Source organism: Peribacillus sp. TH16 (assembly GCF_016651095.1).
In the GTDB taxonomy this organism is placed as follows: Bacteria; Bacillota; Bacilli; order Bacillales; family DSM-1321; genus Peribacillus; species Peribacillus butanolivorans.
On the sequence record NZ_JAEKEM010000002.1, the window covers coordinates 1,960,833 to 2,018,503 of the forward strand.

General features: G+C 39.0%; 58 protein-coding genes (2 of these 58 cut by a window edge). 28 read left to right on the forward strand and 30 right to left on the reverse strand.

The features are described from left to right. Together metE and JFV29_RS09550 are read left to right on the forward strand one after the other, a co-directional pair. A protein-coding gene (metE, locus tag JFV29_RS09545) for a 5-methyltetrahydropteroyltriglutamate--homocysteine S-methyltransferase (protein ID WP_201182785.1) crosses the window boundary here: on the forward strand, positions 1-1,377 show its 3' portion. 933 nt of this gene lie to the left of the window's left edge; 1,377 of the gene's 2,310 nt are visible here — the last part of the coding sequence; its start codon lies off the left edge, out of view; it ends in the stop codon at positions 1,375-1,377. Then, the gene (locus JFV29_RS09550; RefSeq protein ID WP_201182787.1) at positions 1,370-1,858 is read left to right on the forward strand and encodes an acyl-CoA thioesterase; all 489 of its coding nucleotides are present in this window, start codon (positions 1,370-1,372) and stop codon (positions 1,856-1,858) included. Before metE ends, JFV29_RS09550 begins: the two co-directional genes overlap by 8 nt. A gap of 40 nt (positions 1,859-1,898) precedes the next feature. Here JFV29_RS09550 and JFV29_RS09555 read toward each other — a convergent pair whose 3' ends face one another. The 3 genes from JFV29_RS09555 to JFV29_RS09565 are packed head-to-tail and all read right to left on the reverse strand — an operon-like array spanning position 1,899 to position 4,536. Further along, a complete protein-coding gene (locus JFV29_RS09555) occupies positions 1,899-2,684 on the reverse strand; it encodes an ABC transporter permease (RefSeq protein ID WP_201182789.1) in 786 nt (261 codons plus the stop codon). A 4-nt stretch (positions 2,685-2,688) separates the two neighbouring features. Further along, complete coding sequence (locus tag JFV29_RS09560) at positions 2,689-3,480, reverse strand: ABC transporter permease (RefSeq protein ID WP_056522169.1); 792 nt, start codon at positions 3,478-3,480, stop codon at positions 2,689-2,691. A gap of 48 nt (positions 3,481-3,528) precedes the next feature. Beyond that, entirely contained in the window at positions 3,529-4,536 is a 1,008-nt protein-coding gene (locus tag JFV29_RS09565; protein WP_053344498.1) for an ABC transporter ATP-binding protein, read from the reverse strand. 151 nt (positions 4,537-4,687) lie between these two features. Between JFV29_RS09565 and JFV29_RS09570 the strand changes: the two genes are divergently transcribed. The 4 genes from JFV29_RS09570 (at position 4,688) to JFV29_RS09585 (ending at position 12,707) form a co-directional block, all read left to right on the forward strand. After that, the gene (locus JFV29_RS09570) at positions 4,688-5,008 is read left to right on the forward strand and encodes a hypothetical protein (RefSeq protein ID WP_201182791.1); all 321 of its coding nucleotides are present in this window, start codon (positions 4,688-4,690) and stop codon (positions 5,006-5,008) included. 144 nt (positions 5,009-5,152) lie between these two features. Beyond that, positions 5,153-6,442, forward strand: a complete 1,290-nt coding sequence (locus tag JFV29_RS09575) for a glutamate-1-semialdehyde 2,1-aminomutase (RefSeq protein ID WP_056522175.1) — start codon at positions 5,153-5,155, stop codon at positions 6,440-6,442. A 333-nt stretch (positions 6,443-6,775) separates the two neighbouring features. Then, on the forward strand, positions 6,776-11,248 hold the full coding sequence (locus JFV29_RS09580) for a glutamate synthase-related protein (RefSeq protein WP_201182793.1): 4,473 nt from the start codon (positions 6,776-6,778) through the stop codon (positions 11,246-11,248). A gap of 367 nt (positions 11,249-11,615) precedes the next feature. After that, a complete protein-coding gene (locus JFV29_RS09585) occupies positions 11,616-12,707 on the forward strand; it encodes an FUSC family protein (RefSeq protein WP_201182795.1) in 1,092 nt (363 codons plus the stop codon). 59 nt (positions 12,708-12,766) lie between these two features. Here the strand turns inward: JFV29_RS09585 and JFV29_RS09590 are convergent, their stop codons facing one another. Next, a complete protein-coding gene (locus tag JFV29_RS09590) occupies positions 12,767-13,180 on the reverse strand; it encodes a MarR family winged helix-turn-helix transcriptional regulator (RefSeq protein ID WP_201182797.1) in 414 nt (137 codons plus the stop codon). A 412-nt stretch (positions 13,181-13,592) separates the two neighbouring features. Here JFV29_RS09590 and JFV29_RS09595 point away from each other — a divergent pair, with 412 nt between their 5' ends. The 5 genes from JFV29_RS09595 (at position 13,593) to JFV29_RS09615 (ending at position 18,013) form a co-directional block, all read left to right on the forward strand. Beyond that, a complete protein-coding gene (locus JFV29_RS09595; protein ID WP_201182799.1) occupies positions 13,593-14,231 on the forward strand; it encodes an HlyD family efflux transporter periplasmic adaptor subunit in 639 nt (212 codons plus the stop codon). Positions 14,232-14,285: 54 nt separating this feature from the next. After that, positions 14,286-15,890: a DHA2 family efflux MFS transporter permease subunit gene (locus tag JFV29_RS09600; RefSeq protein WP_397443443.1), complete on the forward strand. Its 1,605-nt coding sequence runs from the start codon at positions 14,286-14,288 to the stop codon at positions 15,888-15,890. 18 nt (positions 15,891-15,908) lie between these two features. Beyond that, positions 15,909-16,439, forward strand: coding sequence for an NAD(P)H-dependent oxidoreductase (locus JFV29_RS09605; RefSeq protein WP_201182804.1), 531 nt, complete (start codon positions 15,909-15,911; stop codon positions 16,437-16,439). Between the two features lie 13 nt (positions 16,440-16,452). Next, the gene (locus JFV29_RS09610) at positions 16,453-16,800 is read left to right on the forward strand and encodes a hypothetical protein (RefSeq protein WP_201182806.1); all 348 of its coding nucleotides are present in this window, start codon (positions 16,453-16,455) and stop codon (positions 16,798-16,800) included. Positions 16,801-17,092: 292 nt separating this feature from the next. Beyond that, complete coding sequence (locus JFV29_RS09615; RefSeq protein WP_201182808.1) at positions 17,093-18,013, forward strand: EamA family transporter; 921 nt, start codon at positions 17,093-17,095, stop codon at positions 18,011-18,013. 299 nt (positions 18,014-18,312) lie between these two features. On the opposite strand, the gene JFV29_RS09620 is transcribed toward JFV29_RS09615, so the two are convergent. The 5 genes from JFV29_RS09620 to fabL all read right to left on the reverse strand — a co-directional run bounded on the left by JFV29_RS09620 (position 18,313) and on the right by fabL (position 22,779). Beyond that, entirely contained in the window at positions 18,313-20,058 is a 1,746-nt protein-coding gene (locus JFV29_RS09620; protein WP_201182810.1) for an ABC transporter transmembrane domain-containing protein, read from the reverse strand. A gap of 422 nt (positions 20,059-20,480) precedes the next feature. Continuing rightward, positions 20,481-21,011, reverse strand: a complete 531-nt coding sequence (gene ntdP, locus JFV29_RS09625) for a nucleoside tri-diphosphate phosphatase (protein ID WP_201182812.1) — start codon at positions 21,009-21,011, stop codon at positions 20,481-20,483. 233 nt (positions 21,012-21,244) lie between these two features. After that, positions 21,245-21,499, reverse strand: a complete 255-nt coding sequence (locus JFV29_RS09630) for a YgaB family protein (protein ID WP_201182814.1) — start codon at positions 21,497-21,499, stop codon at positions 21,245-21,247. Between the two features lie 169 nt (positions 21,500-21,668). Then, positions 21,669-21,947 carry a gamma-type small acid-soluble spore protein gene (locus tag JFV29_RS09635; RefSeq protein WP_201182816.1) on the reverse strand — a complete coding sequence of 93 codons (279 nt, stop codon included), beginning with the start codon at positions 21,945-21,947 and terminating at the stop codon, positions 21,669-21,671. Positions 21,948-22,029: 82 nt separating this feature from the next. Continuing rightward, positions 22,030-22,779, reverse strand: a complete 750-nt coding sequence (gene fabL / locus JFV29_RS09640) for an enoyl-[acyl-carrier-protein] reductase FabL (protein WP_201182818.1) — start codon at positions 22,777-22,779, stop codon at positions 22,030-22,032. Between the two features lie 60 nt (positions 22,780-22,839). Between fabL and JFV29_RS09645 the strand changes: the two genes are divergently transcribed. Next, positions 22,840-23,064, forward strand: coding sequence for a hypothetical protein (locus JFV29_RS09645; RefSeq protein ID WP_053344482.1), 225 nt, complete (start codon positions 22,840-22,842; stop codon positions 23,062-23,064). A gap of 116 nt (positions 23,065-23,180) precedes the next feature. Here JFV29_RS09645 and JFV29_RS09650 read toward each other — a convergent pair whose 3' ends face one another. After that, positions 23,181-23,444, reverse strand: coding sequence for a hypothetical protein (locus tag JFV29_RS09650; RefSeq protein ID WP_201182820.1), 264 nt, complete (start codon positions 23,442-23,444; stop codon positions 23,181-23,183). Between the two features lie 116 nt (positions 23,445-23,560). Next, positions 23,561-24,679 (reverse strand): A/G-specific adenine glycosylase, encoded by a 1,119-nt coding sequence (gene mutY, locus JFV29_RS09655; RefSeq protein ID WP_201182822.1) that lies wholly within the window; start codon positions 24,677-24,679, stop codon positions 23,561-23,563. Between the two features lie 204 nt (positions 24,680-24,883). On the opposite strand from mutY, the gene JFV29_RS09660 reads away from it, so the two are divergent. After that, positions 24,884-25,861, forward strand: coding sequence for a metal-dependent hydrolase (locus tag JFV29_RS09660; protein WP_053344479.1), 978 nt, complete (start codon positions 24,884-24,886; stop codon positions 25,859-25,861). Between the two features lie 57 nt (positions 25,862-25,918). Here JFV29_RS09660 and JFV29_RS09665 read toward each other — a convergent pair whose 3' ends face one another. Beyond that, positions 25,919-26,185, reverse strand: coding sequence for a YfhJ family protein (locus tag JFV29_RS09665; protein WP_053344478.1), 267 nt, complete (start codon positions 26,183-26,185; stop codon positions 25,919-25,921). Between the two features lie 113 nt (positions 26,186-26,298). Here JFV29_RS09665 and JFV29_RS09670 point away from each other — a divergent pair, with 113 nt between their 5' ends. Then, positions 26,299-26,454, forward strand: a complete 156-nt coding sequence (locus JFV29_RS09670) for a small, acid-soluble spore protein K (RefSeq protein ID WP_034305387.1) — start codon at positions 26,299-26,301, stop codon at positions 26,452-26,454. Positions 26,455-26,501: 47 nt separating this feature from the next. On the opposite strand, the gene JFV29_RS09675 is transcribed toward JFV29_RS09670, so the two are convergent. Both JFV29_RS09675 and recX read right to left on the reverse strand, forming a co-directional pair. Further along, positions 26,502-26,813 carry a YfhH family protein gene (locus JFV29_RS09675; protein ID WP_053344476.1) on the reverse strand — a complete coding sequence of 104 codons (312 nt, stop codon included), beginning with the start codon at positions 26,811-26,813 and terminating at the stop codon, positions 26,502-26,504. Between the two features lie 75 nt (positions 26,814-26,888). Beyond that, positions 26,889-27,686 carry a recombination regulator RecX gene (gene recX / locus JFV29_RS09680; protein WP_201182824.1) on the reverse strand — a complete coding sequence of 266 codons (798 nt, stop codon included), beginning with the start codon at positions 27,684-27,686 and terminating at the stop codon, positions 26,889-26,891. Between the two features lie 127 nt (positions 27,687-27,813). Here recX and JFV29_RS09685 point away from each other — a divergent pair, with 127 nt between their 5' ends. The 3 genes from JFV29_RS09685 (at position 27,814) to JFV29_RS09695 (ending at position 29,201) form a co-directional block, all read left to right on the forward strand. Then, a complete protein-coding gene (locus JFV29_RS09685; protein WP_201182826.1) occupies positions 27,814-28,734 on the forward strand; it encodes a TIGR01777 family oxidoreductase in 921 nt (306 codons plus the stop codon). Between the two features lie 53 nt (positions 28,735-28,787). Next, positions 28,788-28,910 (forward strand): YfhE family protein, encoded by a 123-nt coding sequence (locus JFV29_RS09690; RefSeq protein WP_082527457.1) that lies wholly within the window; start codon positions 28,788-28,790, stop codon positions 28,908-28,910. Positions 28,911-29,024: 114 nt separating this feature from the next. Next, positions 29,025-29,201 carry a YfhD family protein gene (locus tag JFV29_RS09695; protein ID WP_201182828.1) on the forward strand — a complete coding sequence of 59 codons (177 nt, stop codon included), beginning with the start codon at positions 29,025-29,027 and terminating at the stop codon, positions 29,199-29,201. Between the two features lie 352 nt (positions 29,202-29,553). Here JFV29_RS09695 and JFV29_RS09700 read toward each other — a convergent pair whose 3' ends face one another. The 5 genes from JFV29_RS09700 to JFV29_RS09720 all read right to left on the reverse strand — a co-directional run bounded on the left by JFV29_RS09700 (position 29,554) and on the right by JFV29_RS09720 (position 34,957). After that, complete coding sequence (locus JFV29_RS09700; protein WP_201182830.1) at positions 29,554-31,113, reverse strand: fatty acid--CoA ligase; 1,560 nt, start codon at positions 31,111-31,113, stop codon at positions 29,554-29,556. A 132-nt stretch (positions 31,114-31,245) separates the two neighbouring features. Continuing rightward, positions 31,246-32,397 (reverse strand): thiolase family protein, encoded by a 1,152-nt coding sequence (locus JFV29_RS09705; RefSeq protein WP_201182832.1) that lies wholly within the window; start codon positions 32,395-32,397, stop codon positions 31,246-31,248. 28 nt (positions 32,398-32,425) lie between these two features. Then, entirely contained in the window at positions 32,426-33,571 is a 1,146-nt protein-coding gene (locus JFV29_RS09710) for an acyl-CoA dehydrogenase family protein (protein WP_201183500.1), read from the reverse strand. Between the two features lie 116 nt (positions 33,572-33,687). Beyond that, positions 33,688-34,455, reverse strand: coding sequence for a 3-hydroxyacyl-CoA dehydrogenase (locus tag JFV29_RS09715; protein ID WP_201182834.1), 768 nt, complete (start codon positions 34,453-34,455; stop codon positions 33,688-33,690). A 121-nt stretch (positions 34,456-34,576) separates the two neighbouring features. Beyond that, positions 34,577-34,957: a MerR family transcriptional regulator gene (locus tag JFV29_RS09720; RefSeq protein ID WP_053344470.1), complete on the reverse strand. Its 381-nt coding sequence runs from the start codon at positions 34,955-34,957 to the stop codon at positions 34,577-34,579. A gap of 164 nt (positions 34,958-35,121) precedes the next feature. Here JFV29_RS09720 and JFV29_RS09725 point away from each other — a divergent pair, with 164 nt between their 5' ends. The 4 genes from JFV29_RS09725 (at position 35,122) to JFV29_RS09735 (ending at position 37,155) form a co-directional block, all read left to right on the forward strand. After that, the gene (locus JFV29_RS09725; protein WP_053344469.1) at positions 35,122-35,547 is read left to right on the forward strand and encodes a universal stress protein; all 426 of its coding nucleotides are present in this window, start codon (positions 35,122-35,124) and stop codon (positions 35,545-35,547) included. An 18-nt stretch (positions 35,548-35,565) separates the two neighbouring features. Then, complete coding sequence (locus JFV29_RS30015; protein ID WP_201222140.1) at positions 35,566-35,709, forward strand: hypothetical protein; 144 nt, start codon at positions 35,566-35,568, stop codon at positions 35,707-35,709. 22 nt (positions 35,710-35,731) lie between these two features. Further along, positions 35,732-36,616: a cidABC operon transcriptional activator CidR gene (cidR, locus tag JFV29_RS09730; protein ID WP_201182836.1), complete on the forward strand. Its 885-nt coding sequence runs from the start codon at positions 35,732-35,734 to the stop codon at positions 36,614-36,616. A gap of 167 nt (positions 36,617-36,783) precedes the next feature. Beyond that, positions 36,784-37,155: a hypothetical protein gene (locus JFV29_RS09735; protein WP_201182838.1), complete on the forward strand. Its 372-nt coding sequence runs from the start codon at positions 36,784-36,786 to the stop codon at positions 37,153-37,155. Between the two features lie 65 nt (positions 37,156-37,220). On the opposite strand, the gene JFV29_RS09740 is transcribed toward JFV29_RS09735, so the two are convergent. From JFV29_RS09740 to JFV29_RS09765, 6 genes are all read right to left on the reverse strand, one after another. Then, positions 37,221-37,943 (reverse strand): amino acid ABC transporter ATP-binding protein, encoded by a 723-nt coding sequence (locus JFV29_RS09740; RefSeq protein ID WP_056522225.1) that lies wholly within the window; start codon positions 37,941-37,943, stop codon positions 37,221-37,223. Further along, the gene (locus JFV29_RS09745) at positions 37,940-38,596 is read right to left on the reverse strand and encodes an amino acid ABC transporter permease (protein ID WP_201182840.1); all 657 of its coding nucleotides are present in this window, start codon (positions 38,594-38,596) and stop codon (positions 37,940-37,942) included. Before JFV29_RS09745 ends, JFV29_RS09740 begins: the two co-directional genes overlap by 4 nt. A gap of 78 nt (positions 38,597-38,674) precedes the next feature. Continuing rightward, positions 38,675-39,496 (reverse strand): basic amino acid ABC transporter substrate-binding protein, encoded by an 822-nt coding sequence (locus tag JFV29_RS09750; protein ID WP_053344464.1) that lies wholly within the window; start codon positions 39,494-39,496, stop codon positions 38,675-38,677. Between the two features lie 354 nt (positions 39,497-39,850). Next, positions 39,851-40,870 (reverse strand): AI-2E family transporter, encoded by a 1,020-nt coding sequence (locus JFV29_RS09755; RefSeq protein WP_309558543.1) that lies wholly within the window; start codon positions 40,868-40,870, stop codon positions 39,851-39,853. A 235-nt stretch (positions 40,871-41,105) separates the two neighbouring features. Next, positions 41,106-41,336 (reverse strand): excisionase family DNA-binding protein, encoded by a 231-nt coding sequence (locus JFV29_RS09760; protein ID WP_098174491.1) that lies wholly within the window; start codon positions 41,334-41,336, stop codon positions 41,106-41,108. Positions 41,337-41,567: 231 nt separating this feature from the next. Next, the gene (locus JFV29_RS09765) at positions 41,568-41,735 is read right to left on the reverse strand and encodes a hypothetical protein (RefSeq protein ID WP_201182842.1); all 168 of its coding nucleotides are present in this window, start codon (positions 41,733-41,735) and stop codon (positions 41,568-41,570) included. A gap of 264 nt (positions 41,736-41,999) precedes the next feature. Between JFV29_RS09765 and JFV29_RS09770 the strand changes: the two genes are divergently transcribed. Next, positions 42,000-42,947 carry a hypothetical protein gene (locus JFV29_RS09770; RefSeq protein WP_201182844.1) on the forward strand — a complete coding sequence of 316 codons (948 nt, stop codon included), beginning with the start codon at positions 42,000-42,002 and terminating at the stop codon, positions 42,945-42,947. Between the two features lie 270 nt (positions 42,948-43,217). After that, positions 43,218-44,423 (forward strand): IS200/IS605 family element RNA-guided endonuclease TnpB, encoded by a 1,206-nt coding sequence (tnpB, locus tag JFV29_RS09775; RefSeq protein ID WP_201182846.1) that lies wholly within the window; start codon positions 43,218-43,220, stop codon positions 44,421-44,423. Positions 44,424-44,766: 343 nt separating this feature from the next. Here the strand turns inward: tnpB and JFV29_RS09780 are convergent, their stop codons facing one another. Continuing rightward, entirely contained in the window at positions 44,767-49,452 is a 4,686-nt protein-coding gene (locus JFV29_RS09780) for a hypothetical protein (RefSeq protein WP_201182848.1), read from the reverse strand. Positions 49,453-49,654: 202 nt separating this feature from the next. Further along, positions 49,655-50,851, reverse strand: coding sequence for an MFS transporter (locus tag JFV29_RS09785; protein WP_201182850.1), 1,197 nt, complete (start codon positions 50,849-50,851; stop codon positions 49,655-49,657). A 591-nt stretch (positions 50,852-51,442) separates the two neighbouring features. Here JFV29_RS09785 and JFV29_RS09790 point away from each other — a divergent pair. From JFV29_RS09790 to JFV29_RS09800, 3 genes are all read left to right on the forward strand, one after another. Next, a complete protein-coding gene (locus JFV29_RS09790; RefSeq protein ID WP_201182852.1) occupies positions 51,443-52,690 on the forward strand; it encodes a hypothetical protein in 1,248 nt (415 codons plus the stop codon). A gap of 516 nt (positions 52,691-53,206) precedes the next feature. Then, positions 53,207-53,395, forward strand: a complete 189-nt coding sequence (locus JFV29_RS09795; RefSeq protein ID WP_201182855.1) for a hypothetical protein — start codon at positions 53,207-53,209, stop codon at positions 53,393-53,395. A gap of 209 nt (positions 53,396-53,604) precedes the next feature. Next, positions 53,605-54,576 (forward strand): bile acid:sodium symporter family protein, encoded by a 972-nt coding sequence (locus JFV29_RS09800; protein ID WP_201182857.1) that lies wholly within the window; start codon positions 53,605-53,607, stop codon positions 54,574-54,576. 48 nt (positions 54,577-54,624) lie between these two features. Here the strand turns inward: JFV29_RS09800 and JFV29_RS09805 are convergent, their stop codons facing one another. The 3 genes from JFV29_RS09805 to JFV29_RS09815 are packed head-to-tail and all read right to left on the reverse strand — an operon-like array spanning position 54,625 to position 56,283. Then, positions 54,625-55,419, reverse strand: a complete 795-nt coding sequence (locus tag JFV29_RS09805) for a DUF4097 family beta strand repeat-containing protein (protein WP_201182859.1) — start codon at positions 55,417-55,419, stop codon at positions 54,625-54,627. Further along, entirely contained in the window at positions 55,412-55,966 is a 555-nt protein-coding gene (locus tag JFV29_RS09810; RefSeq protein WP_201182861.1) for a DUF1700 domain-containing protein, read from the reverse strand. Before JFV29_RS09810 ends, JFV29_RS09805 begins: the two co-directional genes overlap by 8 nt. Further along, on the reverse strand, positions 55,963-56,283 hold the full coding sequence (locus JFV29_RS09815) for a PadR family transcriptional regulator (protein WP_056522239.1): 321 nt from the start codon (positions 56,281-56,283) through the stop codon (positions 55,963-55,965). Before JFV29_RS09815 ends, JFV29_RS09810 begins: the two co-directional genes overlap by 4 nt. A gap of 320 nt (positions 56,284-56,603) precedes the next feature. Here JFV29_RS09815 and JFV29_RS09820 point away from each other — a divergent pair, with 320 nt between their 5' ends. Then, positions 56,604-57,665, forward strand: a complete 1,062-nt coding sequence (locus tag JFV29_RS09820; RefSeq protein ID WP_201182863.1) for a DUF2157 domain-containing protein — start codon at positions 56,604-56,606, stop codon at positions 57,663-57,665. Then, on the forward strand, positions 57,655-57,671 hold the 5' portion of the coding sequence (locus JFV29_RS09825; protein ID WP_201182865.1) for a GDYXXLXY domain-containing protein. 523 nt of this gene lie beyond the right edge of the window; only the first 17 of its 540 coding nucleotides appear in the window; it begins with the start codon at positions 57,655-57,657; the stop codon falls past the right edge of the window. The genes JFV29_RS09820 and JFV29_RS09825 overlap by 11 nt, the downstream gene beginning before the upstream one ends.

The following is a 57,671-nucleotide window of genomic DNA, read 5'->3' on the forward strand; positions in this document are numbered from 1 at the left end:
CTCACAAAAAACGTAGCCGAAGACCAAATTTGGCTTCAACCCTCTTGCTCCCTGCTTCATGTACCAGTAACGGTTCGTAATGAGACGGCTCTTACTAAAGAAGTGCAACAGGCCCTTGCTTTTGCTGATGAGAAGCTTGAAGAAATCACTCTACTAGTAAAAGGTAGTAATCAAGGTGCCGAAGCAATTGCTGAAAAAGTAGCCGCTAACAAATTAGCACTTCAAACGTTAGCAAATTCAAACGCGCGAAACCATAAAGACGTCCAAACTGGTGTCGAACAGGCGAAGAGTCAAACAGCCGGCCGTCAGCTGCCATTTAAAGAGCGTTATCACAAACAACAGGAATTTTTCAAACTGCCTTTCCTTCCATCAACAACAATCGGAAGCTTTCCGCAGACAGCTGAAGTAAAACAAGCTCGCGGGAAATTCAAACGAGGAGAATGGACGGCTGCTCAATATGAAACATTTGTTAACGAGGAAATCAGCAAATGGATCGATATCCAGGAAGAAATCGGCTTGGATGTTCTTGTACATGGAGAATTTGAACGAACAGATATGGTTGAATTTTTCGGCCATAAACTGGGCGGATTCGTTTTCCTCGAAAAAGGCTGGGTACAATCTTACGGTTCTCGCTGCGTAAAACCGCCTGTTATCTACGGCGATGTTCATTTCATCGAGCCGATGACGGTCCGGGAAAGTGTGTACGCGCAATCCCTGACGAAGAAAACGGTAAAAGGAATGCTGACAGGTCCTGTAACAATTCTGAACTGGTCATTTGTACGTGATGATATTTCAAGGGAGAATGTTTGCTACCAGTTAGCTCTTGCCTTGGAAAAAGAAGTGAGAGCGTTAGAAACTTCCGGAATCAAAATGATTCAGGTGGATGAGCCTGCCCTTAGAGAAGGTCTGCCATTGAAAAAAAGCGACCGCGATGAATATTTAAAATGGGCTGTGAACTCCTTCCTGATTTCCACTTCAAGTGTGGAAGATACAACTCAAATTCACACGCATATGTGTTATTGCGATTTCAACAGCTTCATGGATGTCATCTCTTCCCTGGATGCCGATGTAATTTCCATAGAAACATCTCGCAGCCACGGTGAACTAGCTACCGCATTTGAGGAAAAAACGTATGAAAAGGGTATTGGTCTAGGCGTATATGATATTCACAGTCCACGGGTTCCTGCAGTCGAGGAAATGGTCGATATGATTGAACGAGGCATCAAAGTATTGGATAAAGATCAATTTTGGATTAACCCGGACTGCGGTCTGAAAACAAGGGGCGTTCCTGAAACCGTTGCTTCTTTGAAAAATATGGTGGAAGCCGCAACAATCGTTCGCAAAAACCTACTGGTCAATCAACAGTCAAATGACTGAAAAAGGTATTGATCTTACAAATGCTAATCCTATCCGGCAGTCACGGACTTTTTTAACAGATCTTGTTTTCCCACCAGATACGAATCATCACAACACCATCTTTGGCGGTAAGGTGATGGCCTATGTAGATAAAATCGCCTGCATTTCAGCAATGCGCCATTGCCGAAAACCGGTTGTGACCGTATCAAGTGACTCCTTTGACTTTTTGGCACCCATCAAGACAGGGGATGCGATTAACCTTGAGGCCTATGTCACCTGTGCCCATCGGACGTCGATGGAGGTATTTGTGAAAGTAGAGCGAGAGAACTTATTAACCGGCGAAAAGCAGCTTACAGCCCGTGCTTTTTTAACGATGCTAGCAATAGACGAAGATGGAAAGCCCACCCCCGTTCCTCAGGTATTTCCGGAAACGGAAGAGGAAAAGCAGCAATTTGTTCAAGCACAAGCTAGATATATTGAAAGAAAGAATAAGCGTAAATAAGAAAAATCCCTTCAACAGTGTTAATGTTGAAGGGATTTTTTTAGTTTCCGGCCCCTCGGTACCTTTTCACTCCCTGATTCCAAATGAAAACAGATACAGTGAAAAAGACAATCCCGATAACCGGTGTTGCAAATGCATAAACATACCACTCTTCTTTTCTAAGAAAATAAGAGGCTGGATACACGCCGACAAACGCAAATGGCAGCACCCATGTAAGTACAAACCGAATGACCTTGTTATAAATATCAACAGGATAGCGGCCGTAGTTCCCGATATTGTACATCATTGGCATGATTGACGTTTTCGCATCCGACCAGAACCCAATACTTGCAATTGCTACAAAGATGGACGCATAAGCAAGTGCCCCACCGATTGAAAAAATCACAAAGAGAATAGGGTCATACCAGACAAGCTCGAGATTCAACGAAGCACCCGAATAGAAAATAATGATCAGGCCGGTCACAACACCAAATAATGATTCAAGCTCAATTCTTTCCAAAATGACTTGAAACAGGCTGTGGATTGGCCTAGTTAATATTCGGTCCATCTCACCTTTAACGATATAGCGATCGTTAAAATCCCAGATATTAAAAAATGAAGAAAAAAGAGCAAATGGTATAAGGAAGAATCCGTATATGAAAATAATTTCTTCACGGCTCCAACCGCTTAAAAATTGCGTATGTCCGAAAACAACTAAGATAAATACCAGATTCACAACCTGATTCAATAGGTCAGAAAGAATTTCCATGAAAAAATCGGCACGGTACTGCAATCTCGTTTTCATATATTGGCTTACATATTGAAAAAACATCGATACATAGAACATCTCATCAACCTCCTTGAATAATCAGCTGTTTTTTTGCGACTATCCATAAAAGCTGAATTGGTATTATGAGAATGATGACCCAAATAAATTGCTGTAATAAGGCCATGCCGATATCGCCTGAGCTATAACCATTTGTGAAAATCATACTTGGTACATAGCTGATCCCTTGAAAGGGCAAATACTTCATTACTTCTTGCGCCCATATTGGGTAAAAACTGATTGGTAGTAACAGCCCGGAAAATAAATCAATGATGACTCTTTTTGCCCGGATCAACCCTGCGTTGTTATATAAGAAAAATGTAGTGATTCCCGTTAATAAGTTAATTTGTGTATTAATGATGAAACTGAACAGCAAGGAAATGCCGAATATTCCCCACGTTGCCGGTTCATGTGGCAATTCGATAGGAAAAATAAAAGCTACCAGCAGCATACCTGGAATGGAAAAGAAGAAGAAACGGAATATTCCCTCTCCCAGTCCTTGCATCGTCTTCATGCCTAAGTAGTTATAAGGTCGAATCATTTCGATGGCAACTTTGCCGTCTTTTATTTCATTAGCAATTTCACGGTCAATATTATTAAAATAAAAAGCACGCGCCATCCAGGCAACCGCTACATAGGTTGTCATCTGCATACTTGAAAGTCCTTCGATGGAGCTTTTATCCCCATATATCGCATTCCATAAGAAATAATAAGCACCAATATTGATGCTATAAATTAAAATACCGGTATAATAATCCGTTCGATACGCAAGCATCATCAAAAAACGCATGCGAATCATAGCAAGATATTTCCCCATGGTCCTCTCCCTTCTTGTCAGACACGTTGTTTCTTAATGGTACGAGAGTCAGACCGTGCCTTCTTCATAAATATTACGAACAATCTCTTCGATAGAGGTTTCATGAATTTTGACGTCCTTAATTTTAAAATGTGATACGACCGCAGAAACAAGCTGTGAAATATGATCGCTTTCCTCTTTCATCATAGCCATGTAAGTTTGATGTTTTTCATCGTATACCCAGTTCGCGGTAAACGGCAGCGGTAAGGATTGCAATTCGTGTAACTCAACTGGCTCAATAAATTGAAAGTGAACCTGTTTTTCCTCCGCCCAATTATCTTTCAAACTCTGCAGTTCCCCATCATAAATAATCTGGCCTTCATCAAGCATGATTACGCGCTCACACAAAGCCTCTATGTCTCCTAAGTCATGGGTAGTCAAAAGGATTGTCGTGTTATATTTTTTATTGATTTCTTTCAAAAACTCGCGAATTTTCATTTTCACGAGCACATCAAGTCCAATCGTCGGCTCATCTAAGAACAGCAGCGGTGGATTGTGAATCAGTGCTGCAGCAAGCTCACAGCGCATCCGCTGACCAAGTGAAAGTTTACGCACCGGTTTGTCGAGCAAAGGGCCGATATCGAGCGTCTTGATCACATGTTCCATATGGTCGTTATATTGTTCATCTGATACTTTGTAGACTTTTTTCAGCAACCGGAAGGATTCTTGGACTGCGATATCCCACCACAGCTGGGAGCGCTGACCAAATACAACCCCGATTGTCTGCGTGAACTTTTCCCGTTCTTTATGTGGATTCATGCCATTTACCGTAATTTCACCCGCTGTTGGCTCTAAAATACCTGTCAGCATTTTAATCGTTGTCGATTTCCCTGCACCATTTTCCCCGATATAAGCTACCATCTCACCCTTTTTTACAGTAAAATTAATATCGTTAACAGCAGGAACAATTTTATAATTTCTTGTAAGTAAATCGCGAAAGGCCCCTTTTAAACCAGATCGGCTTGATACCGACTTAAATTCCTTCCGCAGCTGTTTCACTTGAATTGCATCACTCATTCTATTATTTCCTCCGTAATCTCTTGTCCTAATGAATTAGTTTATCCAACCTCAGCTTTTTAGACAATAAAAATGCCTAGATGCAAAGGACTATTTTCAGGGCAAATTTTGGCGTTGCATGAGATACATATATAAAGGAGACAAGTATGCTATGAATATTAAACAATTATTACTATCCCAAATCGAAAAGGTCGTTATCGATCTTCGATATGATTTCCTTTACGAAGATGAATACGATGAAATATTATGCCAAGTTGTTCAAAGGGATTCCTCCGGATCGATTGAAAACACCCCCTTAAGCTTCCACTTGCATATTAATGAAGAAAAAGGAACCGGCCACCTTATCTTCTACCAAGCCCAAGGTGAAATCAAACGCCAAAGCTTTGACATCGAAAACCCTATCACCATCCTGAACATCCTATCCTTTATAACTGAAGTTTTGGGGTCAGACCCTATTTCCCAAACAAAATAAAATGCGAAGAAGCCTGCTGTTTCTAGGGTTTCAGCGTTTTTATTAGGGGCCAGACCCTATTTCCCAACCTTTCACCCCAGATTTCTGGCCAGAAAAGTGCTATGATTAAGAGGATTATGATTGTATTTTTAGGAGGTTTTTAGATTGGATTTTAGTAATTCAGAGCTTTTACATAAAGAAGCATTGGAGCATATTGTCGGCGGGGTCAACAGCCCTTCTCGTTCTTATAAAGCCGTAGGCGGCGGTTCACCGGTAGCCATGGATCATGCCAAGGGAGCTTACTTCTGGGACGTCGATGGCAACAAGTATATCGATTATCTAGCGGCATACGGGCCGATCATCACTGGCCACGCCCACCCCCATATAACAGAGGCGATTACAAAAGCAGCTGAAACAGGTGTTTTATACGGTACGCCCACTAAACACGAAGTCAAGTTCGCCAAAATGCTGAAAGAAGCGATTCCATCCCTAGATAAAGTCCGCTTCACCAATTCAGGTACTGAATCTGTTATGTCCACCATCCGTGTGGCCCGCGCTTATACTGGACGCGACAAAATCATCAAGTTTGCCGGCTGTTACCATGGTCACTCCGACCTTGTTCTCGTAGCTGCAGGTTCAGGTCCGTCCACGCTTGGAACACCGGACTCTGCTGGTGTTCCGAAAAGTATTGCACAAGAAGTCATCACGGTGCCTTTCAATGATATCGAGCCATTTAAAGAAGCGCTTAACAAATGGGGCAATGAGATTGCTGGTGTCCTAGTCGAGCCGATTGTCGGCAACTTTGGAATCGTCGAGCCAAACCCTGGCTTCTTAGAAGAAGTCATCTCTCTATCTCATGAAGCCGGTTCACTCGTTATTTTTGATGAAGTTATCACCGCTTTCCGTTTTATGTACGGTGGAGCACAGGACCTTTTGGGAATTCAGCCTGACCTGACTGCCCTTGGAAAAATAATCGGTGGAGGCCTTCCAATCGGCGCTTATGGCGGTAAAAAAGAAATCATGGAAACTGTAGCACCGCTCGGACCTGCCTACCAAGCAGGAACGATGGCAGGTAATCCAGCTTCCATGCTTTCTGGGATTGCATGCTTAGAAGTTCTAAAAGAAGAAGGTCTATACGATGAGCTTGATCGCTTAGGAAAAATCCTCGAAGAAGGTATCCTAAAAGCAGCTCGCCAATATAATGTCCCTATCACTACTAATCGCCTTAAAGGGGCTTTAACTATCTACTTCACAACAGAAAAAATTGAAAATTATGAGCAGGCAGAAAACACGGATGGCGAAATGTTCGGTAAGTTTTTCAAGCTTATGCTTCACCAAGGCATCAATTTGGCACCGTCAAAATATGAAGCTTGGTTCTTGACAATAGCTCACACAGATGATGATATCGCTTATACTCTAAAAGCGGTTGAACATGCATTCAAAAACCTAATATAAGAAATAAAAAAGCATAATTATGCAATTTTTATACACCTCCAAGATGCACATCATTCTTGGAGGTTTCTTATTTCCTTTAAATAAATCATTGAAATTGGCCTTTAAAGCATTTTTTCATAAAATTGACACTCATCCTCTCATCCAATCTATTGTATAAAAAATTGATTTCTGAATATTTAAATGATATGATATCAATACATTTATATACAATTTCTTTCAATCAATTAATAACTTAAACGTTTGTTTAAGTTTACTAATATTATCCTCGTTAAATCAAATGCTACAGGAGGTGAAAGGCAGAAAATAAGGGAAAACCTTATTCACGCCAAACATATGACTCAACAATGGACACCTGCTTCATTCAAAGAATTTTACAGAGAAGAACATGATGCCTGCGGAATTGTTTCCTGCATTGAAAAAAAGAAAATCCCAACCAACGAAAATATCTTTGCCTGTATCGACGCTTTGGTTAAAATGAACCATCGCTGCGGCTTTATTAATGGTGAAGGAGATGGCGCCGGTATTCATATTGATATTCCTAGGGCTCTCTGGAAAAAGAAGCTTGAAGCGGAAAATATCGATTCCAGCATCGTCGATCAAGATGCCTTCATAGTCGGCCACTTATTTTTAAGCAATAAAACAGAAGCAAATGATTTGAAAATCGAAGTCAAAGAGAAACTCCTTCAACACGGGCTTTCCTTGATCTTCGAAACAGATAAAGCATACCGTTCTGAAGCATTAGGGCCGATTGCCATTCAAGAAGACCCAGTGTTCTGGCAATTTGCCTGTTCATCCACAATCGAAAACCACCAGGAGCTTTCCAATGCTCTTTTTGAACTAACTTCCGACATCGAAAAAAGTGATTTTATCCATGTTGCTTCTCTAAGCCAGTATCATGCGGTCTACAAAGTAATGGGGGCCGGAGATACGCTTCCTGCCTATTACCATGATCTTGCTGACCCTTTAGCCGCTTCCACTATGACCCTAGGACACAATCGTTTTTCAACTAATACTCTATCAAGCTTTTTCAGGGTCCAGCCCTTCAGTGTGCTTGGACATAACGGCGAAATCAATACTATTGCCAAATTGCGTGATGAAGCAAAAATGATTGGGGTTCCAATCGCAAAAGACGGGAGTGACTCCCAGGATTTAAACAAAACAATTGAAACATTTATCTGTCGTCATGGCTACTCTTTGTTTGAGGCAATCGATCTTGTTTTCCCTCCAATTATTAATGAAATCAAGGAATATCCTGAACACTTACAAAACTTATATACGTATTTACGAGAAGCATGGGGACATTTTGCACAGGGTCCTGCTGGAATTATCTCTCGTTTTGGCGACGAAGCAGTTTTCTCTGTCGACTCTTTAGGCTTGCGTCCACTTTGGAATATTGAAACGGAAACATCCTATATGTTCACTTCTGAACCAGGTATCATTTCTTCTAATGAATATACAGGAGATCCAAAACCATTGGGTCCAGGGGAAAAAGTCGGCTTGAAATGGAACGGCGATTCTATTGAATTGTACAACTACAAAGATTTCCAGGATAAGGTGTTTGAACTTTTCAATAATCGTTTTGTTCTTTACAATGATCTAGTTCGCTTACAGCCACAGTTTTTTGAAAAAGTGGTCTCCATGACAAACACACAAGCCATTCATAACGGCCAATATAAAGCCTTTGGCTGGGAAAGAGAGCATGTTCAATTAGTCGAACAGATGGCCGAAAAAGGAGCTGAACCTATTCGTTCACTAGGTCACGATGCACCACTGGCCGCCCTCAATCCTCAGCGGACAAATATTGCAGATTTCATTAAGGAAAGTGTCGCCGTTGTAACCAACCCAGCGATCGACCGGGATCGGGAAACCGAGCACTTCTCAACAAGAACCATCATTGGGAAACGACCTTCTTTATTTGAAGCAAAAAAGGCGGGGAAAGTTACGGAGCTTCTAACTCCTTTACTAATTGAAGGATTAACAGGTTATGAATGCTCTTCTATTGTTTCGCAGCCTAGCTACGATCAATTCGTTAAATATAATCAAGATCAAAAACTAGTACATTTTATTTCGAGCACTTTTACAGAGGATGAAAGTATTCCGGATGCATTAACCAGAATTACCGATGAAGCGGTTAACGCAATCGATGAAGGAAAAACTCTGCTCGTTTTGGATGATGCCCTCGCCCATCAAAACGGAAATCTTTGGCTTGATCCACACCTTGTCACTTCAGCAGTCGATCAAGCATTAGTCAATACAGGCAAACGTAGGGATTGTTCCATTCTTTTACGTTCTGCATCACTAAGATCCCTGCATGATATCATTGTTTCTTATGGACTTGGAGCCAACTTAATCAGTCCGTATTTCATGTTCCTATCCTTATCTTCTGATGATCTTAAGGGTGTTACCAATCTATATAACTCATTGACAAAAGGACTCGAGAAAGTTATCTCCACCATCGGCATTCATGAACTACGCGGCTATGGACGACTTTTCTCAAGCATCGGCTTGCATGAGGAAATTGCCAATTATTTAAATATCGCTAACTTCTTTGGTTCAAATGATTTAGACTATAACTTTGACAAAATAAAAGCCGACGCCATACAGCGTGCGGTAGATTACAATAATGAAAAAGAACGGATGGGTAAAACCTTTCATTTATTCCCAAGGATTTGGAAATCGATTGGAGAAGTTGCTTCAACCGGTGACTATGACGCTTATCGCGAAAAAATTACTGAACAAGAAGAGTCCAATCCGACAACGATTCGTCATTTAACATCCTTAAAAGCTTCCGATTCATCTGTCCCTTCCGAAGAAGTCAGTCTTTCTATCGGCGAACAGGAGCTGCCATTTGTCATTGCCTCTATGTCCTTTGGATCTCAAAATGAGATAGCTTTCCGGGCGTACGCAGAGGCTGCCGAACGGTTAGGTATGATTAGTATGAATGGTGAAGGTGGAGAAATTAAGGATATGCTGGGCAAGTACCCGAAATCCCGCGGACAGCAGATTGCTTCCGGCCGTTTCGGTGTCAACGCAGAGCTCTTAAACTCTTCTAATCTATTAGAAATTAAAATTGGGCAGGGGGCAAAACCTGGTGAGGGCGGACATCTTCCCGGCTCGAAGGTTACCGCGAAAATTGCGGAAGCCCGGAATGCAACCATTGGTTCTGACTTAATCTCCCCTTCCAATAACCATGATATTTACTCTATTGAAGATTTGGCGCAAATGATTCATGAGTTAAAAACGGCAAACGACAAAGCCAAAGTCGCCGTTAAGGTACCAGTTGTTCCAAACATTGGTACGATTGCAGTCGGTGTCGCCAAAGCTGGCGCCGATATTATCACGCTTTCTGGTTTTGATGGCGGAACAGGTGCAGCTCGGATTCATGCCCTCGAACATGTTGGTCTTCCAGTTGAGATAGGTGTGAAGGCGGCCCATAACGCGCTCCTTGAATCCGGGATTCGTCAAAACATTGAAATTTGGGCTGATGGCGGGTTAAAAAGCTCGATGGATATATTAAAATTGATGTTGCTTGGGGCAAACCGTGTCGGCTTTGGAACCCTTTCGATGATTGCAGTTGGCTGTACAACGTGCCGTGGCTGTCATCTTGATACATGCCATGTTGGAATCGCCACTCAAATCGAATCGGAAGCCCAAGCAAAAGAACATGGGCTACGCCGCTTTGTTCCTCGAAAATTTGATTTAGCGGTTCAAGGATTAACGAATATGTTCACTGCGTTTGCCAAAGAACTTAAAGCACTGACCGGATCTCTTGGTGTGAAGAATCTTCAAGATATTGTTGGTCGCTCTGATTTGCTTCAGCAAGTTAAAGGTCAACAAACACTGGATTTAACATATTTATTAAAAAACCTGGATATAACGCCATTCTCTAATAAAGAAAAAGCGACTTATTTGAACGAGGGTTCCATGCAGGTTGCTGTAGGTGCAGAATACCTGGATTCACATGTGGAAGAACTGCAGCAATCCCGCAGCTATAGCTCGATCACATCCGAGCAGCGTGTACTCGGTAGCCGGGTATCCTGCCACCGGGTCCGAGGCAGACTCGATGGATCATACAAAAAACTTCCTCCTGTTCACCTATCCTATCAGGATGGCTCGATTCCAGGTAATGGACTTGGGGCATACAATACCGAAGGAATCTCGATTAGCGTAAATGGCGGCGCCCAGGATGGAATTGGTAAAACATCGATTGGTGGAAATATCGCCATTTTTAAATCTCCCGGGAAAGACGGAAAGTTTTATAATGGATCAGTCGGTAAAGGCTTCGGATATGGCGCACAGCACGGTCTCCTTATTGCCCAAGGCGATGCCGATGCCAGGGCAGGAATCCGGCTTTCCGGAGCAGATATGATTATTGGCGGACTGCTGAAGCAACCCATTCCAGCAAAAGAAACTGGAAATATTGCGGTAACTTCCAATATTAAGGGATTTGCTTTTGAATATATGACAAATGGAAGAGGATTGGTTCTAGGTGATCCGGGTCCATGGATCTGTGCAGGGATGACCGGCGGTGTGGTTTATTTACGTCAACAACCTGAAGCTGGATTAACGAAAGAAGTTATTCAAAAGCGGGTTGCAAAAGGAGCGAAAATTTCAATTGAGGCGCTTTCTAAAAAAGGTCTTCAAGACGTGACTGAACTTCTTGGAAAATACGTGTCTCTGTTAAAAGATCAAGGCCAAACAGAAGAAGCAACTTCTCTAGAGACTTTGCTTCAACACCCTAGTAAACATTTCCTTCAAGTTGTTCCTGTTAAAGAACAAGCGGATCCAGCTGTATCCACTGAGTAATAAAAAGTTCTCACTTGAAAGATACTTGGCAGCTTAAGTCTTAATATTATCGAAAAAGCTGATGCTCTTTATTTTGAGCATCAGCTTTTTCCAATAGTATTCTTCTATTTACACTGCCTGAAGAGAAAGACATATGAGGTAATTACACGTATGATAAATTGCCTCTATTTTCTTTATACATTAGACTTAAAATTACCCATTGTAACTTTTAGGGAATTCCTGTATATTACTTTTTGTTTACTTCCTCTTATTTTAGTGTAAAGTACTAACAAATAAGTTAGAATACAACTTTAAGCAATAGTCTATATATAACTAGAGCCTTTGTTATAAAAACCTATTACATTACAAAGAAAGGATTAACCTATATATGAAGTTTGGTGCCCGCATTCTCAAAACAGGAATAGCGATTGTTTTAGCTCTTTATCTTTCGGAACTACTTAATCTTCCTGCTCCTGTTCTTTCTGGGATTGCTGCAATTTTTGCAATACAGCCGACCATTTATCGTTCTTATCAAACGGTATTGGAACAAGTACAAGGAAATATAATCGGGGCGTTGGTAGCTGTTTCCTTCGTATTGATATTCGGAAATGACATTTTTATAATTGGCCTAGCCGTGATGGTCGTCATAACCATCAATTTAAAATTAAAAATGGATAAAACGATTGTACTTTCTATCGTGACGGTTATTGCCATTATGGAAAGTCAGCAAGGTGAATTTCTAAACTTTGCCTTTATTCGTCTCTCATCTGTTTTACTGGGGATTGTCTCTTCTTTTATCGTCAATCTTGTTTTTCTCCCACCTAAGTATGAAGCAAAGCTTTATACACGCATAACAGATGTGACGGAAGATATTTTAAAATGGATTCGAATTAGCACAAGACATGCTACTGAACACATATTATTGAAAAAAGACATCAGCAGGTTAAAAGAAGAGTTACTTGATCTAGAACATATCTATTCCATGTACAAAGAGGAACGTGAATATTTCAAAAAGAACAGTGTTGCTAAAGCCAGGAAGCTAGTTGTATATCGGCAAATGATTATCACCACAAAAAAGGCGTTTGAAACTTTGAAGAGAATTCATAAATTCGAGAATGAACTTTATCAAATGCCGGAAGATTTCCAACGGAGTATCTTACAGCAGCTTGATTCCCTAATTCGTAAGCATGAGCAGCTGATATTACTGCATATCGAAAAAATTAAAGCGATTGAGGAAATTGAAGATTGGGATCAGGATTGCTTAAGTCGTAAAGAGCTTCTTGCCCACTTTTTTGAACAGCAAAATCAAGTGGACGAAATGCATGATAACTTGGGCCATCTTTCTGCCCGCCTTGTACCGTTGATTTCAGCCGTCATAGAGTATGACGAACAATTGGAGCATCTTGAAAAGTTGATTGTCAGCTTCCAGTCCTTCCATAAGGATGACAATGAAATCTCTGTCCAATATGAAGAAGATTAATTAAAAAGACGGTTCCTCGGAACCGTCTTTTTTCGTTTTTCTATTTATTGTACTTCTATTCAATCTTCCAAAAGGTGTTGATCTGCTGCCTTTTCAAGCCTATCCAATTTCATTAATAAATCCTGCATCTCATCCTCTGAGAATGTGTTAAAGTTCTTACCCATTAATCGGTTATGCTCCGCAAGGACTTTACCCAAAATTTCTTCCCCGCCCTTTTTTAATTCAAGGTTAATGACTCTGCGGTCCTTTTCTGAAGGCTGCCGTTTCACATAATCCATTTCGACCAATTTATCTACAAAAACAGTAATCGCACTCGGCTTCACCGTCAAAAAGTCAGCCAGTTGAGTTGATTTAATTGACCCTTCTCGCTTTAATATCATCAATATGAAAAATTGAGGCGAAGTCAATCCATAAGGCTGAAGATTTTTGACAACAATATTCCGAAGTTTCTTCCTGATTCGAAAAATCTGCATTTCTACACTATTGGTTACTTCCCATTTAAAATCCAGCCTTCTCACTCCTTATATAGGACAATCCTACCTTAAATTTAAATAAATGATAAAGTATTGTCAAATCTACTCATCTTTTATCCTTAAAGCCGCAGTTCTTCCCCTCAATTTTCCCATTAGGGTTTATTTACCATCAGTAACTCCGAATATATTACATGACAAAAATTAAGTAAACTGGTAAACTTTTTATTTAATAATATTAATACTTATAAAAATTAATATTTATTAAACTTAACTAATATGCTATAAACATAGAAGGCAGGTGTTAATTAGGTCACGTCAGTTTTTTATAGAAGGATCTGCAACAAATTGTGTGGCAATTTTTTAGAGCAATTCAATTGAATCATTATCAAAAATTCTTGGAGGCGAAGAACACGTGAATAAAGGACGTTTAATTTTAATCAATGTCATTGGATTAGTGGTTATTTTGGCAGTTGTAGGCGGAGGGGCTTATTACTATTATGAAAGCACGAATTTCATCAAAACAGATGAAGCAAAAGTTACAGGAGATTTATATACGATCGTAGCTCCTGCTTCTGGAAAACTAACAGATTGGGACCTAAAAGAAGGCGACATTGTCAGTAAAGACAATAAAGTGGCTAAAGTAGCAACGGTAGAAGGTGACCAAACTGTAAAAACTTCAGCTCCAGGTACAGTTGTTAAAACACAGGTATTAGAGGATCAACTTGTCCAAGCAGGTCAAACTCTTGCACAGACCATAAATATGGAAGAACTATCGATAACAGCTAATATTGAAGAAAATAAACTGAAAAACATTGAAAAGGGTGATAGCGTCGATATTATCATCGATGGAGATCCCGATACGGTTTTCGAGGGTACATTAGAACAAATCGGTTACGCAACCACATCAGTCTTTTCAGTGATGGGTAACCAAAATAGTAGCGGGAACTATACAAAAGTCACTCAAAAGGTTCCAGTTACAATTTCCATTAAGGCTCCTTCCGATAAAGTATTACCAGGCATGAACGCCGAAGTGAAGATATCAACAAAATAATCTTGCCAACTCAGGTTTACAGAAAGGAGGTTGGCTTAAATGGCTCCTCAAACAATCTCAGTAAATGAAAACAAAGGAATGAAACAATATGCTCCCATGTTAATCATCTTAATGCTTGGCTTGTTCATGGTCATCTTGAATCAAACCTTGCTAAGTGTCGCGATGCCGAGAATGATGGCTGAATTTAATGTCGCAGCAACTACGATTCAATGGTTATCCACTGGTTTCATGCTCGTCAATGGGGCATTGATTCCTTTGTCCGCTTTTTTAATTGAGCGTTTTGGCACGCGCGTCTTATTCCTCGCTGCCATGTTTTTATTCACAGTCGGAACTCTTATCTGTGGTATTGCACCAAATTTCCCTGTTATTCTTACCGGCCGGTTAATTCAGGCAGCTGGTGGCGGGATATTACAGCCATTAGTCATGACGATCATCCTTTTTATCTTCCCTCCAGAAATGCGTGGGAAAGGAATGGGAATCTTTGGGCTCGCTATCATGTTTGCCCCTGCCATCGGTCCAACTTTATCTGGTTGGGTCATACAGGAATATAGCTGGAGAGTCATGTTCTATGCAATGGTGCCATTTGGCATAATCATCATGACACTAGCCTTTTTAAATATGCGCAATGTGGCAGAACCCAAGAAAATCAAATTGGATATATTAGGTGCATCCTTATCTCTGATAGGTGTAGCATCCCTACTATACGGTGTAAGTGAAGCAGGTTCAAAAGGCTGGTTAGACGCTATCGTTCTAGGAACCATCATCGTTGGGCTTCTCCTTCTTACCCTATTTGTAGTTCAGCAGCTACAATCGGATACACCGATGCTCGATTTCCGTGTGTTTAAGTACGATATGTTCGTTTTATCAAATATTATTTCAGCTATCGTGACGGTGGCGATGTTTACCGGTATTTTCTTGTTGCCGATTTATTTACAAACGCTAAGGGGATTCACACCTGTTCAATCTGGTTTATTGATGTTACCGGGAGCACTTGTGATGATGGTGATGTCTCCTATTTCGGGAGCTTTATTTGACAAAGTCGGACCTCGTCCATTAGCACTTGTTGGTTTGATTATTACAGCAATCACAACCTTTGAATTCGCAAACCTGACTACAGAGACGACCTATTCGACTTTGGTTATCTTCTATGCCATTCGTTCTCTTGGAATGTCTTTACTGATGATGACAATTATGACAGCTGGGATGAATCAGCTTCCAAAGCATCTGAATACACATGGTACTGCGATGAGCAATACGGTGAAACAAGTAACCGGGGCCATCGGAACAAGCTTTGTTACGACCATTTATACAACTCGTGCTTCTTTTCATGGCATCACTTTAGGAACGGATATGAGTGGTAGTGACCCTGGTTTTGTGCAAAATTTCCAATCAATGGTTCAATCCATCATGAGTTCCATGAATCAAACTAGCGAACAGGCACAGGAAACCGCAATGTCACTGATTTCCACCCAAATCCAGGGTCAAGCAAACGTAATGGGAATCAATGATGCTTTCTTTTGGGCAACAGGCTTTGCAGTTGTCGGCATTGTTCTCTCACTTTTTTTGCGTGACGTTCGGAAGGACAAAACATTTAAACAAACTAAACAAAAGAAAATGGATGTACCTTTATTGCCTTCACCAGTAAAAAAATCAGTTTAACCAAATAGGGGGATAAGAATGAAGATCTATGTTATATACGACAGTGAAGGCAACCACACGAAGGCACTTGCCGAAGCAATCGCTCATGGAGCCGCTATGGTTCCTGGAGCTGAAGTTCTAATTGATCATGTAAACGAGGCGGATGTTTATAAGCTTCCAGAAATGGACGCCATCATTTGGGGCTGTCCCGGACATTTCGGAACCATCAGTTCGAGTCTGAAAACCTGGATTGATAAACTAGGCTATCTATGGGCGGAAGGTACACTGATCAATAAAGTCGGGGCTGTATTCTGTACTACGGCTACCTTACATGGCGGGCTGGAGGCTACGATGCTGAACTTGATTACTCCGATGCTTCATCAGGGGATGATCATTGTCGGTTTACCTGGTACTGTTCCTGAAAACGCATTATACGGGTCTTATTATGGTGTGGGAATCAGCTGCCCACCCGGCGTGGATGACAGCATCACCACAAAGGACTTCCAGCTTGGAGAAGCATTAGGAAAACGGGTTGCCCATGTCACCCGATCATTCATAAACGAGCTCTAGGAGGCTTGATTCAATGGGCATAATTCTAATTATTATCGTTGCCATTTTAGCGGTTACGGGTTTAATTACTTTTAATATCAAAGCGTTATCCCCTGATGAGAAGCCGGTCGTTGAGGAAGAGCACTCTTTAGAAGAGTCCGCTTTTTCCCCAGAAATTGACCTTAGTACCGAAATCATTGTCCAAAAGGACAGGGATGAACTGAAAATGAAGGATGATGATTATCGTTTGGTGCTTTCTAATCTTCACAGTCAACTGAACTCAAACGATGATTCATCTGAAGAAAACAATCCAACCGTTCGCAAAATGAAGGATGAAGAATATCGCGGCACGTTAGAGGATATTCAGCAAAATGGCAAATAAAATAAGATCCTCACATTGGCGTTAGACCATGTGGGGATCTTATTTTATAATTCAGAGTATAAGGGAATCTAAAGGGCTGTTGTCGCCTTAAGCTTACCCATCGACGAGTTTACTTTACTTTTTTTTCTGGTTGACAATTATTCACAGAGACTTTAAGCTAAGGTAATGCAACACCATCATTTTTAAACTCAGCTTTTGTTGAGAGACGGAATTTTAAAAGGATTTCCTTTTTTCGTTCGTCACTTGCCCTTTAGGCAGGTGGCGATTTTTATTTTTATAGGGGTGAAAAATTATGCAACTATTGAAGTATTCCATAATGGTTTTAATCGGCTCCATCTCATACGGTACATTATCCACTATGATTAAGTTTGGATTCATGGACGGCCATTCTTCCGGAGAATTAGTCGGAAGTCAATACCTGGTCGGCTGGCTGATTGTCTCTGTTTTATTTCTTTTTTCGTTTAAATATAAAGTTTCATGGAAAAGTGCCGGATTACTTTTATTCACAGGGATGATGTCCACTTTTGTCGGGAAGGCATATGCCGTCTCAGTATCAGAGCTTCCAGCTTCGATAGCCGTGGTATTTTTATTTCAGTTTACCTGGATCGGCGTCCTAATCGAAAGCTTTATAAATAAAAGACGTCCGGATAAAAATAAACTCATTGCCATTTTCGTTCTATTTATCGGTACGTTATTAGCAGGAGCAATTTTTGGCCAGCCTCTCTCTGCACTTAGTTTTAAAGGAGTATTGTTTGGCCTTTTATCGGCGTTACTTTTTGCTCTTTATATGTATTGTAACTCTCAGTTCGCCGTTGGAGAATCTTCCATGAAGCGGTTGTTTTTCATTGCAACAGGGGCGATGCTGACTGCTGTATTCACTACTAACCCTATCACACTTGTAACAAATCTGGTTCAAACAAACCTATGGTATTATGGTCTACTGCTTGGCACGTTGGGTGTCCTTGTTCCTTTCTTTTTCTTTGCTGTCAGTATGCCGAAAGTTGGTGTCGGGCTTGGCACGATTCTTTGTGCGGCAGAATTGCCCTCCGCGATGGTCGTTTCGGTTATCTTCCTAGATGAACAAGTTACATCCCTGCAGTGGTTCGGAATGTTCTTGATTATTATCGGAATTGCATTACCTGAGGGGATAAAGCATCTCACTAGATTTCTTCCTAATAGTAAAAGGACTTCGCACGAAAAAAGAGTATCCTAATGAATATAGCAGGTTCTTTTAACTGGAAGTATTGCAGGCTAAATTACTTTTTTGTTTTACTTTTCACATTTAAAACAGCTGAAAATTCAACAATAAAGAGCATCGATTACCGATGCTCTTTTAGTATGCAAATTACATCATGAACGACTTTAACAATTTGGGAGCTTTACACTTATTGTGATAGTTTTTAAATAAAAAAGAGACCATTGCACTACTGCGAAATGATCTGCTCTTTTATTTAAAATTCCTTCTGTAGTGAATCCGTAATATATACAAGGATTTCCTATATGCTATTTTTCTTAAGCATCCAATTGTTGAACTTGAAATAGGTTATAGTAATGCGCTTGTTTTTTCATTAGTTCCTCATGTGTTCCGATTTCGGTAATTTCCCCATTATCAATATGAACAATCCGATCGGCATGGGTAATGGTTGATAAGCGGTGTGCTACAATGATCGTGGTCCGTTTTTTCGCCAATATTTCAAGCGCTTCTTGGATGTAATGTTCACTCTCTAAATCCAAGGCGGATGTTGCTTCATCCAGAACAAGGATAGGCGGGTTTTTCAAAAATACCCTCGCAATGGCAACCCGTTGCTTTTGCCCCCCGGATAATTTCACGCCCCGCTCACCCACTTTAGTTTCGTAACCGTCTTTTAAAGACGTAATGAAGTCATGAGCATTTGCTGCTTTTGCTGCTGCAAATACTTCTTCATCACTTGCCTCAGGCCGTCCCATTAGGATATTTGCCTTAACCGATTCACTAAATAAGATATTATCCTGAAGCACCATTCCGATTTTATCTCTTAGGCTGCGTACTTGATATTTCCGGATATCCGTTCCATCTAGTAATACGCTTCCCTCTGTTACATCATAGAAACGTGAAATTAAACTAACGATTGAGGATTTCCCTCCGCCACTCATTCCAACAAGTGCAATGGTTTCACCCGGTTTCACATCCAGGTTGATATGTTTTAAAACAGGTGCCTCTTTCTCATCATAAGCAAATGACACATCCTGAAACGTAATTCGACCTTCTACCTGCTTCAGCTCTTTTGAACCCGGTTCATCATCTATATCATATTTCTCATCCACAAATTCAAAAACCCGGTCCATAGACGCCAATGTTTGTGTCATTGTCGTCGAAGAGTTAACTAATCGTCTGAGAGGATTATAAAGCCTGTCTATGAAACCGACGAAGGCTACCATAGTACCTAGCGTCAATTGCTCATTGATGACTTGATAACCCGCAAAGCCAATCACTAGTAAGGGTGCAATATCTGTAATTGTATTGACGACAGCAAATGACTTAGCATTCCAACTCGTATGTTTCAGTGCCTTATCCAGGAAATTTTTATTCTGCTTCGCAAACAGTTCCTGCTCACGATCTTCAATCGCAAAGCTTTTAATAACCGACATGCCTGAAACACGTTCATGAAGATGACTCTGCACATCCGCCAACGCTTGAGACCTAACCCTTGTATAGGTTCTGAGCTTTCCAAAAAAGTGTTTGATTGAAAAAGCATAAAATGGCAGCATAATGATGGATACAATGGTTAGCTTTACGTCCATCGTGAACATAACCACTATCACAATAATAATTGTAGCGATATCTAGCCAGAGATTCATCAAACCGGTGATAACAAAGTTCTTAGTTTGTTCCACATCCGTGATCATCCTTGAGATTACCTCGCCCACTCTTGTGTTGGAATAATATTTAAAGCTTAGTTTTTGTACATGGGTAAATAAATCATTACGGATATCATATAAGATTTTTGTTCCTGTCCATTGAGCAAAATACTGCCGGTAATACTCGATGGGCGGTCTTACCGCTACAAAGATAAAAAGCATGATTCCCATAGCCCATAAAAGGCGTTCCGATTTCATATCAGTAGACAGATCACTATTGATGATGTCATCCACAATATATTTACTAAGCAAGGGAATCAACAGTGGAATCGCGAATTTTAACAGCCCAATCAATACCGTCCCGATAATCTGCCATTTATACGGCTTAACAAATTGTAAATATCTCTTAATGCTCTCCACGGGATTCCTCCATTTCTCCAAATAATTTTGAAGAAGATTTAAGATAGTAATGCTCTAGTATTAGTTTATACTGTATAATATCGAGTAAAAGATTCCAGAAGATACACTTTCAGTTTTATTTTCCTTTTAGAAAATTAAGCTATCATTAGTCTTTCACATATTCACGTTCTCTTCCAAATATTTTATGAATAGTTCCAAAATATTCTTTTCAACAACATATTATTCAGAGGCTTTCTATAAACGGGAATCATTTCAGCATCTCGTAAGTTTAACTTTAAAACCGCAACAGTTAAAGGAATAGGGCTTACTTCTAGAAAAATAAGATGAATAACATGTATAATCTGTCGCATTGATTTGTTAGAGTACTGGGGAATACACAATAGAAAAAAAGCCTGCTAGATAAGCAGCAGGCCTTTTTACTATTATCGATAAGTTAAAAAGCGTTCATACCAACTATCAATAAATTCTGCGGAGAATGGTCCTTTTCGCTGGCGTATCATATAAATTAAATAATCTACGTTCTGTTTTAATATTTGATCGATAGCATCAGGATAATTCATCTCTTTCCGATGCCTTTCATATTCATCCTCATCCAGCAAATTAAACGTCATATCTGGGAATACTTTGATGTCCAGGTCATAATCAATGTATTTCAATGCTCCTGGGTCGCATGTGAACGGAGAACTGATGTTGCAATAGTAATAAACCCCGTCCTCTCTCAACATACCAATAACATTAAACCAATACTTTGAATGAAAATAGCAAATCGCCGGCTCTCTTGTAATCCATGTCCTTCCATCTGATTCCGTCACCATAGTACGGTCATTTGCCGCTATCACCAGATTTTGGGTTCCTTTTAAAACGGTTGTCTCTTCCCAGATACGATGGATATGTCCATTATGTTTATAGCTATGAATTTGGATTTTTCCTCCTTCGGCAGGAACAATCCCCATTTATCTCTCCCTACTTTCTATAGACACCCTTTCAGCGTACTGTGCCCTATTCCGTTTGCAGTTGTTGTGTGTATTTAATATATATACTTTTTTCCATTTACCCTATATTCCTATATTATAGCGATTTATTCATAAATTTAAAACAAAAGTGGCTAATCCCCCAGTAAAAATGTGAAAAAAAGCCAAAAAAATCTGACCTTCCACTCATTTCTACTTAGAAATTAGCCAATTATTTATAGTACTGCAGCCTGTCCTTGCTGAAAATAACGAATGACCTCTTCTGTTTGCCTCTCGAACATATCATGGATACATTTCAATTCTTGCTTCTTAAGTTGAATCTCTTCCTGAATGGTAACTGCTTCACTCTCCTCTTGCAGATCAAGGAGTTGCTTCTCTATATCTTGGCATCTTTCGATTTCAGATTGTAAAAGTAAAAGCTTTTCCATCGTTTTCAACTGATTGTTTATAAGCTGATTAAATTGCTCCATGATTGCACCATCCTAATCTGTATTTTTTCTATAGTATGTATATTCTATTTTTATCTGATATCTCCTTTGACATAAAATGTAAACGCAAAGAAACATTTGTCGAATACAAAAGAAGGGAAAAAAATAAAAAGACACCCTTCAAAAGAAGGATGCCTTTTCGTATCAGCAATTAGCCTTGGCTTTTATTGCTTTGAGATTTTTGGTTTTGTTTTTTCACTTCTTGAACATTTGTCTCACTTGCAAACTCAGTTCCGTATTGACCTTGACCTTGGCCTTGGCCTTTATTTTGCTGAGATTGCATGTTTTGTTGTTTCACTTGTTGAACGTTTGTTTCACTTGCAAACTCAGTACCGTATTGGCCTTGACCTTGACCTTGCTGAGATTGCGCATTTTGTTGTCTCACTTGTTGGGCGTTAGTACCTGCTTTTGATTTATTGTTGTTAGCCATTAATATCACCTCCACAAATAATAAGATAACCAATATCATGGAGTGTTATCCGGCTAAAAACATTTAAATTTTACCAGTTATATTAAACAAGCAAAGAGATGCCTCCATCAACAATTAAGGTTTGTCCGCGAATCATACTTGCTCCATCGGAAATTAAGAATAGGATGGTGCTCACCATATCTTCTACCTCAACCATCCGTCCAGCCGGAGTCTGTTCAGCTGCTTCAGCAAGCATTTCATCCCGATTCGGGAAAGATTTTAGCGCATCCGTATCAATTACACCGCCTGAAACGGCATTGACACAAATATTCATTGAAGCCAGTTCAACAGCTAAATATCTTGTCAGTGCTTCAAGCGCCGCTTTCGATACTCCGACAGCTGTGTAATTTTTCAAATAGCGGATGGAACCAAGTGAACTGATACTTACAATTTTACCTCCACCATTTCTTTCCATCAATTTCGCCGCTTCCTGGGCACAGAAAAGGAGGGCTTTTGTATTGATATCCATTGTCCAGTTCCAATGGGTTTCTTCAAGCTCCATTAACGGGCGCTGCACACCTGATGCAGCATTATTGATGAAGATATCCAAACGTCCATAATACGCATCGATTTCCTCAAACATGCTTTTCACTTTCGCAACGTCACCGACATTCGCTTTTACTACAAGGGCTTTACGACCCAATGCTTCAATTTCAGCAGCTACCTCTAATGCTTTTGACTTGCTCCGGGCATAATTAATAACGAGGTCGTATCCTTCCTCTGCAAGTCTTAATGCTGTGCTTCTTCCTAGACCTTTACTGCTTCCTGTAACGAGCGCTACTTTTTGTTCCATTTGTTTATTCATCCTTTCTGAGTAAACACCCATCACTTTAAAAAAGGAGTGTTACTTTTTATGTATGTTGGACGTGATATGACAGAGTTGTCGATGATGAAAAAATCGGATTGGGAAAATAGTGAACTTGCCTATTTTCATCACTCCCTTCAACAAATGGTACCTTATTTAAACCAAGAAGGACAGAGTATCCATACCGAAATCGTCAAAGAAATTGAAAATAGAGGCGGAATTAACAGACAAGAAGCCAATTACACCCATGGAACAGAAACAAGCTACGATTAATTTAACTTTATACAATTGAAAATTGAGCGAAAAAGAAGAGGGTATCTTAGCGGATATCCTCTTTTTGAGTATAAACTATTGAGAGGAACCATTGTTGGCTTTTCATATTTATTGAGCTATCTCTCCGTAAAGATTTTTTTATAGGAAAATATAATAATTCCGCAAATCAGAGCTACACCTACAAGTGATAACAAGTAAACAGAAGGGGAAATAACTTTACCAAAGACTACTTCATTTTGAAGTGTCTCCGCTTGACCCCATGCGTTTTCAATTCCTGGTTTATATTGGCTTGTTTTTATAGATCCGACTATCATGGTACTAACAAAATAAAACACATGAAGAATTATTGAACCAATAAATGCTTGAAAAACTACCTTCATTTATATGCCCCCTCCATATCCTTATATTACCATAAAAACAATGTACTATCTTATCCGGAACGCACTGCTTGTTCTATTTAAATTGGTTGTATGGAGGGTATAAAAAAAACGATAACTTAATTGATACCCTCTTTATCGTTATAAGCCTTCATCATTTTTTGGTGTGAAACCGGAAACGCGAACTCCTCCATCTCCGTTTTACTCACCCACTTCAGCTGATTCTCTAATAACGTCGCTTCACTAATTTTTTCTTTGACCGTTCCAGTATACGTATCCACTTTCCAGACAAGGTGTGAAAAAACATGTTCAATTTTCACAAGCGGATCTGTAATCTCCGGTTTTACACCGTACATTTCTTGAAATCGACTTTCAAAGAATTCCCGTTTATGCTGAAGGGATGTATGGTTTTCGAAGTTTGGATATTCCCAAAGGTTTGCTAGCAATCCTTCAGATGCTCGCTTGTGAATTAAAAATTCACCTTTTTCATTCGTTAATAGCACAGCCACAATTGGTACATCACGCGTTTTTTTCTTTTGGATTTTCACCGGCAGTTCTGACTGAACCCCTGCCTCAAAGGCAAGACAGTGACTTTGAACCGGGCACAGCAGACAGGCAGGCTTACCAGGTGTGCATATTAAAGCCCCCAGTTCCATTAAGGCCTGATTGAAAGCAGATGTATGGTTGTGATCAATCAGCTTACGAACAGCAGCTTCAAATGTCTTTCGCGTCTTCGGCTTTGCAATATCTTCATAAATCATTAATATCCTTGATAGTACACGCATGACGTTCCCATCCACAGCAGGCTCCGGCTTGCCATAGGCTATGCTCAGAATCGCTCCAGCTGTATAAGGACCCACACCTTTTAACTTAGAAATTTCCTCGGGACTGTCTGGTACAACACCATTATATGACGCCTTTACCTCTTGAACAGCACTATGCAGGTTCCTGACCCGCGAATAGTAACCGAGTCCTTCCCATGCTTTTAATATTTTTTCTTCATCGGCATTGGCAAAATCCTCAAGTGTCGGAAACCAGTCTATAAACCGGTTAAAATAAGGAATGACCGTATCCACTCGCGTTTGCTGAAGCATAATTTCTGAAACCCAAACACGGTACGGATCCTTATTTTCCCTCCATGGCAATTCTCTTTGTTCTTCGAGAAACCAGGAAACTAAATCTTTTTGAAACGCCTCGATATTTATTTTTTCTATTGTTGGGATATTTATTTCTTTCACTTCAGTTCCTCCAAAGATGTTACACTTTTATTAAAAATGGGAATACATAATAGTAGGCATTCTTTTTTTTATCATGTTCATATTTATTTTATTGTAATAGGTCACAAAAATAAGTCAAAAATATATTCATTTGATGGATAATATATAAATACGGTATGATTAAGGAAGATCTTTTTTTCAAATTGTGGCAGGGAGGTTAGACTTTTGGATACAGGTACTCACTTTGTCATGGGAATTGCTCTTGGAGGACTTGCCACATTAGATCCTGTTATTGCGCAAAGTCCAGTTACTGCAAGTGCAGTCATTGCAGGTACGATATTAGGATCACAAGCTCCTGACATTGACACCGTTTTAAAATTACGAAATAACGCTGTATATATACGAAATCATCGTGGAATTACACATTCGATTCCCGCTGTATTACTTTGGCCCTTGATTATCAGCGGTGCACTTTTCGCCTTCATACCTGAAGCAAATTACCTTCATCTTTGGCTTTGGACCTTTTTAGCCGTATTTCTTCATGTTTTTGTCGATATCTTTAATGCCTATGGAACACAGGCGCTAAGGCCTATTTCTTCCAATTGGGTAGCTCTAGGGGTCATCAATACATTTGACCCGTTCATTTTTGGAATCCATGTTGCCGGCTTGATATTGTGGGGGTATGGATTTCCTCCCGGCTATTTATTTCTCTCCATTTACGGGATACTCGTGATCTATTATATCTCTAGGTTCAGGGAACAGGCTTTCATTAAAAGAGCTGTTAAGCAGCAAATTCCGGGAGCAAGAAAAATTATTTTATCACCAACCATGCGTTTTCATCGCTGGAAAATAGCCGTGATTACCGAAAAGCATTATTATGTAGCGAGAGCTGATAATGGTTATGTGACGATTCTTGATACATTTGATCGAATTCCATTGCCTGAAAGCAAAATTCTCGAAGCCGCCAAGCTTGATATCAATTTGGCTGCCTTTCTGTCTTTTTCTCCTGTTTACCGCTTTGAAATTGAACAAATTAAGGACTATTACGAAGTCCGTTTTATTGATTTAAGATACCGAAGCAATGGGTATTACCCCTTTGTAGCAGTCGTCCATTTAGACAGCGACCTAAATATCTTGAATTCGTATACCGGTTGGATTTTTAGTGAAGCGAAACTGCAGAAGAAATTGAATATTATTTTGTAGGTCTAGGCAGATTTAAAAAAGGCTGATTCCAGGGGAAACCCGCTGGAATCAGCTTTTTTAATGCAGTCGATTCTGTTGATTTAATAAATGCTTATATTTAGGATTTTTCGCAATGAATTCGTGGAATTGTTCACCGTAATTATCAATCCAGGTCTGGACAACACGTGACGTCATTTCTTCGCCAGCATACTCATGCCCAGCTTTTGCATAGGTCGCTTCGAAATCTTCCCATAATAATTCCACCCAAGTTAAAGCTTGCTCATACGTGATGTGATCATTTTTCTCAAGCAGGATCTTGGTTAATCTTTCATGGTAATCATTCATTAGAACCACCTCATTGCCAATATTTTTACAGACTGAACTATACTGTTCTTTACCCATACTAGTAGTAAGCGGAAACGCTGTTTTCTTAATTCTGATGTTTGGAGGAGAAAAACTTGCGAAATAAACAAAAAGGATTCCCCAACCAAAACAATAATAAATTTCAAGGTGAGCCTCGTGCAAAAGCGAGATATGCTTCAAAGCGTGCGGATGGCAGCATTAACACACACCCTCAAGAACGTATGAAAGCATCAAACGAGCGATCGAATTAGAAACAATATTCAGAAGGAATCGGGTCCTCCCGGTTCCTTCAATCTTATTATCTCAACATCGAAATCGGCAGTGCTTCTTCCTTCCCGCTTCCACCCAAACGGTATCCCCAGGCGAATACACCATTCATATAATCAATTTTGAAATAGACTCCCGGATCGCCTTCAATTTGATAAATTTCACCTTTTTTAAAATCATCCGGATTTAACAGATAGGCTTTGGCCATAGTTACTTTGCGTTCCAACACAGAGAATTCGTTAACCATCCCTAATTGCTCAGCTTTTCTCGCTTTTTCGGTTAACGCTGCAATTTCCTGTTGTAGTTCATAGGCCGACAACTTGCTGTATCTTACGTCGCTCATATATATGGCTCCTTAAATTAAATATTAATTTACTTCTATATTAAACAAAATTTTGCGATTTGGCTATCGATGTACTTATTCCATATCTGAATTGGAAAGATATCGGTCAATTAATTCTATTGGAAAACCTTTTCGGTATAATGCCTGCTTCATCTTTTGTTCATATTCGAAGCCTTCATAGTTTTTATAGCGGCGCTGCGTCTTTTCTGCATGATGACATAGCGAATCCCATTGTTCATCTTCATCCTTTTCTACCGTCACATCCTCAAGTGCCTCGAGAATGACATCTCTTGGAAAACCTTTTCGTGTCAATGTCTGTTCAAGCTTCTGCCTTAAAGCTCGTTCCGAGATATTTTTTTCTTTTTTCACCGATTTTCCCGCAAGCTTTTTCGCATGCTCAATTTGAATATCATAGGGGTATTCCTTCAAAGCCTCCACAACTAGCTTTTCTTGTATTCCTTTTTCCTTCAGTTCCATCTTAAGGGTAGTAGGCCCTTTATTGCCTCCGTTTACATGGGTCCGCACGTAAGCCTTGGAAAATTCAAGATCATCTAAATAGTTAAAGCTGTATAGCTTATGTATCGCTTCCTTTATAATCGGTTCTTCTATTTCCTTCTTTCTTAAATAAAGGCGAATTTCCAATTCTGAACGCATGCGGTATGATAAATAATTAAGAGCATCCGTAAATGCCTTTTGAATTTCATCATGGAATTGTATTTCAGCAAGAAGCAGATCATCAAGTGCAGTACCCTTTTTCAAGTGAAATTTCAATAAAACTTCTTCGTCCACACTAAACGCATATTTTTCATCAACAAATATGTTATAACGATCTTTACGTTTTTTTTGGGTTGTTATTTTTGTTATGTTTGGCATAAAATCCACCCCCATCCCTACTTTACCCCTTTACGAGTACCTTTTCTATATATAGCATGTCTAAAAATGAAAAAAGAACAAGGGCATGTTAAAGTGAATAAAAGACAGGAAAAAGGAAGTGGTTTTCATGAAAATAGCCATTGCTGGTGGAAGCGGTTTTGTCGGCACAGCCCTTATCGATGAATTATTAAAAGAAAATCATGATTTATATATATTGACACGTCATCCTGACAAATATAAAAAACGGGAAAATCTCCAATATATCGGCTGGCTGACCCCAGACTCAAGCCCTGAACAAAATTTAGAAGGCCTTGATGTGTTCGTTAACCTTGCCGGTGAGTCTTTAAACAGTGGGCGTTGGACCCCGGAACGAAAACGCCGGATTGTCGAAAGCAGAGTTGAAGCTTCCAAAGAAATGAATCGGATTCTTTCTAAGCTTCCCGATAAAGTTTCTGTCATTATCAATGCAAGTGCAGTGGGTTTTTATGGTATCTCTGATCATGAAACCTTTACCGAAACCTCTGATTCCATTGGTGATGATTTCTTGGCTCGTACAGTTAAGCTATGGGAAAAAGAAGCAACCAAATCCCGCTCATACAGTAAGCGAGTTGTCCTTACAAGGTTTGGTGTGATTCTAGGGGAAAAAGAAGGTGCACTGCCAATGATGGTTCTTCCTTATAAACTTTTCGGCGGAGGAAAAATGGGCAAAGGAAGTCAGTGGCTTTCCTGGATTCATATTCACGACGTCGCCCGTGCAATTGTTTTTTGTATGAACAATCAACACATTCAAGGTCCAGTCAATTTCACAGCACCTAACCCGGTTCAAATGGATAAATTCGGAAAAGAAATTGGTACTATCATGCACCGGCCTCATTGGTTACCTGTTCCTCCCTTCATGCTAAAAACCATGCTCGGTGAAATGAGCATACTTGTGCTAGAAGGCCAAAAAGTCCTTCCTAATAAACTTGCAGAGGAAGAATTCACGTTCACTTTTCCAACCCTTAATACGGCTTTACACAATATCTTAAAAGAAAATTCTCATGTATGAATGAAACTTTTTAGGAAAAAATAGGGATATCAAGTGAAATGGAGATGATCTAATTGCCCAAAAAACAGGAAAAAGAAAAAAGTACCTTAACGAGCACGCAAGCAATTCTTTATTCTCGAGAATTTAAAAATGCAGACCGAGCAGGTGGATTTAACGAGAAGAAATCTCGCCGTTAAGTTTGGAGTATTTTCCCGTACATTTTGATCTACCATTCAGCACAAAATAAGCTAGCGATGATTAAGGAAATCATCGCTAGCTTATTTATTTCTTTACTCTAAGGGGGCGCTGATATGGGACGCAATAATAATCGAGACAATAACGTTCAAAAACTTCCACAAGTTCCTAAAAACCTAAAAAGTGACGGACTTGATGTCGAATATTCTTCAGAACTGGCTGACCAACAAGATATTGAAGCACAAGCGCGATCCAATGCGGCTAATCGCCGTGCCCATAACCGCAAATTATAACTTTTACACCTTAGGGGGCTGTTAGTCAGCCCCTTAAATTAGCTTACTGACACCGTCTTATCCACACCCCTGTGTATATTGTGGATATTTTCTGAAAATACTGACAAATAATAGGTGTTTGTCTCGCGGTATCAACATGTAAATAATGTAATTTCTGGATAACTATGTGGATAGTGTGGATAACCCTAAGATCTCATTGATTCAACTGCATTTCATTTGTGGATAACTTTTCTTTTTCTTACATAAAAAAGCATTACCCTAAAATGATTTGACTGGATTATTTATTTTCATTTTACTAACTCAACTAAAAAAGCCATTCTGCTTAAAACAAAGGAGGTTTCCCCACCTTTTGTTATTCAGCCACAGTTTCTTCCAACTGTTTACGGAGCATGAATTTTTGAATTTTCCCACTTGCGTTTCGAGGTAACTCTTTACAGAAGATATATCTTCTTGGACGTTTATAGTTAGCAAGTGTATCGCTGTTCTTACACCAGTCTTCTAGATCATTTTCCGTCAACAACGGATCTTTAGCCACTACAAAGGCCGTTACCGTTTCTCCCCATTTATCATCAGGCTGACCAATTACTGCACAGTCGAGTACTCCTTGATGCTCATAAAGTGTGTCTTCCACTTCACGTGGATACACATTTTCGCCACCAGAGATAATCATGTCATCCACACGATCCTTGACCCACAAATATCCATCTTCATCAAGGAAACCTATATCCCCGGAATGGTACCAGCCTCTGTAAAGTGCTCTCTCTGTCTCTCCATCTCTTTGAAAGTACCCTTTCATGATGCAAGGGCCTTTTACAAGAATTTCCCCGATTTCTCCGGGTTCGAGTGCATCATCGGGATCCGATGGGCCTTCGTCATTTGGACGGGCAATGACGATTTCATGATCGCGGCACGCTTGGCCGGCAGAGCCAGCTTTACTTATTTGATCATCCTCTAATAGTAGAGTGATGGCCGGACCCATTTCCGTCATTCCATATGCTTGGATAAATTGAATGCCCAGTTTTTCCTGACAAGCAAGTACAAGCGTAGGCGCCATTGGAGCGGCTCCATATAGTCCCAGCTTCAAACTTTGAAATTTATAATCATTCAGATTTTCCTGAATAAGCATATTCCACATCGTTGGGGCCGCAAACAGTTTGGTAATCCCTTCGGATTCAAACAGTTCTAGTACCTTTTTAGGATTGAACTGATGAAGAACTACATTCGTTGCACCAACCTGCACGCGCGGTAAAAATGAACAGTGCAATTCCGCACAATGAAACATTGGCGCGGTAATCAAACCGATATCACTGCTTTCATACTTCATCGCCTCTGATAAAATCATAGCCTGCTCGACTATATCTTTATGAAGGTGAATTACTCCTTTTGGCCGTCCTGTCGTCCCGCTTGTATACATAATGGCATAGACATCATTCTCGTGAATGTCTACATCAACAGGCTTAGAAGATGTACTGACCATTTTTTGGCGGTATCCTTCGGCAAAGCGAGGCACATTCTCATCAATATACCAGAATGCTATTTCAGGGAAGCGTTTTTCAACAGCTGCCACAGTCGATTCCAATTCACCTTCAAATAAAACGACCTTTGGCGCCGCATCACTTAAGATGAATGCAAGCTCTTCTGCCATTAAGCGAAAGTTGATTGGATTAAAGACCGCACCGATTTTTGCACAGGCAAAGAATGCGGTGGCAAGTTCTTCATTATTATAAAGATAGGTAGAGACCCGGTCCCCTTTTTGGACACCTTCTGCTTGGAGAGCCGCCGCCAACCTATTCACCTGCTCATTCCATTGAATGTAGGTATAGCGGATATTTCTTCTCACGTCGTAGATAGCTTCTTTAATGGGGAATTTTTGAACCGTCTGATCAAAGATATTTTTAATCGTTACTGACATATCATTTCCTCCTCAAGTAAACCCACTATCAGCAGGATGATTTCACGTCATGCTCCTGATGGTCGGCTTTATCACTTTTTCAGCCTTTACTTTCGTGTGAATTTCTAATGTTATTCACGAGAAAATACCGTCTCAATCTATTCTTTCAATAATGGTAGCATTCGCCATTCCGTGACCTTCACACATTGTTTGTAATCCATATCGGCCGCCTCTTCTTTCTAATTCATGGATCATCGAAACCATTAAACGGGCACCACTGCCGCCAAGAGGGTGTCCTAAGGCAATCGCTCCTCCATTTGGATTTAGCTTCTTAGGGTCGGCCCCTGTTTCTTTTAACCAGGCAAGCGGTACAGGAGCAAAGGCTTCATTAACTTCAAAGACATCGATATCATCAATGGAAAGACCTGCTTTTTCCAATGCTTTTTGAGTGGCAGGAATTGGACCTGTCAACATTAAGGTAGGATCTGATCCGACAACAACCCGTGTATGCACTTTAAAGCGTGGTTTCAATCCAAGCTCTTCTGCTTTACTACGCTCCATTAATAGTAAAGCTGCAGCACCGTCACTTATTTGGCTTGAGTTCCCGGCATGTATTAATCCTTCTTCTTTAAAAACTGCCTTCAGCCCTGAAAGGACTTCTACCGTAGTTCCCCCCCTTGGTCCTTCGTCTTCGGTAACTTCAATATGATTTCCTAATTTATCTGTACCTGTAACTGTGATTATTTCACGGTCGAAATAGCCTTCCTTTTGAGCACGTATTGCCCTCTCATGGCTTTCAACAGAAAACTGATCACATTCCTCACGGGTGATTCCCCACTTTTCTGCGATTCTTTCAGCCGATATACCTTGGTTGATTACCTCGTAGCTGTCTAAATACTTTTGACTTGTTTCAGCTCCTTGATAATTTGAACCCATTGGGACACGAGACATGTTTTCTACTCCTCCTGCTACGACCACATCCATATCTCCTGACAAAATGGCTTGGGAAGCGAAATGGACAGCCTGCTGACTCGATCCGCATTGTCGGTCAATTGTCGTACCTGGCACTTCAATCGGATAGCCGGCAATCAGAGCAGCAATCCGAGCAATATCTCCGGCTTGCTCCCCAGCCTGCGAAACACAGCCTAAAATGACATCATCGATGATGGCATGATCAATGCCTGCTATTTCGACCAGCCTCTTTAATACTTCACCTGCTAAATCATCTGGGCGAACATCCTTTAAGACACCGTTTCTTCTGCCAACCGGAGTACGAATTCCCTCAACAATTACCACTTCCCGCATGTAATCTCTCCCCTTCTCATTTTGTTTTTTAAAGTCCAAGGCTCTTTGCTATGATTTTCTTCATGATTTCATTTGTACCCGCATAGATGCTTGCTACCGGCACATCACGGTACCTTCTAGCAATCTTGTATTCTTCCATATAACCATAGCCCCCATGAAGCTGCATGCATTCATTGGATATTTTCCGGGCAGTCTCTGTCAAACGCCATTTAGCCATCGATACTTCTGTGACCACCTGTTCACCCGCCATATGATTAGCAATCAATTGATCCAGGAAAACTCGGCCCATTTTAATTTCAGTGGCCATTTCTGCGATTTTAAATTGAGTGTTCTGGAACTGACTCACTGATTTCCCGAACGCTTCCCTGCTTTTGACGTACTCAATCGTATCCGCTAGCATATCCTCGGATGCGGTTTGGGCACAAATTGCTACGACAAGACGTTCCTGCTGCAATTTCTCCATTAAATACTTAAACCCTTTGCCTTCTTCACCTAGCAAGTTTTCCTTTGGTACACGACAATCTTCAAAGATAAGTTCTGCTGTATCCTGACAATGCAAACCAAGCTTCTTCAGTTTTCGTCCCCTGGTGAATCCCGGAGTATCTCTTTCGACCACGACTAAACTGACGCCTTTATGCTTCGGAACAGCATTTGGATCTGTTTTACAAGCCACGATGACCAGGTCCGAATGAATCCCATTTGTGATGAATGTTTTTTGGCCGTTTAGTATGTAATGATCTCCATCCAAAATCGCAGTCGTTTTAATATTGGCCAAATCCGAACCTGTTCCCGGCTCTGTCATGGCGATGGCTGTAATGATTTCCCCTGTCGTGCATTTAGGGAGCCAGCGCTGTTTCTGCTCCTCATTTCCGTATGCGGAAATATACGGAACCGTAATATCGCTATGGAGCCCGAAGCCTATGAAACCTGAACCCACTCTTTCTAGTTCTTCATTAATTATGACCGCAAAGCCCCAATCTACTTCAGAACCCCCATACTCTTCTCCAAGATCCGGACATAAAAAGCCTTGCTCCCCCATTTTCCCCCAAAACGAACGAGGAATAATACGGTCTTCTTCCCATTGTTCATAATAGGGAACCGCTTCTTTCTCTAAAAACTTGCGTAATGATTTACGGAAAATCTCGTGATCTTCACTTAAGTATGGATGTTCCATCTGCATTATCTCCTCTGTCATTAGCTTTTTCGTATCAACCTTTTCCTTTTTATAAAAAATACACTTTAGTTTTCTAATCCATTATTTAAAATTCCCCGGAAGGGTTTGAACCTACCTTATCTAGGTGACATTCGAATGGCCCCGTCCAACCGAATCGTTTCTCCATTCAGCATAGGATTCGTAATAATGCTTTCCGTAAGTTTAGCGTACTCTTCCGGATATCCGAGCCTTGATGGAAATGGCACGGTTTTCCCTAATGACGCCCTCGCTTCTTCAGGTAATGAATCAAACATCGGTGTATGAAATAACCCCGGTGCAATCGATACGACACGTATCCCTTTGGAAGCAAGCTCCCTTGCAATCGGAAGAGTCATACCGACAATCCCACTCTTTGAGGCACTATATGCCGCTTGTCCGATTTGTCCTTCAAATGCAGCTACCGACGCTGTGTTGATAATGACACCACGCTCCCCCTCTTCGTTTGCTTGGTTATTGACCATTTTTTCAGCCGCAAGACGAATTACATTAAATGTACCGACCAAGTTAACCGTCACTACTTTTGAGAACGCTTTCAATTCATGCGTACCTTTTCTTCCAATGACCTTTTCAGCAATCGCAATGCCAGCACAATTGACAATTGTGTTAATTGATCCAAATTTTTCAATTCCCTGATCCAACGCTTCTAGTACACTTTCTTCACTTGTCACATCTGTTTTAATAAATATGACTGAATCTCCTAATTCCTCGACCATTTTGACGCCATTTTCTTCTGAGAGGTCAAAGATAACGGCTTTTCCACCTTTTTTAATGATGTTTCTTACAGTGGCCGCTCCCAGACCTGAAGCCCCACCTGTCACTACTGCAATAGTTTCTTGAATATCCAAATCTTCACCTCATTTGTTTTCGTCTAGAATATATATTCATCTTTACCTATCGTCAAAACTCATTTCAATAATACTTTGAAGTATTTTTATTCTGATGGTTTTACTGCTTGGAATGCCTGACTCACTGTTTACTTTTTAAGCTATGAAGTGTTTCGGTAAAACCTTTAATCACCTGTTCAAAATCCTGCTTCAATTCATCAAGCTCTTTAATACGTTCATTTATTTCATTTAATTTCTGTCCAGCTGTATCAATTGTTTTCTCCAATTGCTTAATACCCGTCCTGTCCTTATCAAATAGCAGAACAATATCCTTTATTTCAACTAAAGAAAAGCCATACTTCTTGCCACGCATAATGATTTTAAGTTGAGCATGTTCTTTCTTTCCATATACTCTTTTTCCGGTTTCGGTCCGCTTTGGCCTTAGCATACCTAGTTCCTCATAATATCGTAGTGTTCTTGTTGTCAAATCAAATTCTTTTGCTAACTCAGAAATGGTGTACATGTTAAAACCACACTTTGCAAAGGGATTATTTACCTTATCTTAACATTGACGTTAACGTAAACTTCAATAAATATTCACAAAATTTTAAATATATAAAACTGAATGAAAGTTATAAACTGATATACTATGGGTATATTCTTTTTAAATGAAGGGACGGATTAATTATGCTCTGCTCAAGAATATTAGTTGCTTATGATGAATCTGAATTGGCACGTAAATCTTTAGAAAAAGCGATTGAATTAGCGAAGCTGGATCCTGCTATTGAAATTCAGGTACTTCACGCTGTTACACTTCCAATCCATCCAAATATATATGGCAATGCTTTTCAAGAAATTGAAGAAGCCATGCTTAAGTATGGCAACGAAGTTATCGAAAAAGCGGATGCACTGTTATCCGAAATTCCTAATGCATCTCAGTCTTTTGTCGTAGAAGGTTCAGCTATCACTACTTTGTTGGAACATGCGAAATCTCAAAATTGCGACCTTATCATAATGGGCAGCAGAGGCTTAAGTGGATTCAAGGAATTCCTAGGAAGCGTCAGCCACTATATCGTCCAGAATTCTCCGGTACCTGTCTTATTAGTTAAATAAACAATTTGCGACAACCCTATGACTAACCAATTAGAAGAAGCTGGGCTCTTATTTGGAGCCCAGCTTTTTTATACGCTCACGAAACAAAGAGGAAATCTTACCAACAAAGCTTCTCATGTTTTACAAACCCTTCTGTTAACAGGTAAAATGAAAGAAATTTAAAAGAGGATAAGCAGGTGAAGTGATGGATATTAAGCATTTACAATACTTTATAGAGGTTACCAATTTCAACAGCTTTACTCGGGCAGCGGATCATTTATTCATTACTCAGCCGACCATCAGTAAGATGATCAAAAACTTGGAGACTGAGCTCGGTGTTGAACTTTTTGATCGTTCCCGTAAACAACTGATTCTGACTGATGCCGGAAGGGTTGTATTAGAGCAGGCAAAATTAATTGATAAAGCATTTCATAATTTAGAAACAGAAATGGACAATTTATTAGGCTTGAAAAAGGGACATATACGAATCGGATTACCGCCGATTATTGACGCCTCCTTCTTCCCCCGAATTCTTAGCCGTTTTCATGAGGATTATCCTAATATTACCTTTCAATTAGTAGAGGATGGCTCAAAGAAAATTGAAGAATCTGTTCAAAATGACTTACTCGACATTGGCGTAATAGTCCTGCCAACTAACACCGTACTTTTTCATCATTTTGCCTTTTTAGAAGAAGACATTAACTTGATTGTGCCCCCCTCCCACCCACTTGCTTGTCGGGAAGAGATTGATTTGGCCGACCTTGAAGACGAGTCTTTTATCTTATTTAATAAAGATTATGTCTTGCGTGATCTCATAATTTCGTCCTGTAAAGAAGCTGGTTATTCTCCACACATTGTCACAGAAAGCTCACGTTGGGATTTTATAGAGGAAATGGTTTACTGTAATCTTGGAATCGCTCTTTTACCGGAAAGTTTATGCCGCCATGATAAACGCATCAAGTCCATTAAGGTCAAAAACCCTTCCATTAGTTGGAACTTAGGATTCATTTGGAGTAAGGATCAATACCTTTCATATGCGGCAAAAGAATGGCTAAAATATACAAGAGAAGCGTTAACTCATAAAGATTAACTACCTCGATAGTAAAGCATTAGACATGTAAGCACTATCATAGATTTAAGTTATGCTCATGATAACATCTAACCATTTTACAATACTTAACCGCGGAGTTAGACTTGGTATGAGTAAAAAGCACTGTAATTACTGATGGAATCTATATTTTCAGAAAGGAGATATTTATGATCACTTTATCTAGTGTCGATGAGTTACAAGCAACCGAAGAAGCTTTGGAGAAAATTAAATATTCATACCCCGAATTATTTAATAAACTACTCCATGTCGTTGCCTTAACACGAGCTTTTCAATTTAAATATCAATTTATGGGCACACTAATCATGGATGAAAACCATAACGAATACACCCCTGAATTCGTTATGCCCTCCGTTATCCACTTATATATAGAGGAAGTTCAAAAGTTAAAGGATGATCCTAATATCCAGGTTTTACAACAAACCTTCTCCCAAAATGAAAATATTGGATATGCTAAAATCAGTATGCTAGTGCTCGGTAAAAGCCCTGAATCACTTTTAGGCTCATCATACATTAAATAACACCCCCTGATATGTTCCCAAAAAAAACCTCCGATTTACGGAAGGTTTTTTTTCTTATTCTAATATTAGAGCACTTTGCTCAAAAAGGCTTTAGTTCTTTCCTGCTGCGGATTATCAAAGATCTCACTTGGAATATTTTCTTCGATAATAAAGCCCTCGTCCATGAAAATCACACGATCACCAACTTCTTTAGCAAACCCCATCTCATGGGTCACTACGACCATTGTCATACCTTCTTTAGCCAATTGCTTCATAACCTCAAGCACTTCACCGACCATTTCCGGGTCTAGAGCAGAAGTCGGTTCATCAAACAACATGATTTTGGGTTCCATTGCCAATGCCCTTGCGATTGCCACACGTTGCTTTTGTCCACCCGATAATGAATCCGGATAGGCGTTCGCTTTCTCAGCAAGTCCTACTTTCTTAAGTAGTTCCATGCCTCTTTGAGATGCCTGTTCTTTGGAAACTTTACGAACCTTTAGCGGCGCAAGCATAATGTTATCAATAACTGTTTTATGCGGAAATAAGTTAAAATGCTGAAATACCATGCCAACTTCAGTGCGTACTTTATTGATATTGACCTTCTTATCTGTCGTATCAAGCCCCTCTATGAAAATATGTCCTCCCGTTATCGTTTCAAGTTGATTAATACACCTGAGAAAAGTAGATTTACCAGACCCTGAAGGCCCAATAACCACAACTACCTCCTGTGGGGCAACGATTGCATTGATATTCTTTAATACCTCGTTATCTCCAAATGACTTTTTTAAATTCTCGACCTTAATCATTCTGTTTTCAACCTGCTTTCGAGTCTATTTAATACGAAACTTAAAATAAGGGTCAGGAATAGATAGATAAAGGCACAAGCCAAATACGGCTCCCAAACTTTAAAGTACTGCCCCCCCATCGCTTTTCCCCAATACATTAATTCGGGGGCTGCAATGACACAAAGGAGGGAGGAATCTTTTAATAATACGATGAATTCATTTCCTAACGGAGGGATCATACGTTTGAATGCTTGAGGTAAGACAACATGAATCATTGTTTGAGTATGGGTCATTCCCAAAGAACGAGCCCCTTCCATTTGTCCTTTATCAATGGATTGAATTCCTGCACGGAATATTTCCGCAATATAAGCCGCTGCATTTAAAGACAAAGCAATGACTCCCGCTGTGATTGCGTTCGTCTTCCCAGTAAAAAGGGGCACAATACCAAAATGGATTAAAAAAATCTGAACTAATAGCGGAGTTCCACGAAAAACCGTGACATAACAGTAAAATGGAAATGCGAGCACCTTGTTTCTCATTATTTTCCCTAAACCTATCAGTAACCCTAAAAAAGTTCCGATGAGAATAGAGGAAACCGATAGCCCAATTGTGAGTATCGTTCCCTTTAATAAGAAAGGAGCATATTCAAAAATAATGTCCCAGCGAAAATTCATTCTGTTCCCCCCCTAAAGACCAAAAAAACTGCGTAACTTCACACGTAAAGTTACGCAATTTTTTATTATTAATTTGTTTTATTGCTGTGCTTTTAACGTTTCAACATCTGGTTCTGTGCCGAACCATTCTTTATAGATTTCTGCGTACTTTCCATTCTCATAAATAGCATTGACGGCTTTATCAAAATCAGCTTTCAACTCGCTACCTTTTGGGAACATAAGACCATAAAATTCCTGATCAAAACTGCTGCTATCTTCAACAACTTTCAGCTTTTGGTCAGGGTTATTTTTCACATATTCTTCAACAACGGTATTGTCCGCTACTACCGCTTCAGCTCCGCCTTGTAATAATTCCTGAATGGCCAGGTTATTATTTTCGAATTTTTTGATGTCTTTATGATTTTTCCCAAGAAGTGACTCGACTGCTTCCTGTCCAGTTGTAGCTGTTTGAACAGCAATAACCTTTCCTTTCAATTCTTTCCCTGATTTTATATCACTTTTCTCAGGAACTAAGATTTTGTTTGTGGATAAGAAATAAGGCACCGAAAAATCATACGATTGTTTTCTCTCATCATTTACTGTAATTGCAGATATCCCTACATCCGCTCTTTTAGACTCGATTTCCACAAAAATCGGATCCCAGCCAACATGCTCAACTTTCACTTTATAACCGGCTTCTTTTGCAACAGCATTGATAAAATCAACATCGAATCCAACAACTTTATCGCCTTCTAGATATTCAAATGGAGCATATGCTGCATCCGTCACGATCCTAAGTGTTTTCCCATTTGCTTCTTCTTTTTCGCTAGTTGTCGTTACTTCCTTTTCTTTCCCGCATCCAGTCATAATCAGTAACAAAGAAACTACCATGGCAAACATTAAAAACGAAACTTTTTTCAAAATAATCCCCTCTTCTCTCTTGTAAACTCTCTTTTAAAGAACGAAAACAAATCAAATTAGAAAGAATATTCAGTATTTTCACTTAAAAATATTATACGTTTATTTGTTTTTTTATGCAATAAAAAGTCCGTAAATAACTTTAGTAAAATAAAATTTTATCCAATTAACTCAAAAAACCAAGAAGTTAAATAGGCTTTAATTATAAAGACGGCAGACATTTCCTCATTTATTAAGTAATTATTGAAATTATATTGAAAACAGTTATTAGAACTATTAGCCAGATTTTAAATAGGAAACAAAAATAAGCAGCAACCTCATTAGCTTGGTCGCTGCTTACTTAAATTTTATTTTTATTTAGGGCACTTCTTTAATCCCCTCTTCAATATCTAACATATCTAATAGGAAGATAAAGATCGGAATCCCAATGATCAAACCCCATATCCCAAGAAAATGCTCGGAAAACAGAAGAATGATGAAGGTGAAGAACGTTGGCAGATTTGTTTTTGCCGACATGAATTTTGGATTTAAAATATAGCTTTCAAGTGCATGTATAATCCCAATCATAACAAACACAGCAATAACCTTTGGCATACCGCCGATACTGTAGGCAATCATGCTAAGTGGAATTAGGGAGATAATAACTCCTGCAACTGGAATCAACCCTAGGAAGAAAATCATAATTCCAAGACCGATCAACTGTGGAAACCCAAGAATCCATAAGAAAGTTACTGAAAGGACTGCATTCGTAATGGCAATTAAGAACTGGACCTCAATTACCTTTCCAAATGAATTGATAAATTTTACTCCAAAGTGACCAAGGTTTATAAAGAAGGATTTGAATTTACCTCGCTTAAATTTAGAAGTAAAGCGAATAATTTTATCTCTTTCCAATAAGAAAAACAGACTAAGCAGTATGGAAAGGAAAATCTGTAATGCCAGTTTACCGAAATCAGATACATAAAGATAGAGCGTATTCATCTGTTTTTGAAGATCGAGCGGCGATTCAGTCTCGTTCATTAAACTAATGGCGTATTGAATGACCCGACTATCGGGTGGATGTTGAAAGAAAAAAACAATCTGTGTTACTAATTCTGTAAATTGCAACGTAATGACCGGCAAATATTTATAAAGAACGATGGCTAAACAAGAAATGACGACTATATATAAAAAGCTTATGACAACTTTAGAGTTAATACGCATCACTTTATTTAGTCGAATCATGATAAATTGTTCCAGCCTTCCCATTAGGAAAGTGAAAACAAATGTGAATAATACAATATTAACCATACTTCCAATGCTTATTAGAAACAGGACTAACACTATTAATGTAATTAACCTTGAAAAACCTTCACTTTGTAAATACTCTTTTACCACTTACCTATCTCCTAACTACCATTCTGCCGTGATAATTCCTTCTACATGTATTTTACACGGAATTGAGGGATTCTACTACAATTACCTTCCATTGAAGACAAAATTATTTGAATGATCAGTAAGTCTTATTAGGAGGTTAGATTATTATTCTAGACTCACTTTTTTAGAACATCCACTGACTTCAACGACGATTTAGATCTATATTTTTAAAAAACATCTGCCAATAAGGCAGATGCTAATCTTCATCTTTCACATCGATATCTTCTGGGATGGGTTCACTATAATAGTCCGCTAATTGCTTCTTATATTTTTCCATCTGTTCCAGATGCGTATTAAACTGCTCTTTAAAAATTAAATACTGCTCACCATCATAGACGGTGCGAATTTTATTTTGAACAATCATGCTTTCTATATAAGATTCCGGCATTGATAAATATTCCGCAGTCTCTTTTACTGTCAAGTACATGCCTTCACCCCTTTTCCTCTTAACTATACTAGATAAGAGTCTTCATTTGAAGTGCCTAATCCATACAAATACATGGGCCTTCTCAATTTGAGAGGCCATTAACTTATTACAAAGTGACTTTTACCGTTTTTGCATTTCCAGTTTTATCGATTGCACCGACAGATAGCTTAGAGTTTTCTTTTGTTTTTAACGCCACTTTATCCGTTTCTTTTTTATATCCTCGGTCGCTTTTTAAAGTTCTTTGTACCCTGCTTTAACCCTCATTTTTACCTTTGCCTCGATTTTACCTAAAACGAATTGGCAAGAACTCGTTTTTACGAAGGTTGGGGTTTCTATGGCGGTTAGATCTTTTACGGTTGCTGTTATTGGAGTAATTTGATATTTTTTATCTCCATCCAACCATGTGGTCCAATCCGATACTTTTGTTCCAGTCTTTTGTTTATCGATTTATTAACCCTTACTTGAATTTGGGTCAGTTTCCCTGCTTCACGCAAGTATGTAAAGGGGTGAAAGGACGATGTCTAAACCTCAGTCTCAGAAAAATTCAACCTATGAATAAATGGCTATCTCAAAAACAAATCACAGTAATAACTTACAAACCCTTCCAATAACATGTAAGATAATACTAAGTGATAGATCTATAGATTAAGAGGAGTTGACCAAATGACCTTATTTTATGTAATACTTGCGGCAATTTTCGCTGTCCTTCTAGTCATTGTTGTGAAACGGCGAAGTGAGCCAGCTAGAATAGAGCGGTATCAAAATGAATTTGGTAAATTATATACGGACACTTTGGACGTGGAAGTAACCGAAATTGTACCAGAAGCATTAATCGTACAGCTTAACAAAGCACTGGATTACGATTATATGGAAAAGGTCAATACAGAATTCCGGCTGAAGTATCCCCGAAACTCACAGGAAAGGGTTAATGAGCTGTGGCGCGAATTTAAACGCTACTTGATTATGGCTGCTGTGTTTGGCAAAGTTGAAATGTTTAATGGGGTCATCGATGAGCTATGGCATATCATGCTGAATTACAAACAAGAATATGATGATTTTTGCCAGACATTCATTGGCCAACCCATTCAGCATAATCCCCACTCACAGCCTGTTTTTAAACCTGAAGAACGCACGCTGTTTGATTTTTACTATGTACAACTGTTTACGGTTGATTCAAGTTCGATTCAAAAATGGGGGAAATTTTTCAAGCATGATAAAGGAAAAGGATTGCTCCATGAATTCGAAACGCTGGAGTTGGAACAGTTAAAGGAGAAATATATGCGCACTCCTACAAGTATAGAAGCGGAACAGACCTTTGAATGTTTCACCTCCCTTTTTAAAGAGAATCGTCCGAAAATAGTATTGGATTGGCGAGAAAGATACGATCAAACAGACTATGCTGCTCCTGCCTACTTCATCTATGCCAGTTCCGATAATCATGATACAGACTTTAATGATATTTTCGGGGTGAAAGCAGCCACTACCTCCTCTGACTCAATCAATGTTAATCATGGTGGAGATCATAGCAGCACCTATGACGGTGGTTCGAGTTCTAGTTCTGGTTCTGATTCTTCTTCTAGCTGTTCTTCGTGCAGCTCGTGCTCGTCATGAAATTTTTGTTATATAGTTCCGATATGCAGAGAAAAATTAAGCACTTGGACAGATATCCAAGCGTTTTTACAAGTTGAATTAGCAGTATATAAGGCCTCAATCGAAGGCACTTTTTATCATTTCCCGCCAGAAGACTCCCTCTTCAAGCGTGTGAAGGGCGAGAGCCCAACGGTAAGGGGGAGATGAATGGCCGGTTGGCATAAGCCAAAGTAATCTTTTTACAAACGTATGTTCCTTGGTTAATAATAACTATAAGAGGGGGGGAAACCAATGGTCGTAAACAAAGCTTATAAATTTCGAATCTATCCAACTAAAGAACAACTAGTTCTAATCAATAAAACGATCGGCTGCTCCCGTTTTGTCTATAACTTCTTTTTAGGCAAACAAAAGGAGAAAGATGCCTACTGGTATATCTGTGAAGAAATGAAGCAGAACGGCCAATTACCCTCTAATGAAAGGAAAGGTTCTTTTCTGAATAAATACGCAACAATCAAAGAACTTCCAGCTTTAAAGAAAGAGTATTCTTTCCTGAAAGAAGTAGACAGTATTGCCTTACAGAAATCGGTGGAAAATTTAGCAGATTCCTATAGCCGATATTATAAAAAGCAAAACAAGTCACCACGCTTCAAATCGAAAAAGAATCCTATCCAGTCCTATACGACTAAACATACGAATGGGAATATTGGAATTGTTGGAAACAAAATCAAATTGCCAAAACTCGGTCTAGTTCGTTTTGCTAAAAGCCGCGAAGTCGAAGGGCGAATCATCAATGCCACAATCAGGCGGAACCCTTCGGGTAAATATTTCATTTCCGTTTTAGCCGAAACCCATGTACAAGTACTTCCTAAAATGAATCGTTCGTGCGGTGTAGATGTTGGTTTAAAGAACTTTGCTATTCTTTCAGATGGTACGGTCTATCAAAACCCAAAATTCTTCCGGACGGTTGAAAAGAAATTGGCCAAAGCACAACGGATTCTTTCAAGGCGACAAGAAATAGCCTTGAATCAAAATAAGCCATTGACTGAAGCCAAAAACTATCAAAAACAAAAACGAAAAGTGGCTATCCTACACGAAAAAATTTCAAATGCCCGAATGGATTACTTACATAAAGTTTCTACCGAAATCATCAAAAACCACGATGTTATTGGAATGGAAAACTTTCAAGTGTCGAATATGATGAAAAGTCACAAACTAGCTAAAGCTATTAGTGAAGTATCTTGGTACCAATTCAAAAAAATGTTGGAATACAAAGCAAAATGGTATGGTAAACAAATCGTGACCGTATCTAAAACGTTTGCTTCTAGCCAATTGTGTTCTAGCTGCGGTTACCAAAATAAAGACGTTAAACATCTGAATCTTCGTGAATGGGATTGTCCTTTTTGTTCTACTCACCACGATCGAGATATTAACGCAGGACTCAATCTAATGAATGAAGCCATAAGGCTTCTAACCGTAGGAACTACGGGAGTAGCCTAATTAAAAATTGGCCGATAGGCTAATGTTCTTAGGAATCCCCCACTTCAATCAGACCATAAGGTCGATAAGTGGTGGGTAGTTCAATGTACAAGAACCCTTTTGTGAAATGAAAAGAAATTTATAGTTTGCTGTATTAGAGATTAGAAGAAATGAGCCTCCTAAAAAATTGAGGTCTATTATTTTCTAGTCACCCGAAATATGAATTTCATCAATAATAGATGCACCAATGTTAAAGTGCCCCCTTTACTAAAGGAGGCACTTTAACTGAATCATACTGAAAATTTCATTTCTTACTCCTTCAAGTAAAAGCCTTTGGCTACTGCCTTAGTTTAGTTAAGCTCTATTAATTCCATCGATTGAACCAATTTTTAATTCTTTGTTTATTTTTCTCAAGAACTTCCTTCGATGTCCTATTATCTTTTTGTTTTTTCCATTCAAAAAAGGAAGCAATTCCGATAAGCACCCCTCCGCCGATGATTAAATACAGCCACCATGGCATCTCACTCCACATCGAATTCGTATTCATATAAATATTGAATAAAATTGTCCCGGTCCCTACTATGAAATACGATTTGTATTTCATCATGAATCCGAAGAGCAATGCTGATAATGAAATCGTTCCGATAATAAGCGCATCATTTAAGGTATTGCTCGCCATTGCATCGCCTATCAAGACTAAAAACAAGAGAAAGACAATTCCAATCTCGATATATTGCGTAGTTTTGCCTTTAACAAAGATTTTCCTCAATAATATAGTACTGACAATAAACAGTGGCAGAATCTCGGTCTCTACCTCGAGGACAGCAGGAATCGAAAATTGATTGATGATGACCCAATACGGATACAAACTAAGCAATATGGCGGCAGCCAAATAGATTTTTCTTTCCATTCGATCAGTCGTCGTGCTTCTTATCAAGATGAAATAGGCCGGAATCAGAAGTGCTACGAAAACTTCTAGAATGAAATGTACTGATCCACTCATCAGAACCTCTATATTCATTGCAAAAAGAAACAGCAACCCATATACCCGGTAAAAATCCATACTAAGGCCAATTTCGCTTTTCGTTAGTATCCCTTTAAAATATCTCTTGCTTAGTATCACCATTATGATCGTACATCCAAAAAGGACCGTGATGCCAATCGGAAGAGCTAACGTGTCTGCATACTTAATGATGATCCAATACGGATACAAACTTAGAATTCCAGCAAGCCATACATAGATATCTCTTTCCTTCACATTACTTGTAAAGCTTTTCATCAGGATGAAGTAGCCCGTTATCAAGAGTGATACAAAGACTTGCAGTAACTGATATGTCGTTTCATTCACTAGTACTTCTCTATTCATGGCCAGCAAAAATAAAAGACCATAAATCCGGAAAGCATCAATCGTTGCGCCTGTTTCTTCTTTCTTAATCAATACTTTGAAATAGCGACGGCTTAGCATTACCATTCCTAACATACAGATGAAAAGAACAATCAATCCTAATACAATCGAAAGGGTGTGAACATAGTTCATAATGCTTAAGAAAGGATACAGACTGACGATTGCTGCAATATTGGAGTAGATTTTCCGTTCATTTAGTTCGCCTGTAAAGCTTCTCAGTAATATGAAGTAGCCCGTTATCAAGAGCGATACTAAGACTTGAAGCACCTGATATTTTGTTTCATTCGTAAACACTTCCACATTCATATCAATCAAAAATAACAAACCGTAAATCCTAAAAGGATCAATTGTGGTGCCTGATCCGTTCTTCTTGATTAGTCCTTTGGAATAGCGTCTGCTTAGCAACAACATCCCTATCATACAGACGAAAAGAACAGCCATACTCGTAAAAATCGGGAGTCTGTGCGCGTAATCTTGGATGTTCATAAACGGATATAGGCTGACGACAGTCGCTATACCTGAATAGATGTTTCTTTCCTTCGCTTGAATTGAAAAGCTTCTCATCAGGATAAAGTAGCTCGGCAACAATAGTGAAACGAAAATTCCTAGGATTTCATAACCTGTTTCGGTCATTAAAAATTTCACATTCATATAAATCAAAAATAACAAGCCGTATACCCTATAATAATCAATGAACCTCGTTTTACCTTCTTGTTTAATTAGCCCTTTAAAATAGCGACGGCTAGCAAATACCATCACAGCTGCACATGCAAACAGTACAACTATCCCCATAACCAGAGGTAAACTATTTACAAACATCGCATAGAAAATGAAAGCGAGGCTAAGAGGAACCACAACAAAGTTCTGCCAATTCCTTCTTATGAGCAGATACCAGGAAAACACAATCTGTACAGTCACAAACCCCACCCAAATGATCTCCCGATTTAGTGGGACATCACGGATTGCCGTTTCAAATATCGAAACACTGACCGCCAAATGAATGAATGGAATGAGGTAATATTCCATGATATCTTTCCAGTTCTTATTAGATACTGCCCATAGAATGGTAATGATTCCTGCTGTAATCATCAAGCAAATCGAAGTAACAAATTTTATTTGTTCCACGTTGGCTAAAAACAGAAGCACCTGTAAGAAAAGCACTGAAAACCCAAGGTACGTAAAGACGTATTTTTCCCATTTCACTTTCGTACGCAAGGCACTTAAGATATATATCAATAGCTGCGTAACATATAGAAACGGCGAGCTATTCGTATGGACAATGAGTAAACATCCAACAGGTATCGCCACTAAATTTGCAAGATGGCTGGAGTAAAGAAAGTATAGTCTCCCATTTTTTGAATATTTCCCAAGCCATTCTCCTACAATGAAAAAGATAAAAGGACCAAACAACGCGAAACCAATCTTAAATATCACCTGGTTAAAATCAAAAACATCGTAAAGCGAACCATATAGGCTGGCACTTGTAATAATAACGGGCAGCCAGAATATATGTTTCCGATGTACATGAACAGACCATACGTTTATTGCAGTCGCCATAGTAATTAAACCTGTTACACCCATTGGATTCAACTCACTGTATGGAATCAGTATAAAAGCAAGGAAGGAAAGAATCTGTCCACTATAGGTAAAGACAGGAAAGAATATTGGAAATCTACTCTTTAAAGCGTAGGCCGCTCCGATTGAAATCAGTGCTGTCCCCATTAAATAAAGGCTGACAGTGATATTTGAACTGACCCAAACGCTACCTTCCAACAAATATGGATAGAAGGCAACCAACGCTAATACGAAAGAAATCGGAAATCCATATACGGCTGTTTCCATCATAGATTTTGTATCATCTTTTACATAGGTAATAAAGAAAAGTCCAGAAATCAGGACGAGAGCTGCACTAACAGCAAGCCAATCCATTTCAATCAATTTACTAGTTAATACCCCCACCATTATCATTGGAGAGATAAATAAGACACTTTGCTTAAATAGACTGTAGCTTGGGTGGCGATTATATAAATACAGCCCAATATACTTGAAAGCCTGAAGCACGAATATTAGATTTAAAACAGTAGAAAACGAGAATTGAAAAGCAAAGCAAAGATATACAAATGCTAAATTAAAAACAACAACAGCTGGATACGTGAAGCTCGTATTTTTCAATTGAAGTGAAACATAGACAAACTGAGCAGATAGTATCATAAGCGCAACAAAAATTTGCGCATAGTTTTCCTGATAAACCATCGCGTTTATATATAAAAAAACGATTCCGCTCTCAATCAAACTGGTAAACATAAAGTTCTTAGATAACTTAGGCTCCTTTGCTTTAGCCATATAAGTCGAAAGCGCCATAAAAATGATTGGCACAAGTGCAAAAGCAATGACCATGAATTCATTGAAAAATGAATTATAAACAAAATGGATATATCCGTAAGTGAAGATAGCACTAAAAGCAATTTCATAATATTTCTTTTGAAATTTGACTGCAAAAATTAAAAACAAAACAGAAATGACAATCAATGTTATCGAATAAACCAGGTTACTTGAAAATAATGTCAAAATAACAAAGGTTTCCACAATGATTTTAAACAGGATGAATTGAAAAATGAACGGTTTGAATAACACTAATTTATTCCTATTTTTCAACTGTTCAACATTCCATAAAAGCAATAGATTAAGGACACTAACCGTCAAAAACATCCACTCAATCGTTGGAGTCGCAAAAGCAAAACCGAAGTAACAGGTAACAGCAAACGTTAATATGGATATGATAATGAATATTTTTGACTTAAAGTAATCAGCAATCTTGAAATATATGCCAAAGCAAAGTAATCCTCCAAGAAAACCAAGTAGAGCCCGCCCTTCACCATTAAGCGATAAGTACTCTCCAAATATCTGATAATATGAAGCTGATAAAATCGTAATTGGAATAAATAATCCTGCAAGCGTCAGGAAAGCAAAAGCCGTCTGCTTAATTTTCAGCTTCCAGGCGATAAAGGCCATTCCCGCGAAAACGACGGATACCATTCCTATGAAAAACACCTTCAGAACCGCATTCAAATTCCCCCATGATGAGGTTGCCAAAATTAAACCTCCAAATAGAAGTAAAATTACCCCCGTGAGCAGGACGACAGAGATATTCCGTTCCCGGATTTGCTCGGGTGTTCTCTTTGGCTTTATTGGTTGAACAGGCTTCTCCTGCTTGATTACCCGCTGTTGATTAACAGGTTTCCTTTCAGGGATGCTCGCGATGACCAGTTCAGGTCTTTCTACTATAACTGGTTCGTTAGGGACATCCGAAACCTTCTTATCATTCATTATTGATTCGTCAAATATAGGTATCCCTTGTACTCCTTCTTGATGTGATTCTTCATCTATAACGAGGTTATCCTGAACCTTCTTCTCAGCTGCCTCACTTTTCAATATTGTCTCTGCTTTGAGACTAGCTTGCTTTTTTTCATTATCTAATCGTTTTTGTTTATAAAGGGCTCTTTGAAAATGCCGATCATACGCCCTGCTAATACGTATATATTCTGTTTTTGGGATGAGCCGCCTTTCCCATAAAACTTCAAGCTCTTCTTGGAAAATCTGCTTCCTTCTTTCTAATGTCATTTCTTGATTTGAAGAATCATCCATCCAAAGATTCCCCTTCCTTCACTTAGACCTTATATTATCGTATGTATAATCTCTTTTAGATAATAACAAAGTTTTTCCATTTTTTATATATTTAGTATCCTAGTCGGATAACCCCTTAAATCTACCAAAAACCATTTCCATTCAATCGGACAAATTTTGCTACAAAAAAAAGATAACCCCTCAATGGAGTCATCCAAAATTTCTATACTATTTTTAACTTACCCTCACTTCTAACAATCCAAAAATAAACTATAATCGAAATGAAAATCGAGACAGCTGCTGTGACATAGATACTCCGATAGCCGAAAAGGTAGCCAATCTGTCCGAAAACAATAGCTCCTATACCAACTCCAAGGTCGAAAAATGAGAAATAAGTGGCATTTGCCATCGCTTTACGATTGGGTGCTGTTTTTTCAATCGACCATGCCTGCAAGGCCGGCTGAACTGAACCGAATCCGAATCCATATAGCACCGCAGCTATATATAGTACCGCTTCACTTGGCATCCAAGCTAACAGGAGCATACCTGTCATGATTAGCACTGTTGATGGCACAAAGATTGCCCGGTGGCCTCTTCTGTCATATAATCGGCCAGAGAATAATCTCGTGACCATGAGAGCCATTGCATAAAGCAAGAAGTACCACTGAATTCCACTCACACCTTTTTCTGCTGTATAAAGTGGCAGGAAAGTTGCGATTCCGCCAAATGTAACGGAAATAAAGAAAATAAGCAGAGATGGCTGCAGGGCACTTTTCTCATAAATATCAAACCTCTTTGCAGCCACAGCAGTTAACGGATTTATTTCCACTTTTTGATATCGAATCATCGATCCCATTATTACAGCAAACAATCCTAACAAAGAACAAATCAGAAACAGCTCTTGAAATGGAAGGACTGTAACTAGAAAAAGCCCCAGTGATGGACCGAATGCGAGTGCTAGATTGCCCGATAATCCGTAATACCCCATCCCTTCGCCACGGCGTTTGGCCGGAATTATATCAGAGGCGATGGTGCCTGAAGCTGTTGAAGAAAAACCCCAGCCGACTCCCTGTACAATGCGCATTAAAAATAACAATCCGATGCTCCCCATAAAACCGAAGGAACCCACGGATATAGCGAAAATGGCTAACCCGATAAGAAAAACAATACGTCTTCCTTTCGTTTCCAATAATTTTCCGGCAATTGGCCGAACAAGCAGAGCGGAAAATGTAAAAATCCCTAGGACAGCCCCTACTAGGCGATCGTCACCTCCAAGCTGCTCAACAAACAGCGGGATGGTCGGCATCGTCATTTGGAAACCCATGAAAATACACAGATTTGCCAAACAAATCATGATAAAGTCACGTGTCCATATTTTATCAGAACCTCTTACCCTCTCATCCACTAAGGTTTCCCTCATTTTCCTTCACCTTCTAATCCAAATAGTTATTGCCAGTTTACTAAAAATAGATACAATAAGCGAATGATTTATTTCGTGTTCCTAAATAAAATTCAAAATGATAAGCCCAGCTTGAAACTGGACCAAGTTTTCTAATCTTCATGAACATAAAAGATTGATATGTACATACACAAAAATCTCATAATTTAGGAGTAATGTATGTTTTTACATTAGCGTTTATTCTATCCCCTAAGAAGCATATGGTATGTTACCCATCTGTATGCGCACTTACTATTTCTTTACTGGCTGCAGCTGCCTTTCCAATTGTTAAGGTTCCCATAATATCTGCATTCACTAAATTCATTTTAGGCATCGTTTTCTTTGTCTCTATTTTTTTTAAAAAGACATGCTACTTTTTCCTTTTAAAAGTTTATATAGACTGTGAAAGAAAAATAGCCTTTGACTTGTGAAAAAAAGGAGCCGAAAACAATGATTTATGAAGAAACCTACCGATATTTAATACGCCATGTATCCTCCAAGGAGTTCGACACATGTTTATATTCCCTCCTTCATATGGATTGGGATGGTGTGATTCAGAGTCCCCTCCACAAAATGGCTAAAGGGATTGGAACGACTGAAAAATATCTGAAAAAGATCATCAAGAAATTTTCATCCCCACAAGTTGGCTGCGGCCGAAAAATCTTCCTTCCCATTCAACAGGAGATAACAAAATATAAATTCAATCTCGGGCCGACAGGCAGTCTCAGCTTCAACAGTAAAAAGGACCGATACTGTAAAAAATACCGTTTCTTCTATAGTAATGCCTTCCAAAGCCTATCCCTGCCCTCCAAGAGACTCATGCTCATGGCAGCATTCAATATGTCTGTCAATAAATCTGAAGAAGTCTCGCTGCACTACGATGAAATTGTCCATTCAGAATGTTCCCTTTTCAAAAGACAGGATGTACTTGATGCCATGGAAACAGTTAACCAAACATTAGGCGACATGGTAACCTTCACTATTGCCAGCTCCGTTTTCACACGGAAAGAAATCATTTTAGCTTCTTTCAAAGAAGGAATGTTGAAGGATTATCTTGAAAATCGTACGGAGAGGATGTTGGTACGGAAAACAATTTATGAAGCAGGATTCCTTGAATATATAGAAGATAAAGTCTGTATGGAGCTAGAACGGGTCGGAAAATATATCTACCGTTCGTTTCTTAAAGCTGCACATGGACCTATAAAAGATGATTTGTTAAAACTGGCTCGATTTGTGTATAGCACTTCACTTAAAAAGTTAGGTAAAGTCCTGTCAAACAAAAAGCATCTATTAGCCGATCCAAAACAGGCTTCCGCTTATTTTAGTACAATCGTTTATAATGAAGTACTGGAACAATTGGCCACGTATGCACACCAGGCTGCCTGCATTAAAAACTTAATGGAGCGCGAACACTTGCACCGCGGAATTTCGGAGGGATCTTTAGCGAGAAATGTGGATTATATAGAAGTGAATGAGCATATTGAAATGATCCGTGTGAAGCATGACAAGGCGTTTAAGATTCATAGAACACTAAGCATATGGTGTGAAGATTGGGTGATCTCACGCGTGAATTCTGTCATAGTAGGTACAGAAGATACTGATCAAAAGTCTATACGCGGAAAACAGCGAATTCTAAAAAAGGATCAGTCTATTTCCGATTACCTCAACACACTTAAAAAGCATACATACGAACAACTTGAGAAACATAGTACGATGTACCAAAATGTAAATAATAACGAATCCGTCCTAGATGTATTGAAACAGAAAAAAGAAGCTATACGATCCTATTTTGCTATCCAAAAAGATCATATGAAAAATTAGGATAAAATATGGCTAACAGAAACACTGGCTTTTGGGCGAGTGTTTTTTGTCATGCATAAAAATTCCTTTCTCCATTCCACTCCAATACCTATTCCCTTATGTAGCTGCCTCCCTCCCTTTTTCTGATTTTGAGGACTGATAATTTTGAAGTTGTTCTGTGAATTAGCTTTTCCCTGACTGTAGACACCCTTCATCCAGGTGTGCATTGAACTCTTTATACTGTGAATAGTGCCTTACATGCTGTGGATAACTAAATGATGCTCTTCTTTCCCCTGATAGATTCTATTCGAATCAGTCATACCAAGGCTTTCGGCAAAAAAGTTATTAAAGGGTCTAAAGAAAGGGTCTAAATCACTTTACTAACAAAGGAACTAAGAATGGTTATGATTAAGGGGATGAATGTAGGACCCCCTTTTCCCCATAAAGAAGATCATCTTTTCAAAGTAAAGTTTATGATTTCTACTTTCATAAAAAAAGGAAAATAATGAAGATACTCAAGAAACAAGAAGCTATTCCATGGTTTCACGAATTACAAAAGCATATGGAATGCCTGACCGTATTGAAGAAACGAAAAAAATAAAGCTCCTGCTTAAAATGTATATCCATTCCAAGGATACAAAGGTTTTCGACTCCAATGGATTTATTACCCATAATAAACAAAAAACTGTGGCAATTTTATTCCACAATATCAAAACCGCACCATAGCAAATTACCCCCGCTATGATAATATGAAAAACGAAAAGACTATCAGCACCTTCTATTATTATTAAAAACTTCGTTTGTTCTTCTCCACCTGATCTACAGATGATAGTGTGAAACTTCCTTTGCTGGGACTTTCACAGGGATTTTACATACATGATAGTACGAAGCAGCTTGCCTTTATCATCATACGTATTTGGCTAGGAGTGAAATTGTTGTTACAGAAGTTAAATCATTTTCTTGAAAAGGCTATGCCTTTTATCACGCCAACTGGTGTAGTGGTCGGCGTATTGCTTGCCAGTTATTTAGATTCCTATATATTCCTCGTCCCTTGGATTTTTGCATTTATTACATTTTCCGGAAGTTTAGGGTCGGATTTCAGTTCATTGAAGCGTATCGCTTCCAATCCCTTACCGATAATTGTGGTCCTTTGTATCCTCCATATTGTCATGCCAATTTGGGCTTGGCTACTTGGACACCTGGTGTTTCCTGGAGACAATCTGACCATAACTGGTTTAGTTCTAGGTGTTGTGATTCCAACTGGTGTTACCAGTTTGCTTTGGGTATCCATTTACAAAGGGAACACCCTGCTCACTTTGACGATTGTCTTAATCGATACGCTCTTGTCACCGATTATTGTGCCGTATAGCGTTGCTTTCTTCAGCGGAACATCGGTTGAAATGGATACCATGGCAATCATGAAAGGGTTAATCGTAATGGTTGTCATTCCTTCACTGATTGGGATGGTACTGAATCAGATTACCAAGGGAAAAATAAAACCGATGCTTGGACCGCGTTTAGCTCCCTTTTCTAAAATAGCACTTGGTATATGTGTGACCTTAAACAGCGCGAAAGTTGCTCCATATTTAAGTCATATCGATGCAAAATTAATCAAAATGGCTATTATGGTCTTCTTTATTGCCTTTTCTGGTTATCTATTATCCTGGATGGTCGGAAAATTCCTGAAGTGGGAAAAAGAAGAGATTATTACCGTCACCTATACAGGAGGTATGAGAAATATCGCTGCAGGAGCTGCTCTTGCCGTTGCTTATTTCCCTGCCGCCGTTGCTGTTCCTGTCATTCTCGGTACTCTTTTCCAACAAATACTCGCTTCCGTTTATGGTTCATTCTTAAACAGGTATTATCATAAGCCTAAGCCAGTTCAAGAAAATAAAATGGCTGCTTAACTGAAAAAAGCCGATTCCAACGGAATCGGCTTTTTTCTCGCTTTGTTGCTATTTTATTATCTCAATTTTCCCATTATTCGTTTCTAATTTAACCATGTTTTCACCTTTACCAATGACAACATTCCCCTCATATTTATTGAGAATATCGATTTTCCCATTATCAACATGAACATCAAAGGTTGTATTGGTCGGCTCCTTATCTGTTTTAATCATAATTTTGCCATTGTCACTTTCCAATTGAATATTCCGATCTAAGTCTTTTGTGACAAGGGAGATTTTGCCGTTATTCGAGGAACCTACCAGATTTCCCTCTACATTATTAAGATCTACTCTTCCGTTAGCAGATTTCACCTCTACTTTTTCGGTTACTATATCATTTAATTCAACTCGGCCATTTTGTGATTCCACGTTCAGATTCTTTATCTCCAGTTCAGCCATTTGCACTTTTCCATTATCACTTTTAACGACAAAGGACTTATAAGACTTCTCGGGCACATACACTTTTAAATGTAATGATTGAATTTGAAACCCAAAGCTAAAGGAACGTTTATCTTTTAATTTTATCGCAAGCTTCTTTCCTTCCACATCTGCAGAAAAATTCAGCTTAGAAACATCCACACCTTTTGATACTAACTCTACACTAGTCTCAGTACCTGTCGTTGGGATAATTTCAACAGCTGCATTGTCAGAAATAACCTGAATGTCCGTTACCTCATCTGTAATCGATTTTTTCTCTGTAGTGGATTCCTTATCCGTCACTTGCGAAAATGTAAACAAACTGCCTACTACACCAACCAATAACAGAACAAGTGCAATAATCGATAATTTTTTAATATTAACCATGTTTCAAACCACCTTTCACAAGGGAAACGTTAAATTTCAAATAGCGAATAAATCCTTTAATTAAAGCACTTGTAGCGACAAACATCCCCATCGCTATGAATATTCCAATCCCGCAAAGTCCCAATGCAAAGAACAAATCAAATAATTGAAAGCTCCCTAAAATCAGATTAAGAAGTACGCCAAACGGAGCAAGAATGAATCCTATCGCTGATGCCCATCCTGCAATAACAACCCCTAGCAATGCAATAAAAGGTCCTAATACAATCACAATATTAAAAAATCCTAAACCAATAACTGCCCAAACAGCTCGCATGACATTTCCAGCGGAAGTCGTTTCCTCGACTTGACCAAGATGGTAGGATGCCAATAGTTCCTTGGAAATTTGTTTCGGGTTTCCAAGAGCTTCTGAAATTTCTTGCTCTGTTTTTCCTTTTTCCAACCCAATTTCGAAATACTCTTCATAATCTTGCAGGATATCCTGCCGTTCCTCTAGAGAAAGCCTTTTTAATGAGGCATCCAATTGTTTTAAGAATTCTTCTTTATTCATTGGCCCACACCTTCCTTGATTAATTGATTGACCCCATTAGAAAATTCGGTCCATTCTGTCAGCAATTCGTGAAGGTACTCCCGGCCTTTGTCAGTTAACTTATAATACTTACGCGGTGGCCCTTCAGTTGATTCTTGCAAATATGTCGTAAAATACTCTTCCTTCGTTAATCGTCGTAAAAGTGGATAAACCGAACCTTCCGATATTTCGATTTGATCTGAAATCTTCTGAACAAGTTCATAGCCATAACGGTCTTGCTTATCCAACAGCACAAGGACACACAGTTCCAAAACACCTTTTTTAAATTGTACATTCAATGTACCATCACTCCCTTCTAGTATGTTTCCAGTACTATTCATTAAACAGTACCAAACGACGAACAATACATCTTATGCAAATAATTTACCACATGGTACTATTTATTGCAAGGTACTGTAAAAAAATATTTAAAAGCTTACCCTCTTCCTTGTAATTATCCTATTTTTTATGATTTGAGCTGACCGCCTAACTAATCAGAATTGTATATATCGTTATTTCCGTTAAGTGTAATCAAAAGAGGGTAAGAGAAAATTAACATATATTAATAGCTAACGGAGAATAAGTTATATAATAGAAATATATGGAAGGAGGAATTGCTTTGGCAAAAAAAGAAATAACGAAAAAGCAGTTTGATTTTCTTGAACACGAACTTAAGTATCTTGAAACAGGAGGAGTTATCTCTGAGCAAGAAAAAGAAAAGATGCTAGGTTCCTATGATGTGAAGGAGAATTTAAGTTTCATTACTATTTTATTGTCCATCGGGGCGCTTCTTTTAGGTCTTGGGGTATTAACCTTCGTTGCCAGTAACTGGATATATTTAAATAAGGGAGTAAAATTCCTAATAATAATTGCGTGTCTAATTGGAGTAAACTTCGCTGGTGTTAAGTGGCAGAAACGATTTCCCAAAACAGCCCGGAGTTTACATTATGTTGGAATTTTGATATTCGGAGCAGGCATATTTCTAGTTGAGCAGATGTTTAACATTAGCATCAATTTCAACAGTTCCTTTTTATTATGGGCCATTGGAACAGTATTCATTGGTTACTATTTAAAAGACGTCTTCATCCTTCTTTTTACTTCCTTTCTGCTTTTCATTTATATTAACGGAAGTATATTCCTTGATGAAACGTCTTACCCGCTTGCTATTCTTGTATTTATACCGTTTTTATATGTTCTATTAAAAAAATTCGATTATCCTAAGGCCTTGGGCTTTTTTATTAACACATTAGCCATCAATACAATCGCCTTATTTCTAATGGAATTTGTACCGAAGTTAGATTTTAAACAGTCGAATACGATCGTCCTTTCCATTCTGTTTGTATTGGGAATTATACTGGCGTATCTTCCATTTCCATCTAAATTACAAAGCACCACCCACATACAAGGGCATATCTTACATGGAATCACCGCACTCTTCCTTACCTTTGAATTTTCGATATGGTTCCCTATAGCTTATTTTATTTTCCTGCTTTACCTCATTCTAAAGGGCAGTTTAACCAGCATTGTGATAATATGTGCACTGATTTTCAGATACTATATTGATTCCTTTGACTTCCTGCCAAAATCGCTTACATTCATAATCGGCGGCATCATGCTTATTGGTTTTGGCTTCTTCTTTGAAAACCAACGGAAAAAAGGAGGCGATTTCAATGAAGAATAATCTATT

Bases quoted from the DNA above. Each gene is read 5' to 3' on its own strand.
- JFV29_RS09700 (WP_201182830.1), bottom strand. From the start codon at position 31,113: ATGTCAGTAACGATTAAAAATATCTTTGATCAGACGGTTCAAAAATTC.
- JFV29_RS09560 (WP_056522169.1), bottom strand. From the start codon at position 3,480: ATGGGGAAATATCTTGCTATGATTCGCATGCGTTTTTTGATGATGCTT.
- JFV29_RS09685 (WP_201182826.1), top strand. From the start codon at position 27,814: ATGAAAATAGCCATTGCTGGTGGAAGCGGTTTTGTCGGCACAGCCCTT.
- JFV29_RS09635 (WP_201182816.1), bottom strand. From the start codon at position 21,947: ATGGCTAACAACAATAAATCAAAAGCAGGTACTAACGCCCAACAAGTG.
- JFV29_RS09720 (WP_053344470.1), bottom strand. From the start codon at position 34,957: ATGTACACCATTTCTGAGTTAGCAAAAGAATTTGATTTGACAACAAGA.
- JFV29_RS09650 (WP_201182820.1), bottom strand. From the start codon at position 23,444: ATGAAGGTAGTTTTTCAAGCATTTATTGGTTCAATAATTCTTCATGTG.
- JFV29_RS09605 (WP_201182804.1), top strand. From the start codon at position 15,909: ATGAAGATCTATGTTATATACGACAGTGAAGGCAACCACACGAAGGCA.
- JFV29_RS09645 (WP_053344482.1), top strand. From the start codon at position 22,840: ATGTATGTTGGACGTGATATGACAGAGTTGTCGATGATGAAAAAATCG.
- JFV29_RS09580 (WP_201182793.1), top strand. From the start codon at position 6,776: ATGACTCAACAATGGACACCTGCTTCATTCAAAGAATTTTACAGAGAA.
- JFV29_RS09675 (WP_053344476.1), bottom strand. From the start codon at position 26,813: ATGAGCGACGTAAGATACAGCAAGTTGTCGGCCTATGAACTACAACAG.
- recX (WP_201182824.1), bottom strand. From the start codon at position 27,686: ATGCCAAACATAACAAAAATAACAACCCAAAAAAAACGTAAAGATCGT.
- JFV29_RS09725 (WP_053344469.1), top strand. From the start codon at position 35,122: ATGCTCTGCTCAAGAATATTAGTTGCTTATGATGAATCTGAATTGGCA.
- JFV29_RS09550 (WP_201182787.1), top strand. From the start codon at position 1,370: ATGACTGAAAAAGGTATTGATCTTACAAATGCTAATCCTATCCGGCAG.
- JFV29_RS09570 (WP_201182791.1), top strand. From the start codon at position 4,688: ATGAATATTAAACAATTATTACTATCCCAAATCGAAAAGGTCGTTATC.
- JFV29_RS09630 (WP_201182814.1), bottom strand. From the start codon at position 21,499: ATGGAGCAATTTAATCAGCTTATAAACAATCAGTTGAAAACGATGGAA.
- JFV29_RS09785 (WP_201182850.1), bottom strand. From the start codon at position 50,851: ATGAGGGAAACCTTAGTGGATGAGAGGGTAAGAGGTTCTGATAAAATA.
- JFV29_RS09610 (WP_201182806.1), top strand. From the start codon at position 16,453: ATGGGCATAATTCTAATTATTATCGTTGCCATTTTAGCGGTTACGGGT.
- JFV29_RS09770 (WP_201182844.1), top strand. From the start codon at position 42,000: ATGACCTTATTTTATGTAATACTTGCGGCAATTTTCGCTGTCCTTCTA.
- JFV29_RS09810 (WP_201182861.1), bottom strand. From the start codon at position 55,966: ATGAATAAAGAAGAATTCTTAAAACAATTGGATGCCTCATTAAAAAGG.
- JFV29_RS09590 (WP_201182797.1), bottom strand. From the start codon at position 13,180: ATGCAGATTTTTCGAATCAGGAAGAAACTTCGGAATATTGTTGTCAAA.
- JFV29_RS09555 (WP_201182789.1), bottom strand. From the start codon at position 2,684: ATGTTCTATGTATCGATGTTTTTTCAATATGTAAGCCAATATATGAAA.
- JFV29_RS09740 (WP_056522225.1), bottom strand. From the start codon at position 37,943: ATGATTAAGGTCGAGAATTTAAAAAAGTCATTTGGAGATAACGAGGTA.
- JFV29_RS09665 (WP_053344478.1), bottom strand. From the start codon at position 26,185: ATGAATGATTACCATGAAAGATTAACCAAGATCCTGCTTGAGAAAAAT.
- JFV29_RS09710 (WP_201183500.1), bottom strand. From the start codon at position 33,571: ATGGAACATCCATACTTAAGTGAAGATCACGAGATTTTCCGTAAATCA.
- JFV29_RS09695 (WP_201182828.1), top strand. From the start codon at position 29,025: ATGGGACGCAATAATAATCGAGACAATAACGTTCAAAAACTTCCACAA.
- cidR (WP_201182836.1), top strand. From the start codon at position 35,732: ATGGATATTAAGCATTTACAATACTTTATAGAGGTTACCAATTTCAAC.
- JFV29_RS09585 (WP_201182795.1), top strand. From the start codon at position 11,616: ATGAAGTTTGGTGCCCGCATTCTCAAAACAGGAATAGCGATTGTTTTA.
- fabL (WP_201182818.1), bottom strand. From the start codon at position 22,779: ATGGAACAAAAAGTAGCGCTCGTTACAGGAAGCAGTAAAGGTCTAGGA.
- JFV29_RS09705 (WP_201182832.1), bottom strand. From the start codon at position 32,397: ATGCGGGAAGTGGTAATTGTTGAGGGAATTCGTACTCCGGTTGGCAGA.
- JFV29_RS09615 (WP_201182808.1), top strand. From the start codon at position 17,093: ATGCAACTATTGAAGTATTCCATAATGGTTTTAATCGGCTCCATCTCA.
- JFV29_RS09745 (WP_201182840.1), bottom strand. From the start codon at position 38,596: ATGAATTTTCGCTGGGACATTATTTTTGAATATGCTCCTTTCTTATTA.
- JFV29_RS09735 (WP_201182838.1), top strand. From the start codon at position 36,784: ATGATCACTTTATCTAGTGTCGATGAGTTACAAGCAACCGAAGAAGCT.
- JFV29_RS09790 (WP_201182852.1), top strand. From the start codon at position 51,443: ATGGCTAAAGGGATTGGAACGACTGAAAAATATCTGAAAAAGATCATC.
- JFV29_RS09805 (WP_201182859.1), bottom strand. From the start codon at position 55,419: ATGGTTAATATTAAAAAATTATCGATTATTGCACTTGTTCTGTTATTG.
- JFV29_RS09780 (WP_201182848.1), bottom strand. From the start codon at position 49,452: ATGGATGATTCTTCAAATCAAGAAATGACATTAGAAAGAAGGAAGCAG.
- JFV29_RS09795 (WP_201182855.1), top strand. From the start codon at position 53,207: ATGGTTTCACGAATTACAAAAGCATATGGAATGCCTGACCGTATTGAA.
- ntdP (WP_201182812.1), bottom strand. From the start codon at position 21,011: ATGGGGATTGTTCCTGCCGAAGGAGGAAAAATCCAAATTCATAGCTAT.
- JFV29_RS09760 (WP_098174491.1), bottom strand. From the start codon at position 41,336: ATGTACTTGACAGTAAAAGAGACTGCGGAATATTTATCAATGCCGGAA.
- tnpB (WP_201182846.1), top strand. From the start codon at position 43,218: ATGGTCGTAAACAAAGCTTATAAATTTCGAATCTATCCAACTAAAGAA.
- JFV29_RS30015 (WP_201222140.1), top strand. From the start codon at position 35,566: ATGACTAACCAATTAGAAGAAGCTGGGCTCTTATTTGGAGCCCAGCTT.
- JFV29_RS09565 (WP_053344498.1), bottom strand. From the start codon at position 4,536: ATGAGTGATGCAATTCAAGTGAAACAGCTGCGGAAGGAATTTAAGTCG.